Origin of the sequence: Listeria sp. SHR_NRA_18 (genome assembly GCF_003856515.1) — a bacterium.
Taxonomy (GTDB): domain Bacteria; phylum Bacillota; class Bacilli; order Lactobacillales; family Listeriaceae; genus Listeria_A; species Listeria_A newyorkensis.
Genome location: NZ_QPKR01000006.1, coordinates 173,014 through 230,684, shown reverse-complemented (window position 1 = coordinate 230,684; position 57,671 = coordinate 173,014). Strand labels below are relative to the sequence as shown.

Here is a 57,671-nt window from a genome sequence, read left to right as displayed (position 1 = left end):
CGCCACCAAAAGCCGAACCGCGCCACACGCGACCCGTCACGAGTTGGAAAGGCCGCGTACTAATCTCTTTTCCAGCCGCCGCAACGCCGATAATCACGCTCTCGCCCCAACCTTTATGGCAGCATTCCAGCGCCGAACGCATCACATCCGTATTCCCGATACACTCAAAACTAAAGTCCACGCCACCATTCGTCATCTCGACAATCACTTCTTGAATCGGCCGCGCATGATCTTTCGGATTCACAAAGTCCGTCGCGCCCATCTCTTTTGCCAGCGTAAATTTATCCGGGTTCGTATCAATCGCGATAATCCGGCTAGCTCCAGCTTGCACCGCGCCTTGAATCACGGCCAGGCCAATCGCACCAAGTCCGAAAACCGCGACTGTATCGCCGGCTTGAACTTTCGCCGTATTGTGAACCGCGCCAATCCCAGTCGTTACGCCACAACCTAGCAAACACGCTTTTTCAAGAGGCGCATCCGGGTTAATTTTTGCCAGCGAAATCTCTGGGATAACGGTGTATTCACTGAACGTACTTGTGCCCATATAATGATAAATCGGCTCACCGTTGTAAGAAAAACGCGTTGTCCCGTCCGGCATCAGACCTTTCCCTTGCGTCTCGCGAACCGCCTGACAAAGATTCGTTTTACCAGACGTACAGTATTCACACTCGCCACATTCTGCCGTGTAAAGCGGAATCACATGATCGCCAACCGCCACACTCGTCACGCCTTCTCCAATCTCGATAACAATACCGCCACCTTCATGTCCTAAGACGGCTGGGAAAACGCCTTCAGGATCATCACCGGAAAGTGTATAAGCGTCGGTATGACAAACCGCCGTATCCGTAATTTTAACCAAGACTTCTCCTTTTTTCGGAGCCTCTACGTCAATTTCAACGATTTCCAGAGGTTTTCCAGGCGCAAAGGCCACTGCTGCACGTGATTTCATATATATAACTTCCTTTCGACATTGCTATTTTTAGCATACAGATTAAGTATACTACAAGGCGTGGCGGGATAACAAAGATGTGGTTCGCTAGGATGTTGTTAAAACAATCACAAAAATGTCAAATTTAAATGAAATCTAGTAAGTATTATTATAGTTTCGGGATTTTGAATAATGAAATAAATGGTAGCATAGTAAATAAGAAGCAATTTTGCTTCGAAGTAATAAATTTGAAACAAAATTTTAGGGGAAAGAGGGGACAAGAATGAAGAGTCGTAAAATTAGAACGATCTTTATGTCTATTTTGTTGCTTGCGGTAGTTATTGTCGCGACTACAATAGGACAAAAAGTGGAAGCAGCAACCATGTCGAAAAAATTATACACGCTGGAGAATCCGACGTGGCTGAGAAACCAGCAGTTTAGTAAGGGACTAGATCACGACAAACAAGGGTTAGGCATGGTACTACCGAAAAATGGTACGATCGAGATTCGACAAGTCAACACGAATTTCAAAGGGAACGTCACATTGGAACTATTAAATGATGATAGGTTAGAGGAGAGTGCCACAACGATTGGCAGTTCATGGGTGACGGTAACAGCCACCGCGGATTCGGTGCCATTTGTTCGGACAACATACACGTCAGATCCGAATCCACCAAACGTCGAATACAAAGTAAGCGATACAACTCCATTATTACCAACATTTAATCAAGGCGATAACGAGGCTGATTTTTTCAAAAAATGGGACGAAACGAACGCTAGTTTTGCATTAATCAGCAATAAGTACATCCAAATCTTAGTGCCAAAAGGAGACAAGTCGTACCTCAAAAAAATGAGAGACTTCACTTCCATCGATGCGTTACTAGCCTATTATGACAGCGTATTCGAAACTTACAACGAGCTCGCAGGCTTATCTTTCACGCCACAAAAAGCGACAGATAAAAATATCGCGAATCGTTATTTTGCAAAAGCAGATAAAAACGGCTACGGCTTGGGATCTTACGGGCAGTATCACACCTCAGACACAAGCGCATCAGTCATTAATTTTTGGCTAACAAAAGGTTGGGGTGGGCTCCATGAAATTGGGCATGGCTACCAAGGTACGTTCATGCAGGATGAAACCTTTACGACAGGGGAGGTTTGGAATAATATTTACGCCAACACCATGCAAAAAAAGGCGAATGGGGCAGATTACTATAACGGTTGGCTCTATAGTGGCAATATTGCAGCGGTAGAAGAAACTTTTAACAAACAAGTCTACGTGAACAAGACACCGGCAAATGATTGGAATGTACACGATAAACTGTATCTTCTGACGCTCATTAAAGACAAGGCAGGGGACAAAGCTTTCCAACATTTCAACCAGTCACATCGTACGGCGATAAATGCGAAAACACTAGAGGAGAAGCCACGATTCCTAGATTTACTGAATAAATATTTTGGCGAATCGAGTCATTATAACTTTGCAGCCTACCTAGAATTAGTGCAAGGTTCGATGTCTCTAAACGGAAAAACAGAAGCGCTTTACTCTGGAAACAAAGCTGTTTATCCATTAGCATCACTCTTTTCCGGTGAAAATTTGGCAAAAGCGAGAAAAGACATTGCTTTGGACACCAAATGGGGCTTAGTAAGTAACACCCAACTGGAAAAGTACAACGTCGCAACCACGATGAATATCCAATTTGCCATCGATGATTTTACAGAAATAAAAGGGAAGGTATTGAAAGTCAAGGACGGCGCGGACGTTGTGCGGGAAGTGAAGATTACAACGCCAACCGTGACGCTTAAAAATATGCCAATCGGAATCTACTCTTTAGACATCCCGACTGGAATCACGCGCTCATACGAACCATCAACGAATTATTTGGCCGTATCAGACACTAGCAATAGCACGACTATCACAATGAACGAGCTACAAACATCAGACATCGCAACACAACAACTAGTTTTTAAAGGTCTAAGCGATAACGTTTTTGCTACAGCATCCGTGGACCCTGAAAAAGGAAATATGGAGTTTGCAGTGACGAAAGCAGATCCACATTATTATTTTGCAGGCGAATATGCCGCTATTGAAGTAATCAATGAAATAGGACAGTCTGTTTTCAAGAGGAGTATAAACGGTGCTAAGACCGAAACTGGGAAAACTGAAATCGCGATTAAACCAGGCTACACAATCAAAGTGATACATCAAGAGCCTCATCGTTTTGGTATTATCGGAGCACCGTCTAAGCTCACAAACACCTCGCAAAATCAAGTATTCAAAGTAACGAAATACGGTCTAACAAGCGATGTGACAGGCGTTACAGAACAAGACGCACTAGCAAATTACAAAACGAAATTAGCCACCTTCGCAGCAACAATCAACGACAACGCCGTATATAAAAATGAAGACAATATTATCCTAAAAAGCATGTTGAAAAAAGGTATCGCCTACCTACCGGATACAGACAGCGATAAAGCAACCTACCAAAAGAAATACGCAGACCTACTCACACCTAAAAATGAGAACATATCAAATCTATTGAGCGGTGAGCAGTTCCAATTTCAATTGAAGGGTCATAGCGACAGGGAATTTGCCAATATGCGTATCAATCTAGACACAAATAAAGCAACAATTACCCAAAATGCTGGCGAACCTCATTGGTATTTCCTAGACGCATATGCTTCCATCAAAATCAACAAAGCAAATGGCAAAGAAATTTTCAAGAAAGATTTCGTGGGGCGCGGTTCAGTTCCAACGACGCAAAACAACGTAACCATCGCGGTCGGTGATTTTATAACGGTAACGCACCAAGAATTCGATATACGCCTTTTCTTGAAGAATGAAGAAACGGGAGAAACTTACAGCACGTATAAAACAGCCACATATCTTGTGACGGCGGACGGACTTAAAAAAGTAGACACATCGGAAATCCCGACACCAACGAAAGATCCAAATGAACTAGACGGTCAAAAGTTCCAAGTCGATTTCAAAGGATACAGTGACCGACTTTTCGCAACGATGGCGTTAGATTTACAAAAAGAACAAGCAACCATCACGCAACATGCTGGGCAAGTACATTGGGTCTTCCCAGACGCGTATGCCTCCATCAAGATTTACAATACGCGCGGCAAACAAACATATGCGAAAGATTTTATCGGGCAGGATGTTGCACCAAGTTCTCTAGATAATGTCAGTATCAGTGAAGGATATTATGTCACAGTTACGCATAAAGAACCTATGTTGAGATTGGCAATCACAAATCCCGATACAAAAGAAGCCTTTGCAGTTAGCGTGAAGGCGACATATAAAGTAACGCCATACGGATTACTAAAAGTAGATGAAAACAGTATTCCAGCGCAAAGTGTAGCCGATCTTGTAGGGAAAAACTTCGCGTATAAATTTCTAGGTTATGCCGATGTAAACTTCGCTAATTTAGCGGTAAATCTTGATACGATGGAACTAACATTCTCGCAAAATAGCGGACAAGCCCATATCTATGTTGACAAAACAAAGCCGTACGCGACGGTAGAAGTAAGAGACGATGATGGTCGTGTGGTTTATAAATATGACGTGTTCGGCAGTGAGAATGTGACGGCGTTCAAGAAAAACATCAAGCTAGAAGCAGGATATTACTTGATTATTACGCATTTAGAAGCCAATGTGAACCGCTTGAAACTGAGCGTAGGTAATGCAGATCAAGGAACTCTGCCAAGTCAGAACGTGTATGAAATTGTGGATAATGGATTAGCTAAGAAGACATTGTCCGATATACCGAAAACGAATTGAGGTTTTAGTAGGATAGGAACGGCGGGGAGTGATGAGACTTCCTGCCGTTTTCAATTCACAAAATCGTAACATATGAAGTTATAAGACTAACAGACCTTGAAGAAAAGTACTGGCTAATAAAGTATAATAAATAAAGAAGGAATGGAGGTTAAAGAGTTGAAAACAATAACTTGGCGAACAAAGGTAGGTTTTCGTTTTACAATCAGCGGACTGCTTTTATTAGCGCTGTTTCTAGTAGTAGGAACATTTTTTAATAGTAGTTCAGATACATTTGTGTTATTGTTCCGAATGGGTGCAGGAATTTGCATTGTGCTATTTTTGATCGGCTATATTAGTAGTTTTTTAAGTATTATTTCGAAACAAGAGAAGCGTTCGACGGGATTGATTGTGCTTTTTGTGATCGCGTCGCTGATTGTTTTCTGGATAGGCAGTGTGCTGTATCTAGGATCAACTGGTCTCTATGATTAAATGTGAAGCGGGATTCGAGGGCTAAACCTTGACTCCGCTTTTTTTAATATAGTCATTGTTTTGTCACAAAATCGTGTGTTAATTTATAGATATATTGCAGATGAAATAGGGGGATTAAGATATGCTAAAAGTAAGTCCAGCACTAAGTTAGGCTAGAAAAAGCTATTTTAGAAAAGAGGGAATGATCAGATGAAGAATAAATGGGGAATGTTTTTAGCAACCCTTTTTCTGACGGCAGTGGTGACTATTTTTACTATTGATAGTTCCAAAGCAGATGCGGCAACGCCAATGGTGAAACAACTTGACAAATTAGAGAATCCAACATGGCTTAGAAATCAGGGTTTGACGAAAGGTATTGATCATGATCGTCAAGACTTAGGTGTGTTACTTCCAGGGAACGCAACTATTGAGATTCGACAAATAAATCCGAAATTCAAGGAACAGCTAAAATTGGAGTTACTGAATGATGATAATCGTACAGAAAAATCGTATTCTATTGGTAGTTCATGGACATTAGTCACGGCGACTAGTGATTCTGTTCCCTTCATAAAGACAACTTTTACGTCAGAGGCACCAGTAGTAGAGTATAGAGTAAGTGCTACAGCCATTGATTTACCAGTATTCAAACAAGGAGATCAAGAAGCCGATTTCTTTGAAAAGTGGGATAAATCACAGGCAGCATTTGGCTTAATTCGTAATGAGTATATCCAAATTTTGGTTCCGGTAAGAGATAAATCCTACCTGAAAAAAATGAATGATTTTCCGTCAATAAATGCCTTATTCAACTATTATGACGCATTATTTGAAACGTATAATGAGTTAGAAGGGTTATCTTTTACGCCCAAAAAAGCAACAGATAAAAATATTGCGAATCGTTATTTTGTAAAAGCTGATAAAAACGGTGTAGGTGCTGCCTATTACGGTGTTGACTATACCGCTGAAACTGGCGCTTCTGTTGTTTCTTTCTGGTTAAGACCGTATTGGGGCGGTCTCCACGAAATTGGGCATGGGTATCAAGGTGATTTTATGTCAGATAGTAGTTTTAACACTAGTGAAGTATGGAATAATATCTATGCGGATACCATGCAAAAAAAGCTATTGGGGAGCACATACTCTAGTGGCTGGCTTTATGAAAATAATACAGCAAGGCTAGAAAATACGTTTGAGAAGAATGTTTATACAACAAAAATAAATGCAAATAATTGGGATGGACGAAGTAAGTTATACCTGTTAACACTTATGAAAGATAAGGCGGGTGATCAAGCTTTTACACATTTTAACCAATCATATCGCGCTGCAGTTGCTTCAAATACGTTGAATAAAGACTTGCTATTACTTGATTTAGTGAGTAAGTATTTAGGAGAAGCAAGTCACTATGATTTCACCGCTTTCTTGGAGCTTGTTCAAGGATCTATGTCTAACAATCAAAAATTGGAGAATGTGTACTCTGGAAATAAAGCTGTGTACCCGCTTGCTGCACTTTTTTCTGGAAGTAATTTGACAACAGCAAGAAAAGATATCAAGCTGGATTCAAAATGGGGTTTAGTGAGTAACGAACAACTTGAAAAATATAAAGTGAAGAATACAATCAATATTCGCTTTGATATCAATGACTTTGCACAACTCAAAGGAAAAGTTTTGCGCATTAAAGATGGAGCAGATGTGATTCGGAAAATCAAAATCACGTCACCAATTATGACGATTAAAGATATGCCGATAGGGATTTATTCGCTAGATATGCCAACAGGAGTTAGTCGATTCTATGAACCAGCATCGAATTATTTAGCTGTATCGGATGATGTAAGCGACATGACTATTAGAATGGAAGAGCTACAGACATCGACTGTTGCCGTTGAAAAAATGATTTTTCAGGGATTGGGTAATGTTGTTTTTGCAACAGCTACGGTGGATCCTGAAAATAATAGCTTCGAATTAGATGTAACAAAAGACGCTCCACATTCTTATTTTGCGGATGAGTATGCCTCGATAGAAGTGCTGGACAATCAAGGGAAATCTGTATTTAAAAAAGGGATGAATGGTGAATACACAGCGATAGGGAAATGGCAAGTGCCACTCAAACTAGGCTACACGATTAGAATAACGCATAGAGAACCGAACCGTTTTAACATTAATGGAGCACCGGCTAAACTAGTTAATCTCGGTTCTACTCAAATTTTTAAAGTAACGAAATATGGGCTTATGAGTGATATAACTGGAGTAACTGCAAACGATGCGTTAGATAATTATAAGGTGAAGCTGATGGGGCTTGCCGCGACGATTAATAGTAACAGTATTTTTAAAAAGGAGAAGTACGTTAATCTAAAAACAAAGCTTAGAAAGGGCATTGATTACTTGCCAGAGGTCGATAAAATTTATTTCGAAAACATGTATAAAGATTTACTCTTTGTTAGTGATGAAGAAGATGAAAGCTCGGAATACATGTTTTTTGGGGATAAATTCCGATTCGATTTAAGAGGGGTTGCTGATTGGGAATTTGCTGATTTAAATATCAATCTAGCTACAAAGCAAGCAACTTTTGCACAGAAAACAGGTCAGCCAAATGGGGACTTTGCTGGGACATATGCCTCGGTTAGCGTCTATGATAAGCAAGGTCAACTAGTTCATGAAAGAAAGTTTAATGGGCGTGGGTATGTTCCTGGTTATGTGAAGAACATGAAAATCGAGGAAGGGTACTATATAACGATTATGCATGAAGAATATGAGGGCAGGTTGCTATTCACAAATCTAGAAACTCAAAAAATGATGAAAACGAGTAAGCAGGTGACCTATAAGGTGATGGTTGACGGTTTATTAGAACTACCGATGAAAAAGAGCTTATAATTGCTAATTGAACTATATGTTAAGTGAAAATGAAGGTGAAGAGTGGCAATGCTCTTCATCTTGTTTTGTATGTCAAGAATGGATGCTACATAATGAAATCGAAAATTGGCCCATGCGTTCACAAATTGTAGGATGGAGGGCTAAACCTTGACTCCGCTTTTTTTATCGTTATAATTGGGGACAAATGAGGAAAAATTGAGGGTGACGTGGATGGGAAATGTGGTTTATGTAATGGGCGTCGATATTGGGACGACGAGCACGAAAGCGGTGATTTTTGATGCGAGTGGGGAGCTGGTGGCGCGGGAATCGCGAGGCTATCCGTTGCTGACGAATGATTTGGGAATGGCGGAGCAGGAGCCGCGTGTGATTCTGGATGCGGTTGTGGACGCGATTCGGGCTGTGGTAGAGACGGCGGGCGTGGACGCGCAAGCTTTGCGGGCGATTTCTTTTAGCGCGGCGATGCATAGTTTGATTGCGGTGGACGCGGACGGCGAACCGCTCACGAATTGCATTACGTGGGCGGATCAGCGCAGTGGCGAGGCTTTGGAACGCCGAAAACGCGATTTTTACTTGCATCAAGTGTATGAGAAAACGGGGACGCCGATTCATCCGATGAGCCCTTTCGCGAAACTCTGCTGGTTGCACGATGATTTTCCGGATGTCGTGGCGAAAACGGCTCAGTATATCGGGATAAAAAGTTATGTTTGGCACGCGCTGTTCGGCGAATACGTGATTGACGAGGCGTCGGCTTCTGCGTCAGGACTCTACAACATGTTGACGCATGACTGGGAACCGCTCGCGCTCGACATTACGCAAATCACAGCATCACAATTGCCAAAAGTGGTCGCAGAATCGCACGCCTTTCAAGGCATCCAGCCAGCGTGGAAAGAAGCGCTCAGCGTCATCGCAGAAGACACACTTTTCATTATAGGAAGCAGTGACGGCGCGCTTGCCAATGTCGGCATCGGCTCCGTCGGCGAACACGATGTCACGCTCACCGTCGGAACAAGCGGCGCCGTTCGCAAACTCACAAAAACATACCACGTCGACGATTGGCAGCGAACCTTTTGCTACGGCGTCGCGAACGGCTACTTCGTACAAGGCGGCGCAGTAAACAATGGCGGTGCCGTCCTCGCCTGGGGACTAGAACAATTCGGCACAGACGCTCAGCGCGCAGCAAACGATTTCACTGGCTTCATCAACAGCATCACCCAAACACCACCCGGCGCAAACGGTCTCCTTTTCCAACCCTATTTACTAGGTGAACGCGCGCCCTATTGGACCGACCAAATCCGCGGCAGCTTCGTCGGACTTACCATTAACCACCAACGCGCCCACTTCATCCGCGCCATTTTAGAAGGCATCGCATTTAATTTAGCACACGTTTACGAAGTGATGAGCGACCCGCACGACAAAATTCACGTCACCGGAGGCCTCTCCCAACACCCCGTTTGGTGCCAACTCGTCGCCGATGTTTTCGACCGCGAAGTCATCGTCCCCCACACAATCGAAGGCTCAAGTTTAGGCGCCGCAATCATCGCCCTGCACACATTGGAAATTTTACCAACACTCGAACTCCCAAAAAAACTACCACCAAGTCACATTTACCAACCAAATCCGGAGAACGTCGCGATTTACAATGAACTCAAACCCATCTTCCAGCAGATCACGACACAACTAATGGGAAGTTACGAGCGCCTAATTGACTGGCAAAAACGTCAAGTAAATGGTAAGATAGAAACAAATAACAGATAAAGCGCGCATCGGTGGCAAAAAAAACGTGGGGTGATTTGAATGAACCGCAAATTAGTATGGACGCTAATCGTTTTAGTTGGAATTTGTTTATTGGGAACATTAATTGCAGTGTTAGCAAACTTATTTTATTTCAGCGCATAAAAAAACTGGCCGCGGCCAGTTTTTTTGATTCCTAATTTTATTTTACGGATACCGATTTCCATGATATAATCAAGGTAGTTGATGATAAACAGAGTGATACCAATAGCGAAACCCCTATCTCGTGGAGGAGATAGGGGTTTCTTTTTGGGCTAGATAATACCGTCTACTGTTTTTTATTTTCCTTAGCTCGAACCTCTAGCCAACGATTGAAGATTGCAAGGACACAACCAACAATGATAGGAGCAAGGATTGTTGTGATGATAAACATAATGACACCCCCCCTCCCCAGAAGTAATACTCGTCTCTGGAGGTAGACGGCATATTAAGCATAGCACAAATCGATCCCTGTTTTTCCTACGTTGAACACAAATTAAAAATCCCGGAAAAACAAAATTGTGTGCACCCAATCGAAGTTAAATTTTGAGAATACGAGCAATCATGGTAATATAAGTCATGTATTGGTTTATCAAAAATAATACTTAAATAAAGAGGGGAAACACGTCGATGAAAAATAAAATAGCGTTATTTCTAATGGCAGTCTTGGTTGTCCTATCACCAGTTTCAGCGGGAGTTACAGGCGTTTCGAGCATCCAAGCAGAAGCGGCAGTTAAAAACCCAGTCAAAGTATCACTAAGCACAACGACACCAAAACAACGCACCAATGTCACGCTGAATGTAGCAGGTGTACCTAAAAACACAGCCTATACAGGAACCATCTTTTACAAGTCTAAAAAAACCTACATCTCTGGTAAAGTCGGCACACCTAAGAAATTCAACATTAGCACAGCAACAAAAGGCTACAAAGTAAAAATCGAAATCGTTGTGAAATACAACAAACAAACGTATAAATCATACGCATATTTCACACCGAAATGATTGGAATGATAAACCAATATGGCAAAGCATCACTTGTTGCATTCATCTAGCATGAAGCCACAGGAGGTGCTTTTTGCATAGATAAAAACAGCATAGAAAAATGTTAGAATAGATTATTGATGCAAATAAAATGAAAAGGAATTGGATAGTGTGGGGGTTATCAACTCAAATGTAGGTTCAGTTATAGATATGATATTTTTCTTTGGTTGCTTTTTGTATGTAGCATTCACGACTGGATACCCATTCCCGATGCTAGTGTCGTTGATGACAACAGCTGTATTTGCGCTCTTGACTCTGATTTAATACTATCGTTACCAGAAGCTGAGACAAAAGTTCCTCAGAAGTAAAAAAATACGTATCAAAAATCTGATATTAGATTTTTGATACGTATTTTTCGATGTAAGCACGCGTGTAGTAACAGCTTTCTCATATTTTTAACTGTGAAGAGAGACGTAATAGAAGCTTTTTTGTTTACTCAGATAAACTAGCGCGTACGTATAAAGATCCTGCTATCATTTACTGGACGCATTCTTTTGGAAAATAACTTTCACGGATTTTAGAAGCTTATTTAGCAAATAATCAGATACTGTTTCTACATAATTATATTTGCGAGCATTATAATCAATGGTGACCAGCTGATCTAGCAATACTTTTCCTGTTGTCTCCGTATCAATTAAGGGTACATAAAGAGGATATGATCGTGGGGTATTACTTATGGGAGCAAAGATGGCGATATTTGCATGTTCGCTTACTAGGCGATGACTAAGACAAATGTAGGGGCGATAACCTTGCTGTTCATGCCCTTGCTTAGGGTTTAGGTTGATCTTGATGATATCGCCTTGCCTCACCATTTTTCGTCACCGATTGGTTCAAAGTCTTGTAGTTCAGATTGAAAAGGCTCACCTTGGTAATTGGCGAATAAATCTTCGATAGTCAAATCAGCAACTGTTTTGGTAAGGATTATTTTATTGTCAACAACTTCAACAGAAAGGTCATCATTCTCGTGAATATTTAGCGCGTTTAAAATATTATTTGGAAGGCGAACAGCTTTACTGTTTCCCCACTTTTTAATACTAACTGTGGTCATAGCAATTACCTCCTTCATTGATAATCTCATTATAACACAGAGTATATACATTGTATATACTCTGTCTACGGAAGTTTTTTTGTTCCAAAGCCTTTAAATTGAAACATAGGTCATTTCAACAAACTCAGCAACACAACCCCAACCATAATCAACCCAATCCCCGAAAGTATAAACGTCCACTCGAGTGGGCTCTTTTTTTGCTTGAAAATCAGAATTCCGCCAATCGTCGCCACAATCACACACGCTTGTGAAATCGAGAAACTAGTTGCTACGCCAAGCACAGCGGTTGCGAGGAACATGCCAAGGTTCGCGATCGACCACGATAGTCCCGTCAGCAAGTTGAATGTCACATTTTTGCGGGAAATGGCAGATTTTTTCGCTAAATTAATGCCAATGGCGCATGTCAGCATCCCGACGGCTTGTGGTAAGATGATAGCGAAACCAGTCACGTGAAATAGCTGGTTTGTCACGACGTAAAGCGTTAAAAAGAAGGAAGATAGAATAACGATAGCGTAGACATGAATGGAAACCGACTCCTTGATTTGATTCCCCTGTTTTTGAAAACCGGTCATGACCACTCCAACCAAAATGACAAGTACTGCAAAAATACCAATTACAACCGCGCTCGCCGTCTGCCACTCGTGGAAAATGAGGACCGCGAACAGCGTAGCGCCAACGAGTTGTGTCCCATTGGAAATCGGCATCGCCTTGGCGACACTAGACGTGGCGATTCCTTTAAATTGCAGTAGTTGGCCAAAACTCCAAAAAATACCCGACACGAAACTGACGATAAATGAACTAATCGTGATTTCGGGCGATACAATCCAAAATAGAATACATGCGAACAGAAGCGCGCTAATCGACGTCCCGAGTAATTGTTCCTCCGGGGTGCTTTTTCGTAAGTTCGCAATGATGGGCATAAAACCCCAACCAAGAACCGGTAATAAGGCAACGAAATAAATCAACATAATAAGCTTCCTCTCATCTTTAATAATGCCACTTAAACTTATCACGCGCACGATGACTCGGCAATATCCCAAAATTACGGTATTCAATGCGGTAATTTTCGTAGTTTTCGGTAAGGAAGCTTTGTAATAGAATAAGGTCAGGGAAAGGAAATATGAAATGAAAGCGGTAACTAAAATGATTGCAAATCGCGAAAAGAATATCATTCAGTTTTTAATGAAAGCAGGCCAGACACGTGTGGGAGACATTGCGGATCACTTAAGTCTCTCCGAAAAAACAGTATCCAATTCCTTGAAAGAAATCGATCAGTTCCTAAAAGAATTCGGCATGACGGTCGTTCGTAAACCGAAAGTCGGCGTCTATATTGACGGGAATAGCGAGGACTTGGCGCAAGTCACCCGTTTCCTAGGCAACCAAGTGAGCCTCGTTCCTTCCACAAAAGAAGAGCGCGTGATTTACATTTTCAGTACGTTACTAAAAGCAAGCGATTACGTGACGATTCAGGAGCTTTCCGAAGCGCTCTACATCAGCCGCGGAACGATTGAAAAAGACATGATCGAAGTGACGAAAATACTTGCAAAAGAAGGCGTGACGCTCTATAAAAAGCCGAGTAAGGGTATGAAACTCCGTATCAACGAACAAGAAAAGCGCGCCTTGACGTCGAAGTTTATCCGCAATTTTTGGGGCAACAACTGGTATTTGAAACAAGAAGGCGAGAAGGTGCTCCAAGCTTTCGATACGATTCAAGCGGATGTGACCGGAATTTTTCCAGAAGAGGGTTTAAAAGAGATTATCTCGATTGTGCGCGAGTTCAGTGAGACGTATGATTTCGCGTTTACCGACTATGCTTTCCAATCGATTGTGATTCACCTAGCCATTGCGGTAGAACGGATTCGCAAAAAAGAGTACGTTGGAAATCAGGTGAACAGTCTGATGAAAGATGCGCTGGATTCCCAACAACAAAACACGGAAACGCTTGTCGAGATGCTTGAAACGCGACTGGATATCACGATTCCTGATTTTGAAATTGGCTATATTCAGATTCACCTCGCAGCGGCTTACAATCAACGAAATAACAGGTTTCTCAGCAACCAAGTGCAAGATGATGTATCGGAATTTGTGACGGCATGTTTGGCGGAAACGGAATATGATCAAGAGTTGCTAGAAGGCTTGGCGACACACGTGAAGTCGGCGATTAATCGATTGAAGCTCGGCATGAATTTTAAAAATCCGTACCTCAGTAAAATTAAGCAAAACTTCCCGCGAGCGTTTGAGGAAGCGCTGTATTTGAAAACGGAGGTGGAGGCGAAATACGAGGTGCAAGTGAATGAAGATGAAACGGCTTATATCGCGCTTCATTTCGAGGCGTATCACGAGCGAATGCGTTCCTTCCCTGATCTAATTCGGGTGGTGCTTGTGTGCAGTACTGGCCTGGGTTCATCGAGATTGCTTGCCGCCAGAATTAAGAAATATTTCCCGATGATTCAGATTGAAAAAATCCTATCCGTGCAAGCGATGATGGAGTCGGACGTTGATGTGGATCTCGTTATTAGCACGATTTATCTCGAACTGGAAACGGTGCCAAGTATTGTCGTGAGCCCGATGATGAACAAGGAGGACTTGCAACAAGTGGAGCGGCATATGGACAAGGTGAAGCGCCGAAAGAAGAATGTGAGTCAGCCGTTTTTAGATTTAATCCAGCCCGAACATATTTTAGCGGGGTTGGAGGTTACGACGATGGAAGCGGCGATTACCGAGATTGGCGAGATGCTGATTGCGCGTGATATCGCGAAGCCGGGCATTGTGAAGAGCGCCCTTTTGCGGGAGGAATTGTCGTTCACATCGTTTGATGACATGGCGACGCCGCACGCGGATCCAGCGCTGATTAAGAAGTCGGCGATCGTCATTGCGACACTCAAGAAACCAGTGAAATGGGGACTGGTGGACGTTGATAAAATATTTTTCATCGCGCTGACCGAGAATAATGGTTTAAATTTAGACGCGGTATACGAGCAATTTTACAATTATATTGATAATAAAAAGTGGCTGGAAAAGCTGATGACGCTTGAGACGGCTGAGGAAATATATGAGCATTTAATAAAGGATGGGATGTAATGGAAGTAAAGGATATCTTGACAAAAGAACTCGTCGTTTTTGATTTAGAAGCGACAACGAAGGAAGCGGCGATTCGGGAAATGGCGGTGATTCTGGATTCGAAGGACATTTTGGCGGACAAAGAGGTCTACATCCAAGCTGTTTTGGATCGGGAAACGCATGCGACGACAGGGATTGGGAATAATATCGCGATTCCGCACGGTAAAAGTGGTAGCGTGAAACATTCGGCGATTGCTTTTGCCCGCACGAAGCACCTGATTGAGTGGGAATCGCTTGATGACGAGCCGGTAAACATGATTTTCCTACTTGCCATCAGCGACTCCGACAAAACCGACGCCCATTTAAAAATTCTAGCTGAAATCGCGACCAAGCTCATGGATGACGATATCGTCGCAGGCTTGAAAGAAACGCGAGACAAAGAGGAAGTTATCCGTATTTTAAACGAAGGAGTGGTAGAAGTATGAAACGAAAAATAATCGCAGTAACCGCATGTGCAACGGGAGTGGCCCACACATATATGGCAGCGCAAGCACTGAAAAAAGGCGCGAAAAAGATGGGCGACTTGATTAAGGTGGAAACCCAAGGCGCGACTGGAATCGAGAATGAATTGACGGAAAAAGACGTGAACATTGGTGAAGTTGTGATTTTTGCAGTGGATACGAAAGTGCGAAATAGTGAGCGCTTTGCTGGGAAAACGATTCTTGAGGTTCCTGTCAGCGCGCCGATTAAAGATGCCGAAAAGGTGATTAACGAAGCACTGAAACTAATCGATGAGAAATAGGGGGAAACGAATATGTTTAGAAAAATTGGGAGCGAGCTTAAAAAACATGTTTTAACAGGTATTTCATATATGATTCCACTCGTTATTGCGGGTGCGGTGATCATGGCGATTGCGCGTGTTGGTGGTTCTTTTTACGGGATTACGAATATTTGGGACGCGAAATATGCGGATAGTGCGAACGGTATTATTTCGCTACTGCATAGTTTAGATGGCTTCGGTGGCTTGGCGCTCGGCATGATGTTCCCTGTCATTGCAGCGTTTATCGCCTATTCGATTTCGGATAAACTGGGAATTGCACCAGGACTTGTCGGCGGTTTGCTGGCTCGCGATATTGGTGCTGGGTTCCTCGGCGCGCTTGCGGCAGGTTTGATCGCAGGTTACGCATGTCTTTTGATTAAAAAATATGTCAAATTACCAAAATCGGCAGCATCGATTGTGCCCGTCTTTTTAGTGCCAGTATTCGGAACATTGATTACTGTACTCATTATAAATTATGTTGTCGGAATTCCGTTTGCTGACTTGAATAAAGCGCTTGAATCTTGGTTGAACGGCATGTCAGGAACGAACCAAATTTTGATGGCGGCAATTATTGGGGCGATGGTTGGATTTGACTTAGGTGGACCGGTAAATAAGGCCGCAGTTACGACCGCGATGGCCCTGTTGACGAGTGGCATTTACGCTCCGAACACAGCCGCGCAAGTCGCGATCATCATTCCACCACTAGGCTTAGGACTTGCAACATTGATCGCAAAACGAAAATACAACACCGAAATGCGTGAAGCTGGGAAATCCTCGCTGATTATGGGACTCGTTGGTATCAGCGAAGGCGCGATTCCGTTCGCCGTAGAATCTCCGCTAAAAGTCATTCCGGCAACTGTGCTTGGTTCGGCAATTGGAGGCGCGCTCGCAGTAGGACTTGGCGCGATTAACCAAGCACCAATCAGCGGTTTTTATGGCTGGTTCACCGTGCAAAATTGGTGGTTTTACATTTTAGCCATCGCAGTTGGAACGCTTGTCGTAGCAGGGATGTCGGTCGCTTTGCGGAAAGATAGCGCAGGTCAGGAAGAATCGTATACCGTCGAAGAAGATGATTTTGATGAAGCAGAATGGGAAGCTTAAAAAACGGAGGTAATTATGGTTAAAGCACACATTGTGAATCACACGCATTGGGATCGGGAATGGTATTTCACGTCCGCCGATGCGTTAGTGTTAAGCGAACAACTTTTTACAGAGGTTATCGAGGAACTACAGGCGCATCCAGAGGCAAATTTCGTGTTGGACGGACAATTATCGATTTTGGACGATTATGTCGCGTTATATCCTGAAAAAATGGACGACATAAAAAAATTGATCGCGGATAAACAGTTATTTATTGGACCGTGGTTCACACAAACAGACGCGTTTTTCGCGCACGGCGAATCGATTTTGAGGAACGCGATGATTGGAATTTTTGATAGTAAAAAGTACGGCGATTACATGGAAATTGGGTATTTGCCGGATACATTTGGCTTTAACGCGCAGATGCCGACGCTACTTAGTCAGGCTGGATTTGATAATATCATTTTTTGGCGCGGGATTCATCTCGGCGAACACGTTCAGTCCACCTATTTTAAATGGAGCGGATTGGGCGATGCGGCGCAGATTTACGCGATTAATATGCCGCAAGGATATGGAACTGGGATGTTGCTCGAGCCGACGACGGCGTATGTGGATGGGCGTCTCGATCCGGCGATTGATTTTATCGCGAAATACAGCGCCACGCAAGAAGTTCTGATTCCATCGGGAAATGACCAGCTGAACATCATTACAAATTTTGCGGAGAAACTGGCGGAGATAAACAAGATGGGGCGCCATTCCTACGAGTTGAGCACGTATCAAGATTTCATCGCGTACGCCAAAACGTTGCCAGATTTGGAGGAATATCGTGGCGAATTCAGAAGCCCGGTTTTGGCTCGCGTGCACAAAACAATCGGTTCCAGTCGCATGAACATCAAGTTGAAAAGCGCCGAATTGGAGCAAAAATTACTGACACGCATCGAACCGCTACTCGTCATCGCGAAAGCATCGGGAATCCCAATCAGTGAACGCTTGCTGATGCACACGTGGAAAAAACTACTCGAAGGTCAGGCGCACGATAGCTTGGCGGGATGCGTTTCCGATCCGGTTGCGGAAGATATCATGCATCGAATGAAGGAAGCCGACGAATTGTGCGACAGTATCGAAAACACGATTGTGAAAAAAATCGCCGACGACCTACAGCTTGAGGCCAATGAAATCCTGATTTTCAACACGGAATTGGCAACGTTTAACGGCTACAAAGAAGTCCAAGTTATCACGAAAAACAAGCAAATCAACTTTCCAGAATGCCCAGACGCGACGATTGTTCAATCAGAATACATCGAATCGCGAGAGGACGTTCTGGAGGAAACGCCAGCTGGGAATCGCTTTATCGAAGAGCCTGGATACTACGTTTTGCAAGTGAGACTCAAAATCGAGATTCCCGGCCTTGGCTACCGCGTCCTGACTTTTGAAAACAGCGAAAAAGCGCTCGAAGAAATGACCGCGATGACGGATGTCTCGATAAGCAATCCATTCTACAAAATTGGATTCCAAGACGGCGCCATTCATCTGGAAACAGCAACCGGCGAGAAGCATCCCACTTTTATCGAACTAGAAGACGACGCAAACGCAGGCGACACCTATGATTTTTCACCATTAGCAAACGATGCCCCGCGCGATTTTCGATTCACAAAAGCAACAACAGAGAAATCCAGCCAAGTCGAGCGCCTAATTTTGACCGGCGACCACGCATTGCCATTTGACCTAGAAGACCGACTGACCCAAAACGGCAAACAAGGCGACCTCTCTGTAAAAATGACCTTGGAATTGCATCACGATAGCGCATTGCTTCATTGCAACCTAGAAGTGAACAACCAAATCCAGAGTCATCGTCTACGCCTGAAAATCAATACCGACGTGAAAACCGACACGAATATCGCCTCCCTCCCGTTCGGCTACATCGAGAGAAAGCCCGGCGTCCCAGCGAATTGGCAAGACACATACAGCGAAATGCCCGTCGATATCGAACCACTCGAACAAAGCGTGACGCTAACAAACGAGACCAAGAGTTGCACAATCTTCACGCGAGGCATCAAAGAATACCAACAATCCGGCGACCAATTAGCGCTAACCCTACTTGCAACGACAGGCCAACTCGGCAAACCAAATCTCGCCTACCGTCCAGGCCGTGCATCAGGCGACACGACGAAAAAAGGCCACGTCCTGATTCCAGCAGAAAGCGCCCAACTAATCGGTCACCACACATTCTCACTAGCCATCTGCCTAGATTCACGAAGCTTCGACGAACACGAAACCGCCCAACACAGCAGACAATTCAACCAAACAACGGTTTCCTATCAACGCCAAGCCTACAATTATTTCCTGCACCGCTTGGACAATAAAATCCAAAAAACAGAACAGAAACGAGGCTTAAAACGCACCTTACAACTAAGCGACATACCAAAATCCTACCTTGTTTCCGCCTGTCACCCGTCCTATTACGAGGCAGACAAATACATCATTCGGATCGAAAACCCAACCAACACACCACAAAAAATCGATCCATCACACCTAACAAAAGGCAACATAACGCTGGTAAATGCCCTAGAAGAACCCATCACAAACCAAGACTTTATAATTCCAGCCTATGACGCCATCACAATCCGACTGCCCTTAAAAAAAGAAACATAAAAACCACATATAAATCAAGTTCTTGCTTGCCTTTTCCATGAAAGAAAGGTATATTTATAAGTGAGCCGTTTTTGAAATGGCAGCTAATTTGTCATGCTAGATGGGGACGTAGCGGAGCCCTGTAACCCACAATCCGCTCTAGTGGGGTTGAATTCCTTATCGAGGCTTTGTACCTGTTTGGTCAGCCCTTTGTAAGTGGTGTTGACGTTTGGGTCTTGCGCAATGGGAACCTGTGAACCATGTCAGGTCCGGAAGGAAGCAGCATTAATCAGTGCTTTCCATGTGCCGCGAGGTAGCCTGGGCTGAGCTAACTGCAAAGGTAACGCAGATGGATACATCGCCGGAATAAGGTGCATGGCATTATAATTTAAAACGATACAAGCCTTCTTTCTTCATTGAGAGGAGGCTTTTTGTTGGAGGCGTTCGAACGAAGTGAGTTACGCCTCCAATATGCATGAGAGCGAAGCGAGCAAGTAATCCGCCAGTAGTTGTTCGACCACCTCCAAACAACGAGTAGTAATAGCCCAACCTATCTAATTCCCCCAACATACGCTATACTAGATAAAAGAGGTGAATGAAATGCCAGTAGAAAATCAAGGTGTGAATTTACTAGAACTGCGGAAAGCTCCAAAGTTGAACCCCGAGATACAAGGGGAAATAGAGGATTACGTGACGTGGGAACGCGAAGATAAACTATACTTCGGCCGAATCGAAAAAATGCTGATCAACTCAGCGATCGTAGCGATTGACGAAGATTTGCAAAAAGAGCACAATGCACCAGTGCGTACGGTGGTTAATTTTAAGAAATATCGAGTAGTCGAGTTAGAGAAATAAATAACGAAAAAGAAGCGCTGACCCCTGATGGTTTGGCGCTTCTTTCGTTATTCTGATAGGAATCTTCTTGTTCAAAAGCAGTCACAAAAGTCTGCACATCATGGAAGTAAAAGGTGTTTGCATAGTTTTTATTTTGAATTGCGAAGTGGTATACGCCATCCAAGTTATGCGGAATATCTGAATTAGCGTCCCACACAACAGATTGCTCTATCTCTAAGAAAGTATAGCGCTCACCGGCAAAAGAAAAACTATTCACGTTGATTCCATTTTTTGTGATAGCATCGTCGTCCAATACCACAACACGGTCAGCAGGAACTGGTTTGACACTTGCTGCCATGTTCTCTGGTAATAGGAATGTATAATAATTGGGCTCAGTAACGGTTCCCAATGTATCATAAGTCGTACTTTTGATGCCTAATATCACAGTTAGATGCCCGCTATTGCCTGTAACTTTCTTTGTGAATTTTGCTAGAGTCATGTCATTAACATCAATCTTATTCTGCATATCGTCGATCGATACAGCTTTTTCTACGGTAGGAGTTTTACTAGGAGCGCTATCGTCATTCGAACACGATATATTGAAAATCAGACTGACAAGCAATAGGACAAAAATTGGATATTTTAAAACGGACATCGTTATTTAACCACTTTTTTATTCACAACAGGACTCACATTATTCGCGGCATCAAATTGCTTAATAGAAAGACCAGTTCCGACTTTCTGCTTCGGTATTTTGACGCTGTATTTGCCTTTCGCATCGACTTTTGCTGAGCCGAGTAATTTCGTCTGGAAGTAAACGCATACTGTCGCGCCTTTTTCACCTGTGCCAGTAACGGTTGTTGCAGTGCTCTTAATCGTGTTGACTGTTGGTGCTTTTGGCGGAGTCACGTCTTTTACTGTGATGACTGTAGCCTTACTCACACGTTTCGCGATATCTGTGACTTGGACACTTAACTTAGTGTTTGCGGGTTGTTTGGCGATTCGTAGGTTGAATGCGCCAGTTGTCGTTGCATTTCCAGTCGCAACCACTTGATTTTTGCTGTTTTTCACGACAACTTTGGCGGATTCTACCGTCTGTCCTTTGATTTGCGTGTCTTTATCTGTGAATGTCGTTACTTTCGGAGCTGCTGGTGCAACGCCTTTTGCGACAATGATGCGTGCTTTTGTTTCGTTGGTACCGTTTTTGAAAGTCAGCGTTAGCTTGTTGCCAGCTTTTTGCAATGGAATCCAGACTTTATATTGGCCATTCGCCGCGGCTTTCCCTTCACCGATTTTCTTCGTGCCTTGGAAAACTTTCACTTCGGTGTTTGCTGGGACTTTTCCTGTGGCATAATTAGTGTTGTCATAAAGTATTGCTGGTTGCGCCTTAATCACGTTTTTCGATAGGGCATGCCAAACGTTGATTTTACCGTATCCAGATTCGATATCGAAAAATGCTGGTAATGGTAGCGCTGGGATTACTTCGCCGTATTCGTCATACATAACCTCGTCTTCTTCGGCGTATTTATTCTCTTCGCCTGAAAACGCAAGCGGGTTCGTTGTTGTACGCAAAATTTGGCGTATTTCAGCAGGTTTCAAGGCTTTATTTTGACCTTTTAGAAGACTAACAAGGGCTACAACGTGAGGTGTCGCCATACTTGTACCGTCCATGTAAGCGATATTTCCATCAGGAATTGTGCTGGCAATTTTACTTCCTGGTGCTACGACATCTAGCTCGCGTCCGTAGTTGGAATAATCAGCTACAATGCCAAATGGATTCGTTGCGCCGACTGCAATCGTGTATTTAGAATAAGCAGGATAGGAAATCTCCTCCATACCGTCATTACCACTCGCTGCAACCACTGTGATTCCTTTTGCATCAGCGTTTTTCAGCACATATTCAAGCGTACGGCTATACGATCCACCAAGGCTCAGATTGATGACATCGACTTTTTGATCAATCGCATATTGAATCCCGCGAGCAACCGCATCCGTATCACCATCCCCATCGGCATTCAAGACTTTTACTGGCAAAATAGTTGCGTTTTTTGCCATACCTTTCATGCCTAAATTATTGTCGGCATTCGCTGCGATAACACCGGCAACATGCGTACCATGATTGTTATCGTCCATCGCCGAACCTTCACCATTTGGATCAACAAAATTCTTAGCATTATTGTTATCAACTCTGCCTTGAAGCTCTTTCAAACGGCTATCAACACCAGTATCTACGACAGCAACTTTAACTGCCGCTAATTTCTGACTCGCCGTTGCTTTCCAAAAATCATCTTGCTGAATATCGACATTGGCGGCATCTTTCAAGACAGAATTTTTGTTAATCGCCCATTGGTAAGCGTCGTACGTACCATTTGTTTTCGTATAAGTCGTGACTTCTTCCACATATTCTACATCAGGAAGACTATCAATCGCTTGTTTACGCGTATTAGCCTCACTTTTGCTGAAGCTTTTCAGAGAATTATCAGACGTCGGTTGATAAACAGTGTAGAAGTCGTCCATCGCTGTAGACGCTGAATCATCAAGTTCTGTCGTCTCCATACTGTAAGCACTCGCTTTTTTCACAAGGCTTTTCGCGGAAGCATTCGGTTTCAACTTAACGATAAACTTACTTGTACCTGATTTCGCAAACGTTGTCGAGATATCTAAGCTGCCAAAAATACTGCTCAAACTGCTACCAGACATGTTTTGGCTATCAATCTTATTTTCTAATGCCGTGATTTGGTTGGCAAGAGAAGTAGGAACTGTGTCTTTGATGAGGCTTGAGATCGTATTGAACGCTTTCGCTTCTTCTTTTGAAATCGTATATTCACGTTTTTCTGCAGCGGCTTTAATAACTGGGCGTAAAACTTTTAAATTATTGTAGACAGTTGTTCGTGCACTGCTATTTAGCAAGAATTCTTTCACTAAAAATGGAGAAGCTTTGTAGTAGAGTTTAGAAATGTCTTTACCAGCATCAGAACTTGCCAGCAAACCATCGCGAATCGACCGTGCATCTTTTAGAATATCTGCCGCACCATCTTTGCCAGCTAGGGCTGTTTCCGCAGCACAATTCGCGTCTTGTTCAGCAGGATAATTCGGTGGTAAGAACACTTCTTCATATTTAAGCGAATACGGCGCAACCACTGTCGAAGGATCCTCTTCTGGTATGTAGGAAACTTTCAACCAGTATTCGCCATTCCATGCATCTGGGAAGTTAACGCTTACCGTGTTTTTTTCGCCAGTACCCACGCGATAATTAAAGAATGTTTCGTCATCTAAGGCTTGATCCTTACTTGGATATATCGCCATCGATAGTATTTGTTTACTAGTTAACGTTACCTTAAAATGTGTGTGACCAGAATCTTTGGTTGCAGGTGCAACAATTTTGTACCATGCTTCACTTTCTTTAGCCGGGAATGTATCATTGTGAACCTCTTGCGCCTTCAGTAATGTGGGTGAAGGAATAGATGTCTCTGTTACCGCTTTCACTTGAGACAGTGGTAAGCAGACAAGTAGGAACACAGTGAGCATAATGAGTAGTTTTTTAAGCATTTTATAACCCCTTTTCATATGATGTCGTTCTAGGTTATTGTATCAAAATAAGCGGGCAAATACAAGATTTATTTGGTATGACTTTGAGGCGTAGTGATACGCAGTAATTCTTTAGTTGGATAGACTAGAAATACCTTGAAGTGTATTTTTATCATTAATAATTAAACTTTTTGTAAGCTTAAATAAACAGTCAATTTGGGTATGATTGATTATTTAACACAAAATGTGGTGGTTAATCATTGATAATATCTTCAAATAAAGATATTATATATATAAATATCAGAAAACTAAAAATATAAAAATGGAGGAATAAAAATGCAACAGAGAAAAGGGTACTTTTTTAAGGATATACAAAAAATGAGTATATTGGCTTTAGTAACCATCTTAGCTTTTGGTATTGCAGTGCCTGTGCAAGCAACAGGGAATATGAAAGCCACATATATAGCGTTTGATGGTAAGCAGTATGAATATTATTCTAAAACGATTAGTAAGCAACCAACGTGGCAACATACTGCATATAATAAAGCATCATCCACAACGCAAACGGTAAAATACAATGTATCACGGGAGAAGTATGTGAAAGGTAGTGTATCTACTGCGGCAGAGTTCGGCTTAATGAAGACGGGTGTTAAAGTTTCCGCTGAGGTCGGTGTAGGGAAAACGGTAAAAGAGAGTACTACAGTTACTTTTGCTATCCCGCCAAAGAAAAATGCTAATCTAGCATATGGTTCACAGAAATTTTCAACAGCAGGATACATTGTTACCTATTCTAGAGGAAACGTCCAGTCTAAAAAAGCAATCAACGGTAATTGGACATATTCAGCATACTCATCCATGACGGAGTTTTAACAATGAAATACAGAAAAATACTAGTCACAATACTAATCCTCACTCTCACCATCATCACAGGATGCTCTGAAACCAGCGAAGAACAGCGATCAAAACCACCAGAAAAAGCAATAACTATCGATGACATGCAAGACAAGATAGACATCGATAATATCATCCTAACGAAGTTTACAAAAACAATGACAGCTACCAAGGGGGATTTTAGCGTTATCCTAGCAATGAAGGACACCGTTTACGATGAATTCCAAACCATCACAACCCCTTACTACTACACTATTCTATTACCAATCTCTATTGAAAACATGGTCGTGGAAGGTGTGAAATCGATACCTGCTCAGAAGTTGAAAAAGCTAACAACAGACGAAGCCGCTAAAGCAGGCATCAAGGTAAACAGCCAAGCATTTGCGGGCGAGCCTTACACATTCTTTTCCATAGAACAGAGCGTGGAATGGAATCCGCATTCCAATAGCAGTCCCAATCTAGAAGGCAAGTACGATTTCGCAATACAGAACGAAGATTTTGTGAATGCCTTCTATTTCTCTGACATTCAGCTTTTTGTCAATGGATTTAATGAAAAAGGAACCTACTAACAAAGAGAAAAGCGTCCTAATTTGGGCGCTTTTTTGATACGTTCTTGTGTTATAATGAATCATAGCGTTAATCACGAATTTACCACACGAGGAGTCGAAACGATGAAATTCACAAAAAAATCATGGGGAATCGCAATTCTGGTAGTCATTTGCATCATCGCCATCCCAGCCGTTATTTTCACGACCAACAAAGCGAAGGCAAGCACGGCAATCAATGAAAAAATCGTGGCATATGGCATTCCAACCGACGACATTATTGATATAAGCGAGCTTAGCTACGATTTCAAAAGTGGTGGGTACGGCCGAATTATAACGACGAAAAAAGACATGGCGAAGTGGAAAGCATACTTGGAAAACCCGAAGCACGAGGAAGATAATTACTACATCACATACGACAAGAACGACAAACAAGTCCGCCAAAAGAAAAATACGAATGATCCGCAGAGTACGGACTGGTATTATATTTTTCACTACGATCGCGGGGAAGTAACCGTAAATGTCAGCGTTTTTGGGAACTGGCTTGATCCTGAGGACAGCAATATGAAGGATTTCCTTGCACTACCAGCCTATTCCAAAAAAATCAAATAAAAGGGGCTGGGACATAACTCCAAACAAGATAAAATCGCCTTACCCTTCATTTCATTTTTTGGGGGTAAGACAAAAATTATGATTTACACAAATCGAGCGAAAGCGTTTGTATTCAGGAAGTTTGGTGGAAGCCGGAAGCGGAGCATACTGGTGTATGTGAGAACCGGAAGTCCGCCAAACTCCCTGAATGCGAGCGCTTGTCGCCGATTTATTTGGGTTATGTCCCAGTAGCTTTTGCGTTATTCGGTGTCTTTTGGTTCGGGATTCTCATCGTCAGCCTTCTTTTTCGTCGGCAAAATAATTTCTTTGTCACCGGGAAGTACGATGGTGTAATCGTTCTTCTTCACCAGTTTGCCGTTGTCGAAGTCTGGGAAATCTGCTTTTTGTGCCATGCTATGACCTCCATTTCTCTCCCATTATACTACAAATCTCATTTTCTTTCCTTATATGCTTGTAAAAGGAGCGCGTAAATGGGATAATTTTAAAGAAGAAGTTGCCACGGAATAAAGTGAAGAAGGAGCGTTAAACCATTGAAAATTACGAAAAAACTCGCGATCTCGCAAAAAGAGTGTTTTGATACGATTATGAATTCGGTTGTCCATGATGTCAAGGCGGCAACAGGAAAGAAACCGCTTGTGCAGAAGTTGGAAGGTCTGAAATTCAAGCGCAAAATGGCGAACGGTTCGGAGGCAATCATGATTATTACGAAATGCACGCCACCTTCCGTATACGAATTCCAGACAAAAACGCACGTGAATACGCATACGACTAGCTACACGATTGAGGCTATCACTGAGCATACGTGTGAAGTGATTTACGACGAAACGGTGGAAGCAAAAACATCGATGGCGCGCTGGAACAATATCCTTGTTGGCGGAATGCTAGGATTCACGCGTAAGAAACGAATTACCCGGATGCTAGACGGAATCGAAGCCTTAGTAATCCAGCAACACAAAGATTTAGTCTCGAAAATTGAAGGCTAACTCGAACTTATCAAACAGGTTTTTATAAGCTATAATGGAAATACAGAATACGCAGAATGCAGACAAGCAAAATTGGAATGAAGAGAAGCTGGGAGATGGACTACAGACTCACTTTGTTCCTCTGCATATTGGTACTGTAACTCATTTTATTCGAACAGTACCAACAAAGATGAGTACTTGTCGCTTCGCTGAAAGGAGTAAGAATGGCATATCAAGCACTATACCGTGTTTTCCGACCGCAAAGTTTTCAAGATGTAGTCGGGCAAGAACATGTAACGCGAACACTCAAAAATGCTATCGTCCAAAATAAGACGTCTCATGCGTACTTGTTTTCTGGTCCGCGTGGAACGGGTAAAACGAGTGCGGCGAAGATTTTTGCGAAGGCGATTAACTGTCCGAATAGCGTGGACGGCGAGCCTTGTAATGATTGTGAGATTTGTACGGGTACGACGGATGGTTCGATTCCTGATGTTCTCGAGATTGATGCGGCTTCCAATAATGGTGTCGAGGAAATTCGTGATATTCGGGAAAAGGTGAAGTATGCGCCTACCATCGCGAAGTATAAAGTGTACATTATCGATGAGGTGCACATGCTTTCGACGGGTGCTTTCAATGCGCTTTTAAAAACGCTCGAGGAACCGCCGAAACATGTCATCTTTATTTTGGCGACGACGGAACCGCATAAGTTACCGCTGACCATTATTTCGCGGGTGCAGCGTTTCGATTTCAAACGAATCACGACGCAAGACATTATTGGGCGTTTGGCGTTTATTTTAGAAGAGGAAAAAATTGCGTATGATGCGAAGGCGCTCGACATTGTGGCCCGCGCGGCAGAAGGCGGGATGCGTGACGCGCTCAGTTTGCTGGACCAAGTTATTTCATACGGCACGCAAGAAGTCACGGTTGCTGACGCACTCGAAATCACCGGTTCTGTAGCGCAAGGCATGCTCACCGAACTCGTGCAAGCAGTAATCAACTCCGACGCAAAAATGGCATTGGAAAAGCTGTCCGGACTACTTGCAGAAGGAAAAGACCCAGTTCGTCTAGTGGAAGACCTGCTCGTCTTTTTCCGCGATGTGTTGCTATTCCAAAAGGCACCGGATTTAACGGATGCCATGGAGCGCGCGCTGATCGATGAAGCGTTCCAAACATTAGCGACGTCTGCCGATGCGAATAAAATATACCAATACGTGACGATTTTGAATGACGCAGGACAACAAATGCGTTTTTCCAATCATCCGGGCATTTACATTGAAGTCGCGCTCGTGCAGTTGATTCAAGTTGGCGGAGGAGCTCCAGTTGCTGTCGCGACACCAAATACAGCGGTCACGCCAAGTCAAGATGTTGCCGAACTCGTGAACAAAGTCGACCGTTTAGAGCAAGAATTAAACGACCTAAAACGTCAAATCGCGAATGGTGCAACGGCTGGAAACGGAGCGAACGCCCAATCGGCTGCACCGCGCAAGAAGCAAGCCATCTCAGGGAACAAGCAATTTAAAGCACCAGTAGGCCGGATCAATTCCGTACTAAGCGCTGCGAAAAAGCAAGATTTGCAGTTAATTCGTAGCTGTTGGAGCGACCTGATTTCGATGCTAATGGCCTCACAAGCCGCACTTTTAAATGAAGCAGAGCCTGTAGCTGCCTCTAGCGACACTTTTGTGTTAAAATTTAAGCATGAGATTCATTGTCAAATGGCGATGGATAATCCCAATTTTGTAGAAACAGTAACGAACGGCATTTCGCGGCTGACGAAGAATAACTACAGCTTCATCGGTATTCCCGAAGATCAATGGGGCGAAATCCGCGAAAACTTCCTGAAAAATGCGGACAACACCGAATCCGAAGACGGCGGCGAAAAACCGTCAGAACCGGCGGAAGATCCAATTATCAGTGAAGCTGCGAAACTAGTTGGAGAAGGCTTACTTGAAATTAAAGAATAAAAAACTAAGATAAGAAAGAGGAGATTTAACAATGCGTGGAATGGGAAATATGCAAGGTATGATGAAACAAATGCAAAAAATGCAAAAAGAAATGGCAAAAGCACAAGCAGAACTAGAAGAAAGAAGCTTCACAGGAACAGCAGGCGGCGGCATGGTAACCGTTGAATTGACCGGAAAACGCCTAGTAACAGACGTCATCGTAAAAGAAGAAGTAGTAGACCCAGAAGACATCGAAATGCTACAAGACCTAATCTTAGCAGCAACAAACGATGCACTAAAACAAGTAGAAGACACAACAGCAGCCACAATGGGCAAATTCACGCAGGGTATGAACCTACCAGGAATGTAATTTAAATAGTCCCTATACAATGTAAATCGGCGACAAGCGCTCGCATTCAGCAGATTCGGCGGACTTCCGGTTCTCACGTACACCAGTACGCTCCGCTTCCGGCTTCCACCGAATCTGCTGAATACAAGCGCTTTCGCTCGATTTGTTGGTAGCAGAATTTAGACGCCTACCCAATAAATTGAAAGAAAGGCAAGGAGGAAACCCCAGATGCATTATCCGGAGCCGATAACTAAACTGATGGACAGCTTTATGAAATTGCCAGGGATCGGACCGAAAACGGCTGCGCGGCTGGCTTTTTTTACGTTGGACATGAAAGAAGAAGATGTGCTTGATTTTGCGAAGGCGCTTGTGGACGCGAAACGTAATTTGAGTTTTTGCTCCGTTTGTGGACATATTACGGACAAGGACCCGTGTTATATTTGTGCGGATATGTCGCGTGATCGCAGTATTATTTGTGTCGTTCAGGAAGCGAAGGACGTGATTGCGATGGAAAAAATGCGTGATTTCCACGGTTTGTATCATGTGCTTCACGGTACGATTTCGCCGATGGATGGGATTGGTCCAGAAGATATTAATATTCCTGATTTGCTGAAACGCCTGCAGGATGATACGATTCAAGAAGTAGTTTTGGCGACGAATCCGAATGTGGAGGGCGAAGCGACGGCGATGTATATTTCAAGGTTGTTGAAACCGTCGGGCATTAAAGTGACGCGAATTGCGCACGGGCTCCCAGTTGGCGGCGATTTAGAGTATGCTGACGAAGTGACGCTATCCAAAGCACTAGAAGGACGACGCGAAATTTAAAAACGAGGTGAGCGAAATGGAAACAAGAAGCGACAAAAATGCGAAATCTCCACGTAAAAAGAAGCAAAAGATTGGAAAAATGCATAAATCATATGACGCGTATTTAGTAGAATTGATCGAGGTTACCCAAGAAAAATGGAATCAACATCGAGACATTGCGCGTAAAAGTTTTGGTTATAATTCGGAAACGGAATATGAATTAAAGAAAGCAGAAGCCAAATATTTTTATCTTTTTCGTGAAGCTAGACATCGTAACTTAAGAAACTCGCCGAAATAAAATAGGACTAGAGATCATGGTTGTGGTCTCTAGTTTTCTAGTTAATGGAGTGTGAACATGAAGAAAAAACGGGGTATGATGATTGGAGCAATAGTACTTGTCGTGGTGCTTTTGTTTATGAGTTTTCGAACGACGCTGTTTGATCCGCTAGGTTTCCGCGTGAAGCAAGCTTTGAATATTTCTAGTTCTGCGAGTTCGGATGATGAGCCAATTGTGTTTATTCATGGCTTTGACGGCTCTAATTGGACGTTTTTCACAACGACGGTTCGCTATAGCGCGACTAATTTTGCGACGCGCTCGTTGACATTGCTCGTTCGTGAAAATGGAGATATCGAGGCTTCGGGCGTCTACGATAAAGGCATGAAGCGGCCGATGATTCGTGTGAATTTTGAAAATCCGCGATCAATTATACCGAATAATGCTACGTGGTTTTCCAAGGCAATGGACACGCTAAAAACCGATTATGGCATTGAAAAAGTGGATATTGTCGCGCATTCCTACGGCGGTTTGACGTTCGTTAACTTCCTGCAAAAGTACAATTATCAGTCGGACAGCTATCCAAAAGTGGACAAATTCACCGCGATTGGGACACCATTCAACGGTTCCGCAGTATCTAGCGATGGGGAAACACCGTATGATCTAACCGCTACTGGACCGAAAAAAGAATCGGCTTACTTTCAAGAAATGATGAAGCGCAAAGCTAAGATTCCAGCTAATTTGCAAGTGCTGAATATCGTTGGGGACTTGGATGATGGCAGCCGGAGCGATGGACCAGTTGCCGTGGATAGTGCGAAAAGTGCGGCTTTCCTATTTAGTAAAAACGATTACCGAGAAGTGCTGTTCACCGGCCGATTTGCACAGCATAGTTGGCTGCATGCTAATATCAGTGTCGATCGGGAAATTAAAGCGTTCCTAGAAAATAATAATTAAATAAAGCGGTTCAGACTATAATAATAGTTAACTTGAATAAAAAAGTATTTTCTGACAAATTTTTGACGGAATCGAAAAAATGAGGTAAAATAGAGTAGGCTTTATAAATAAGTCTTTTTGTGTGCAACTTATTTGTAGAGTCTCATCCCAAGTAGGCAGGGCTGTAAGTGCTAGTTACAGTCCTGCCTATTTTTACATACTAAGATTGAGTGGTTGGCCATATGGTAAATTCATTGATATTGACATCGTCAGGTTGTTCTATTGCAAAAGCAACGACGCTTGCAACTCGATCTGGCGTAATACCAAATTTTTTATACTCTTGTGTCATGGTTGTTAAAGTCCGTGTATCTGATATAGTCTCTAATAATTCGGTATTGATTGCGGCTGGATATAGCGTTGCTGTACGAATGTTTGTGCCTTCCTGAGCAGATTCCATTCGCAAAACTTCCATCAAATTACGAACTGCCCATTTTGTTGCTCCATAGACAGCGCCACCTGGATAGCTTTTTAGACCGGCAACAGATGAAGTCGTGATAATGTGTCCGGATTTTTGTGAAATGAAGGTTGGAAGTACTGCTGCGATACCGTTTAGCACACCGTTGATATTCACTTCAACTAACTGCCTCCATTCCGTTACTTGCATTGCTGAAAGAGGTGAATTTGGCATAATTCCTGCATTTAAGAAGATAGCATCTATTTTACCGAAATGTTTTTTCGCAAGTTGAACGAGTCTTTCATTATCTTCTTGTTTTACAACATCGGTCACCAGATACATCGCTTCACCACCAGCGTTTACTATGGATTCGACAATCTTCTGTAGCTTATCCTCTCGACGCGCGCCCAACACCACTTTGGCACCTTTTTTAGCTAACAAGCGTGCTGTTGCTTCCCCAATACCGCTAGAAGCTCCTGTAATTACTACAACTTTCCCTATGATACTCATAAAACTCCTCCTTGCGTCTATTTGTAAAATCAGTGAATCTTTTTTGTGATTTTTGCAGGTGCTCCAACGACAATGACATTATCTGGGACGTCTTTGGTGACGATAGATCCTGCTGCAATAATGGAATTCTCACCAATTGTGACCCCTGGTAATACAGTGGCCGCTGCTCCAATCCAAGCATTTTTTTTTATATGAATAGGCTTCGTAGAGAGTCCTCTGCGATTTGAGGGTTCTATTAAATGATTTACTGTAATAAGATTTACTCGAGGCCCAATTAAAACATAATCATCTAAAGTAATTCCACCTAAGTCAACAAACATCGCATTCCGATTAATGAAAACGTGTTTTCCGAGCGTTATATGCTTTCCAAAATCTGTATGAAAAGGCAACATTACATTGACTGTATTGTCTATATTTTCCCCTATAATTGCTGATAAAATCTGATTTGTCTCTTGTTTGGAGTGGAATTTAGTGTTTAAGTCAACTAATCTCTCGTCATTTTCTGCTTGTAAGCGGTGAATCTCGTCAAAAACTGGATCTGATATTTTGATTTCTTTACCATTGATTTGCTCTCTTAGTGTAACCGCCAAATTTATCCCTCCTAGATACTTGTTATTCTTAGTTTAGGATAGTATTATATATATGTCTAATACTTATAAAATATAACCAAGTATAATTAATTATTATAGGAGGAATTATGGAATTTCGAGTACTGAAATATTTTTTAGCAGTAGCCAGAGAAAAAAACATCAGCAAAGCAGCTGTGAGCCTACATCTTTCTCAACCAACTTTGTCCAAGCAGTTAAAGGAATTGGAAGAAGAATTAGGAGTGACGCTTTTTGAGCGAGGAAACCGTGAAATTCGACTAACGGAAGAAGGTCTATTTTTGCTAGACAAGGGAAATGAGATATTGAGCTTAGTAGAGAAGACGACAATGAATTTAAGGAAAGACAAATTGGTCACTGGAGAAATCTATATCGGGGGTGGAGAGACAAGAGCCATGTCACTAATCGCTAAATGGACTAAAAGAATATTAAATAACTCCCCAGAGATAAAAATTTATTTATACAGTGGAAATGCAGATGATATAATGGCGAAATTAGATAGTGGTTTGCTGGATTTTGGCATAGTTGTAAATCCAACAAATAAGCAAAAATATAAATCTATTAGTCTGCCACAAAAAGATAAATGGGGGCTGTTAGTCAGAAGTGATCATTTATTAGCGCAAAATGAGGCTATTACACCAAATGATTTAAGAGTTGTGCCATTGCTAATATCTCAACAAAGTTTGGTAAGTGATCAGATTTCTGAATGGTTTGGAAATAATCTAGACCAACTGCATATTGTGGGTAGCTATAATTTGTTATACAATGCTTCACTAATGGTTGAGGAGGGAGTGGGATGTGCTCTATGCATTGATGGTATAATCAATCCAGCAAATTCGAAGCTAGTTTTTGTTCCCCTTAAGCCAGAATTGAGCGCCTCATTAAGTGTTATTTGGAAAAAGAATCAGACGATGTCCATTGCAGCGACTAAGTTTTTAGAACAATTAGAAACGGAGTAGTTAAGATTTTGTATTACTAAAAACTTGCTTTATTGAGAGAGTGAGAGTATACTTTATAAATCGTAATGATTACTATTTAAAAGGAAGGAGGAAAGAAAATGGCTAAGAAATCAAAAATTGCAAAAGCCGCAAAGCAGCGTCAATTAATCGCACAATATGCAGTGTTAAGGCATGAATTGAAAGCGAGTGGCGACATGGAAGCATTGAGGAAACTGCCGAAAGATTCCAATCCGATTCGCTATAAAAATCGTGATTTAGTGGATGGTAGACCACGAGCATATATGCGCAAATTCGCGATGTCTCGCATTACCTTTCGTGAACTCGCGCATAAAGGACAAATTCCTGGCGTGAAAAAAGCCAGTTGGTGAACGAAAAGAGCCTCGCGTGATTGTTACGCGAGGCATTTTTTCATTTCACAATAATCGTCTCTAAGTTTTTATTAATCACATCGATATTTTCGTCCATTTGAAGCTGGGCAGCAGTGACATAAGCGCCTTCTAAAATCGGAACATCGAACAAGAGAATGTCTTTATCCGAGATCTCCATAATCGTTTCGATGTTCATTTTTGCGCTGCCAAGATCATAGAAAGCGTAGAGATAATCGGCTTCATTGGTCTCAAAAGCTGTACTTACTTTCTCAAAACTCGTGCCGATTTCGCCGTCATCCGTTCCGCCAGCGTGTGTAATCGCAACGTCACGCGCGACTTCCTGAATGATTTGATGAATGCCATACGCGACATCTGGGGAATGGGAGATAATCACAATACCGTATTTTTTTGTCATCTATTTCAGCTCCTCTTGTGCGAGTAAGGCCTGGAAAAGTAGGGCAGAAGAGTAGGCGCCTGGGTCGAGATGGCCGATGGAACGATCGCCGAGATAAGCGGCACGGCCTTTCGTAGCTTTTAAATCTTTCGTTTTTTGGAGGGCGGCCTCGATGACATCGCCAGTCAATTCGTCTTGGCGCAAGGCGTGGATAACCGGTTCCCACACATCGATCATCGTTTTTTCGCCAGCATGCGACTTGCCGCGGTGTTCGATTCCGGCGAGCCCAGCTTCTAGTGCTTCAATGAATTCGGCCTCGGTCAACGTTTCAGATTCCGTCGCCTTACTCATCGCGAGAAAAGCACTGCCGTATAGCGGGCCAGACGCGCCACCAACCTTGCTAAGTATCGTCATGCCAGCCGTTTTGAACGCATCTTTCACGCTCGTTGGCTCTTTCTCCGCCAGCGTTTTTTGCAGTTCTGTGAGGCCACGCGCCATGTTAATCCCGTGGTCACCATCGCCAATCGCTTGGTCCAAATCGCTAAGCAACTGCTTGTTTTGAATGACACGATCGCTAAAATCCGTCAGCCATCCAATCGCCCATTTTACATTATAAGTCATCGCAATCCCTCCTATTTCCACGCGCTAGTCACGACAGGGTAGTTCACCAAATCGAGCCATTTTTCATCCGTTAATTTCAAAATTGTCAAGGAGACGCCGTCCATATCAAGCGATGTCATAAAGTCACCAACGAGCGTTTTTGCAACAGGAATCCCGTGTGCCTCGATGATTTTATGCACATCGTTGGCGAAAATATACTGCTCCATGAGTGGCGTCGCGCCCATGCCGTTTACGAGAACAACGATTTTGTCATCTGCGCCGAGAATCAGTTCCGCGTTAATCCGAGCAAAAAGCAAATTCGCGAGCTCATGCGACGTCATCACTTTTTCGCGACTAGATCCGGGCTCACCATGAATCCCAACGCCGACTTCAATCTCGTCTTCTGGAAGCTCGAAACCACGATGTCCCACCTCAGGCACCGTCCCCGCTGACAAGGCTGCGCCAATCGATTTGACGGAAGCCACGACTTTTTCACCGAGGGCTTGGAGTTCTTCGAGTGAAGCACCAGCCTCCGCGGCCGCGCCCACAATTTTATGGACAAATACCGTCCCTGCAACGCCGCGTCGACCAGTCGTAAACGAGCTATCTTCCACCGCGATATCATCATTGACGAGGACAGACGCCACGCTAATCCCTTCTGCCTCCGCGAGTTCCGCCGCCATTTCAAAATTCATCACGTCACCCGTATAATTTTTCACGATGAGAAGCACGCCTTTTCCTTGATCCGCGACTTTGATTCCTTCCAAAATTTGATCTGGAGTAGGCGATGTGAAAACGTCTCCACAAACCGCTGCGCTAAGCATCCCTTTACCAACATAACCAGCATGAGCAGGCTCGTGACCAGAACCGCCACCGCTGACCAGCCCGACTTTTAAAGGACGTTTGTCGTTACGAGCAATGACACGCGTTCCTTCCACACGATGCACGAGATCACCATGCGTTTTGACGAGGCCTTCCACCATCTGTTCCACGGCTTGATCCACTTCATTTAGAATCTTTTTCATGTTTATTGTCTCCTCCTAGCTTTTAGTTCCTACTATGTAAATTTCCCTGATGGTGGGAGATTAAACGTTTATGATACAATAGATGAGATAAGATTGGAGGGTTTTAGATGCAAAACAAGATGCCGATTGTGGAGGCTTTAAAAAATCACGAGGGGGCAACATCCCTACACGTACCAGGACATAAAAATGGGCTATTATTTCCCGGGAAATATCGCGAAGTTTTGCATCATGATCTCACAGAACTTTCAGGACTAGACGATTTGCATCACCCAGAAGGTGCGATACTTGAGGCGCAGCAACTGCTTGCCGAATGCTACAATGCAGATCGCAGTTACATGCTGGTGAACGGCTCAACCGTCGGGAATTTGGCGATGATTCTGGGGACTTGCAAGCGTGGAGATACGGTCATAGTGTCGCGGGATTGCCATAAATCAGTGATGCATGCATTAGATTTGGCGGGTGTCCACGCGATTTATTTGGCGACGCGAAAAGAACCGCAGACAGGGACGGCGAACGGTGTCGAAGCCTCACTATTACGCGAAGCCTTACAGATGGAGCCGATTCGCGCCGTCATATTCACCTATCCAAGCTACTACGGTTTCGGCTTTGACTTAGCATCTTGCATCACGACCTGCCGAGAATTTGGCGCACTCGTACTCGTCGATGAGGCGCACGGTGCTCATTTTCAGGCGAATGCGTCGATTTTTCCAGTCTCAGCCATCGAGCTCGGCGCTGATGTTGTCGTCCAGTCCGCGCATAAAACCCTACCAGCGCTGACGATGGGATCCTATTTACATATACCAAAATGGTGCGACGAATTAGTCGAGATTCCACGCTATCTGCAAATGTTGCAATCAAGCAGCCCGTCCTATCTGATCATGGCATCTCTAGATTACGCGCGGCATTACGTGGCAACTTACAACAAACAAGACACGGAAGCATTCCAAAAAATGCGCGCAGATTGGCTAATTTGGCTGCACCAAAATAATCTCACCGTTATCACACCCGACGACCCACTAAAACTTATCGTTCGCAAAGACGGGTTATCAGGTTTCGACCTTCAAGCAATATTCGAGCAAGCAGGCTACTATCCAGAACTCGCGGATACTACTAATGTTTTACTTACACTGCCCTTAATTAAAGACAGTATGGAATTCCCACCACCAATAACGTGGCTAAAGTGGGAAGGTGTTGAATTTGGAATGTCAAACCCGCAAAATCCAATTACAATCCCAACAACTATTCGAATCCAGGCTTCCGATACATCTCGCCCAACCTATTTTGAAAAATTGGAGCATACAATCGGCAAAACAGCAGCAGAAATGGTTATCCCATACCCACCTGGAATCCCACTCGTTTTAATCGGCGAGACTATAACAGCGGCGCATATTGATTTGCTGATAAACCTAAAACAGTATCATTACCAAGGTGGCGAAAAACTCCACGAAGATAGACTTAAAATTTTTATATAGACAAAGGAGTTCTCATTTGATTAAGTTACATAATCAAAGAGAACTTTTTTTGAAGTTCACAAAATGTTCACATGAAACCCCTCCAAAACCCAAAACCAAGCCCTTCACGCAACCTCTTTTATCCCTTATAGTGAATTCAAGGATCCTATTTCCAGAGTGAAATAGCCTAAAGAATTCAAAGAAAAGAGGAAACAATAACATGAATAAAGTCGCAGTCCCGGTCATCATTTTTTGCCTTGGGATGAGCTCATTAGTACCGTCCAACCAAGCCTTAGCAATCGAAAATACGAGTACCACTATTGGAACTACAGCAGTTACTAGTGGCAAACTTATCGATAGCCCTTACTCCATCAAAGTACCAACACAAAAAGATCCACTACTCTACATTCCAAATCAATATTCTTTTTTTCCGAGATTTACATCGGATACAAAGATATCCTACGTAGTTAGTGGTACAGCAAGAACACTACCAGCAAGCGATGTTGTTTTTCAACCGAACACAATCACGCCAGGAGCAGAAGACACTTATTTGGAAGCCTCAAAAGTTGGTATTTACAACTCGAGATGGGTCGATCTTCGTCTTATCCCATTGGAACTAACATCACCAATCACAGTAGGTCATGCAGCGAGCACTTTCCTAAGATTCACGAATACAGGCACAACCTCAGATCCTATCGTAAAAATTCAATACCTAGACCACGAAACGAAACAGCCTGTTGATGTATCTGGTTTTTTCACTTATACGGATATTGATAACGCAGAGAGCCTGAAAATTTTTAAAGAAAGCAATATGCAAAATATTTACGTTATGGAAAAAAGTACTTTGTTATACAGCGATGACGGAACATCTACTTCTATAACGTCTGGTGGTGTTGCAAGCGATGAATTTGTCAAAGAAAGTTGGGGTTCCTTTATATATGGACCAACTGACCATCTTATTATGGCACCGCGAGCAGCTGGAACGTCTGTCATTGGTTACATCGGTAAATCTCTCGTACCCATCGATTTTCCAAAACCGCAGTTCATAGCAGATGAAGCTACATCAAATGTGGAAGATAATCAAGTAGAATACACGACAATCCAAGAAGTACCATATCGCGACACAGATGATATTGAGAGTAAGCTAGTTATGAAAACATCACTCGAAGACATTCTGGACATTCAAGATGTTAAAATCACAGATATCTCAGGCAAGGACGCATCATCGTTATTCACCATGGCTATCGATAAAAACACGAATACGGTGACAGCAACAGCTACTTCGACGGCGCTGAAAAACGCAAATCTATACTCTAATAGCTACATGTTAAAAGTAACCGCTAATCTAAAAGCAGGCGCCGACTACGATTCCTATTTAAAAAATAAACACTTAGAAATCCCAGCAGTATCAGCAACCGAGTTAGCAGCAAAAACACTAACAAGCGATAGTGCGATTGCCAAAATTCGAATTTTCGATGCACCCGTTTTAACCGCAAGTAACCTTCACGCAACAGCGGGTTCTATATCGGCAGACATCGATTGGATGAGCACTGTGTCCGCGATAGATGAAGTCGATGGTGATGTTTCAGACAAGGTTACCGTCGACTACAGCGCAGTAAATTTCAAAAAAGAAGGCGACTATCCGGTCACATACACAATCACAAACAGTAAAAACAAAACCGCAACGAAAACCGTTACAATGACTATCACAGCTGACGATCCAGTCATCGAGGCAACAGACCTTGATATCATCGCAGGCACAGACGAAAACGCAGTCTCATGGTACACAGGCGCTAGCGCAACAGACAAGGTAGATGGCGATTTAAGTAGCCAACTTGTCGCGGATTATAGCCAAGTTAATTTTAACAAAGAAGGCAACTATCCGGTTATTTACAGCGTCAAAAATAGTAATAATAAAGCCTTGACGAAAACCGTGACAGCGCGCGTAACAGCGAATCTGCCAGTCATCACAGCACAAGACATCAACATCATCGCAGGAACCGCAGCGACAGACGTTCCGTGGTACCAAAACACATCCGCGACAGACAAAGTAGACGGAGATATCAGCGCGAATTTGACAGTTGATTACAGCAAGGTGAACTTCAAAAAAGAAGGTCAATACCCAGTCACCTATACAGTGGAAAACAGCAATAACAAGACAACAATGAAAACAATTCAAGTAACCGTAAGCGCTTATTTACCAGTACTTCAAGCCACAGACCTACAACTCCTAGCTGGAACAAAAGCAGAAGACGTAGCGTGGTATCAAGACGTGACGGCAACGGACAAAGCGGACGGCGATCTAAGCACCGAAGTAACCGCCGATTACAGCGCCGTTAATTTCAAAAAAGAGGGCACATACCCAGTCGTGTACACCGTGACCAACAGCAATAACAAAACAACGGCAGTCACAGTTACCGTCACAATCACCGCAGATGCTCCGGCCTTGGGCGCCGCCAATCTAGACACATTAGCAGGCACAAAATCAAGCGATATCCTATGGTTCCAAGGCGTTTTTGCAACCGATAAAGCAGACGGCGATATTAGCAAAGACGTAAAAGTGGATTACAGCCAAGTCAATTTTAACAAAGAAGGCAGTTATCCAGTCGTGTACAGCGTAACAAACAGCAACAACAAAACAACAAGCAAAACAGTCAACATGAACGTTACCGCTGAGAATCCAGTCCTCCAAGCAACAAATCTAGCGACAATCGCCGGAACGAACCCCAATGAAATCTCGTGGTTCCAAAATGTTTCCGCAACCGATCGCGCGGATGGTGATATTAGCACGGACATCAAGGTAGATTACAGCGCAGTAAATTTCAAAAAAGAAGGCAACTACCCAGTCGTTTACACAATCACAAACAGCAATAACAAAACGACAACAAAAACAATCAACATCACGGTTACCGCTGAAAAACCCGCTCTGCAAGCTAGCAACATAGACATTCTCGCAGGAACAAAAGCCGCAGACATCCCGTGGTTCCAAAGTGTAACAGCTCTCGATCGCGCAGACGGCGATATCAGCAAAGACGTAACGGTCGACTTTTCAAAAGTTCAATTTAAAAAAGAGGGCAATTACCCAGTTATTTACACCGTTACGAACAGCAATGGAAAAACCTCGACTAGCACTGTAAACCTGCAAGTCACAGCTAAAGAGCCCGTTTTAACAGCAACGGATCTCGACATTATCGCAGGAACTGATGCGCAAGATATCGCGTGGTATCAAGGCGTTTCCGCAGAAGATTTGGCGGACGGAGACATCAGCACCGACATTACCGTGAATTACGACGAAGTGAATTTCAAAAAAGAAGGCAATTATCCAGCGGCGTACAGCGTGACCAACAGCAATGGCAAAACAACAACCACGACAATCAACGTGCACGTAACCGCTGAGAATCCAGTCCTTCACGCCAGCGACCTAGCAATCATCGCCGGCACAAAAGAACAAGACATTGCCTGGTTCCATAACGTTACCGCTGAAGACAAAGCAGACGGAAACATCAACGACCAAATCCAAATCGACTACAGTAGCGTGGATTTGAACAAAGAAGGCAATTACCCAGTCACATACACGGTCACAAACAGCAACAATAAAATAACAACGCAAACCGTGAACATCCAAGTAACCGCCGAAAATCCAGTCATCGAAGCGAGTAACATCAGTGTTTTAGCAGGGTCAACGAGTGAAGAATACCCATGGTTCCAAAATGTTACAGCAACTGATAAAGTAGACGGTGATATTTCGCAACACGTATCCGTCGATTACAGCCAAGTAGATTTCAACAAAGAAGGCAACTATCCAGTCAGTTATACCGTGACAAACAGCAACGACAAAGAAACAACCATCACAATCAACCTACAAGTCACTGCTGAAAATCCAGTCATCACGGCCGTAAACAAATCTATTTTAGCTGGTACAAAATCAGAAGAAATCAGCTGGTTCGATGACGTTTTTGCGACGGATAAAGTAGATGGTGATTTGAGTTCAGATGTGACGGTTGATTATGCGAACGTAGACTTCAACAAAGAAGGCACCTATCCAGTCCACTACACCGTGACCAATAGCAACGGCAAAACAACTGTAGAAACCGTCCAAATCGAAGTCACAGCCGAAATGGCAATTTTAAAAGCATCGAATCTAACCGTGATGCAAGGTGCGAGCGAAGATAGCGTTGCATGGCTAGAAAACGTAACCGCAGAAGATACTGTTGACGGTGATATCATCGATCAAGTCACCTACGACGCTAGCCAAGCAGACCTAACAAAAGCAGGCAATTACCCAGTCGTCTACAGCGTAACAAATAGCAATAACAAAACAACAACCACGACGGTAAACCTACAAGTCATCGCACCACAATTAGCACCAGCGCAACCGGCACCAGAACAGCCAACACCAACACAACCCGAAGTAAAACAACCAGAACCAAAACAACCAATCATCAAAAAAGTACTACCAAAAACAGGCGACACATCTGCGCTTCTGTATGTACTTCTTGGTTCAGCTTTCATCCTATTCGGCACATTACTACAAAGACGACGCAAACAAGACTAGGCGCTAAATAATTAGAGGTAAGGAATCAGCAATTTCGATTTCTTACCTCTATTTTCATATAAATATAAGCGTTTTGCGCCAGTTCATGGTATGCTTAGAACTAATAAAACGAATAAGGATGGTAACAAAAAATGAACGGTATTTTTATCACGTTAGAAGGTCCAGATGGATCAGGAAAAACAACGGTCAGCACGCGTTTAGCAGAGCGTTTAGAAGCAGCAGGAATCCAATTTATCAAAACGCGAGAACCCGGAGGTAGCAAGATTTCCGATGTTGTACGGGAAATTTTCCTGAATGATCTCGATAGCAGAATGGATGCCAAAACCGAAGCCTTGTTGATTGCTGGTGCGAGACGCCAACACGTCGTGGAACTTATCCGCCCAGCCCTCGCTGAAGGAAAATTAGTCCTGTGCGACCGCTTCATCGATAGTTCGCTTGCCTATCAAGGCGTTGGACGCGATATTGGGATCGACGAAGTTTTGAAAATCAATCAATTCGCCGTGGAGACGACCATGCCAGATGTGACATATTATTTAGACGTTCCTGCAGACGTTGGGTTGGCGCGAATCGCTGCAAACAAAGGCCGTGAAGTCAACCGCCTCGACATGGAAGATGTGACATTCCACAACAAAGTACAAACAGGCTATGAAACCGTGCGCGACATGTTCCCAGAACGGATTGAGATCATTGATGCCACAAGAACCATCGACGAAATCGTCACAGATATTTTTGAGAGAATCCGAGCAAGACTAGGCTAACATCACTTGTTACATAGCGAGATGAGCTCCGCCCGCCACGAGGTTTTATTAGTAAAGCTTTCGCCAAATTTCTGATATAATAAAGAAAAACATTGTAAGGGGATGGAAAATGATGAAACTTATTTTTGCGATTGTTCAAGATCAGGACAGCAACCGCCTATCCGACGCGTTAACGGATGCCAATTTCCGTGCCACTAAATTAGCATCAACAGGTGGCTTTCTAAAAGCAGGAAACACGACTTTTATTATTGGTGTGGAAGACAAGCAAGTCGATACCGCGCTTGAAATTATTAAAAATAACTGTAAAGCTCGCGAACAAATCATGAGCCCGGCAGCATCACTCGGCGTAACGGTAGACACCTATGTACCATACCCGATTGAAGTCCAAGTTGGTGGCGCGACAGTGTTTGTAATGCCAGTTGATCAGTTTCAGCAGTTTTAAGCTTAAAAAGCCCTAGATATGAGCCGTTAAAAGGTTCCTATCTAGGGCTTTTTTCTATGTCTCAAGTAGATTGCATCGCCAAAATCAGATGATAAATATTATCCCAATCTTTTGTTGTAGGATGCCGAGACGTGTTGTATGTTTGGCAATCGAAATCTTCCGATGTTTCTTTATAATTCTTCACAATTAAATCCACACCAAGACTGTTAGCAAATTCATTCGTAATATGTTTATTATAGCTAAATGTCACCTCTGTATTCCCACCCATAAAATTCTCCACAAACATGTGTAAGTAGTTCAAGTAAGCCGTTTTCCCATCAAATGAGAACAAGATATGCGGCATACTATTAACATCTTTATTCTTAGCATACAAAGTAAACATAGTTAAATTTACACACACATCTTCGGCATACTTAATTTTTTTGAAATCAGTTATTTCACTAGCAGAGATCGCATCCATCCATTTTTTAAACATCGGATAATGCATCGTCTTCACAAACTGATTCACCTCAAAAAAATTCTTTTGAAATAGAGGCGTCAGCTGCGTTAACAATAAGATATTCCTAATATAAAAAATAAAAATATAAAGCGTCGCATCACTTGGCCTTGGAAGATTTTCTTTGGTAAAAAAATCATTTACAAAAAGATTTAAATCTTGTGTTAAAAATGGATATAAACGCTCTTCAATTGGTCCTGCAACACCTTCTCTATACATATAATTATCTAAAATTAACATATCTAAAAAAATAATTTCATCAACTGGGATAGCCGATGTAGATGCAGCAGTCAATATTTCGTGAGCAAGTTTATCGATATATACATAGGTTAAGGAATGTTTTTGCTTTACTTTGACTTCATCAGGAATTTTAATATAATGCCCTTGCTCTATGCGCTTGTTTACAATCATAGTCCAGTAAAGAATGCTTCGATGTTGAAGAGATACACTAATATCCGTATTTTGTATAAAAAAATCATAATTAGCTTGGAAAATATCAAACAACTCTTGTCCGGGGCGATACTTTGGCGAAATATCGTTCGTACTATAGAAGAAATAGAAGTAAAAATAACGAATGTCTACTTCCTCACCTTCAATTTTAACTGGAGTAAGAGAAAGTTTCAGATTAAAGTCTTTTAGAATATTTTTAAGACTAGATAGGTATCGATATAAAGCAGATGAAGACAAAAATAAATCATCAGCCCACTCATCTATTGTTAGATAAATTTCTTCATATATACTTTGAACAATAACGAATAGTGGCGACTGTTCAGATATATCGAGTAGAAGATCATCAATTAATGCTGTATTCTCGATCTCGTAACCAACCGCTTTATGCTGAACAACAAATTCTTTATCGATATTTCCTATTTCAGCTATATCTCGTTCTAGTGTACGAACAGACACATCAAATTCTGTGGCTATTTCTTCCAATGAGATAGGGTACGGTGCTTCCAGGATTCTTTCAAGCAAATGGATTTGACGGCGTATTTTCTTATCGGCGATAATGCTCAGGCTGAAATTATTCATCAATAGCTCACTCCAATTATCATATTGTGGTGTCGGAAAAATCGACAAAATAAAATAGCGATCCAATAAATATTTCTATATAATTTAAGTATACCTAAAAGGATAGGTGGCGAACAAATAAAAAGTAAGATATTTAATAAAAGTCGAAGAAAAGTCATAATATGTACCTATAGGTGTTCAAATAGAGAATTATGAGCTTGTTAAAAGATGCGATAATAAACTTAGGAGGTTAAGCACTGAGTTTTGAAGGACTTATATCCACAGTGTTTTTATATTTGGTCGAAGATACCGTCAAAGTAAAATAGCGAACCATAAAATAAATATGTAATATATAAGTATAGCCAAATGGAAAAAGTGAAGCATTTAATGAAATTCGGAAAAAAGTCATAATATACACGCATAGATGTTCAAATAGAGAATTATGAGCTTGTTAAAAGATGCGATAATGATTCAGGGAGGTGAAGCACTTGAGTTTGAAGGATCTGTATTCACAGGATACCATAAAACGAGAATTTAATTCTAAGCGATTATATTCTCTATTAACAAATGATGATTTTTTTGAAATAAAGCAACAGACGCTGATGTTTAGTAAAAATGACAAAATACAGTTGCGTGATTATGGGAAATACTATGTATATTATATTTTGGAAGGGATAACTTGCATCAGCATAGAAGAACAAATTATTGACTTTAGAGGAACTGGTGAATTTGTGGGATTAGTGGATAGTACTTCTACCTATGGGAATGAATTTTATTTAAAGCCATTGATGGATGTAACGATTCAACGCTTCGAAAAAAGTGAAGTAATGGCTAAAATTATGAGTATACAAGATGGTTATTTGTACCATTATAACTGCATGCTAGACTGCTATGATAACTATACAAATAGAATTATGCTAAATGAAGAGACAGACGAGCGGCGTACGCTAACAACATTGACATACATTGGAGAAAATTTTGGTGTAAACAACGAAAATGTGCTTGTTATCCCTAGGGTTTTTACTAGAAAATTAATGGCTACGTATCTAGGTATTAGTAGAACTAAGCTGAGTGATATATTAGCAAAACTGAGGCGTGCAGGAGTAATATCAGTTGATAGAAGCAGGCAAATATTCGTCTATCAGCAATGAATTTATTGTTAACAGACGGATAATTAAAATCGGAATATTTTGTTTAATATACAATTTGAGGGGGCGATGAAAATGTAGTCTCAACTAGAACTTACTAATAAGCCAAGGATTTAAAAAATAGGAGGAAATAATAAAAATGAAAAATGTATTAAGAAAACCAATTGCAATAGCATTAACGACACTTGTATTAACAGGACAAACAGGAATTTCATCTATTGCCACATTCGCAGCGGAGGAAGCTAATACTAATGGAACTCAAGAAATTCAGGGGCGTGCAGGAGTAACGGTCAACGTTGGAACTGCAACAGAGCTTAGGAATGCAATGCTGAATGCTGATGTTACCGATATTTATATAACAGCGGATATTACGTTACCTGTAGCAAGTATTCAAGGGAAAGGTAGTAAACATATTTATGGACAAGGTCACACAGTAGATTTTGCAAATGGAAATATTTATGGGGATTATAACAGTGTCAATACAGCACAAGACTTAACAATCCGCAACGCAGGAACGTATGGTGGCTTCTTTGGTGGAACAGGCTACAGCGAAAACACATATAAAGATGTTCATTTCACAGGTGCCACACAAATCATGTTCAATGCAGGATATGCCAAATTAACGTTGGAAGGCGATATTACTGTAGATAGCACTGTATCTGAGGCGATTTATGCTTCTAATGTAACGGTTAAATCAGGAGCAGATGTTAAAATTTCTAGTACCAAATCTGCTATTTATATCGAGCAGAATAAGATTGGTAATCCTGCGTCAGCCTTTACAACAGAGGCAGGTTCAAACTTACTAGTTCAAAGTAAGACAGGACATGCATTCTTTAGTACAAGATACGCCGTTGCAGCAGTCACACTTGGAGGTGTAGCAAACTTTATCTCAGATGCAGCATATGCTTACTATGATGAAGCTGCTTACTACAGTCAAGCAACGAGTAAAGCATTAGATTTACTTCCAGAAAGCGAGACTTTAATCTTAGCTAAACCAGGTAATAGCAATACGGCATTTTATGGTGACTTAAACATTCGTGATAATGCAGATATAACAATTCAAGCACACTCAATAACACAAGCGGCGGCTATTTTTTCCAATAAAGGATTAGTTGCAGCACCAGGCGCTAATTTCCGAATTGTCTCTGCTTCTGGAAATGCTATAGGCGGAAAAGTTGCAAGTAAAGTTGTATTGCAACCAACAATTGGATTATCAACTTGGAATTTAACAACACAATCTGGTTCAAAGCCAACAAACGAATACCAATTCTCTAAAGCAGAGTTTTCACTAGCGGGTTTTGCACCAGCAGCGATTAGTGTAACGAATTTAACTTCTGACAGTGCAGCGTTTAATAATAGCTTTAACCCTAATACAGTAAGAGAAATTGCTTATGGCTCATATTCTACTCTAGCTGATAAGGAAAAAGAACTTCTAGCCGCAGCAGAAGCAAGCGTGAAAGATCTATTCAACAATGGTGATGTAGAAGGAACAATCAAAGATACAACAGATCAAGCAACAATCGACAAGGCCCAAGAATCGATTAACAAAGTAACAGACCCAGCGAAAAAAGCAGACTTACAAAAAAATCTAGATGAAGCACAAAAACAACTAAATGATCGCAATAATGCAGCAGCAGAAAAAGTACGCCAAGAAGCAGCAGAAGCAAACGTGAAAGATCTATTCAACGATGGTAACGTAGACGGAACAATCAAAGACACAACAAACCAAGAAGCGATCGACAAAGCACAAGAAGCAGTCAACAAAGTAACAGACCCAACGAAAAAAGCAGAACTACAAAAAGACCTAGATGAAGCGAAAAAACAACTAGAAGCTAAAAACGAAGCGTCAGCGGCAGAAAAAGCACGCCAAGAAGCAGCAGAAGCAAGTGTGAAAGATCTATTCAACAATGGTAACGTAGACGGAACAATCAAAGACACAACAAACCAAGAAGCAATCGACAAAGCACAAGAAGCAATCAACAAAGTAACAGACCCAATGAAAAAAGCAGAACTACAAAAAGATCTAGATGAAGCGAAAAAACAACTAGAAGCGAAAAATGCTGTTATAGTACGACCTACAGTAAATTCTGTTACCAATAAAGACACAGCAGTTACTGGTAATGGTACGCCAGGATATACAGTAGTAGTTAAAATTGGAACAGAAACGTATACAGGTGTAGTTGGCACAGATGGCAAATACTCTGTCAACATTCCAGCACAAAAAGCAGATACAACCATCATAGTTGAACAAAAGAACGCTGGAAAAACGGGACCATCTGTTACCGTGAAAGTAGGAAACTACATTCCTGCAACAGCCCCGATTGTAGATGGAGTAGCACCATTCCAACAAGCGATTACAGGTAAAGCGCCAGCGGGTACAGTATCTGTACGTCTAATAGTAAATGGTGTACCACAACGTTTAGTAGCACCAGATGCTGATGGTAACTTCTCATTCTATAGTCGATTTGTTACTGATGGTAACGTATCGAATTTACGCCTGAAACAAGGTGATATTGTAACAGTCGATTACGGGATTAGAACACCAGCTAATTTAGCTACATCTGTAACTGTTAGTCAAGCCGCTAAACCAATTATTGACACAATCAAAGCAGAGTCCGATTATGTCACTGGCTTAGTACCAACAGGAACGCAAGTATTACGCTTATCCATCAATGGCGTACCACAACGTACTGTAACACCACAAGCAAATATTGATACAGTTACAGCTGGTGGTATCGGTTCTAATGGTAGATTCAAAATTTACAGCCGTTTCTTCACAGATGAAAAAGGCCAATCTCGTAAATTGAAAGCTGGCGATACAGTCACAGTCGATCTTGGGGCGCAAATTCCAGGAGACACCGGAACAACAGTAACAGTTGTCGCTAAATAATTAGATTTTTGAACTCTTAACTGGCAGACGCCAGTTAAGGGTTTCCCTTTCATAAATACTGACATGGAGGTTACAAACAGAATGAGAAAAGCAACGATTATTGCCATTTTTACCGTTATAACTTTCACACTGAGTGCTTGCATAAATACGGTAACCGACTCAAAAGATAACACACCGAAGTCTGAAAAAACAGTTGGAAAACGAAGTATGACACAAAAAGTGGATGGCGTCACAATTGCAATCATAGAAACCGCCAAACTGGAGAAAGCAAAGAAAACAGATGATACCATTATTAAAATACACTTTAAAGGAAAAAATAACAGCGCTGACCCACAACCTTTAGATTCTATGTTACTAACCATCAAAAATAGCGATGGAAAGGTACTTGAAATGTATCCATCAACAAGTTTAGGCAAAACATTGGCACCAGGTGAAGAAGCAGAAGGCGATGCATTCTTTGTCCTAAAAGGCGTCGCACCACTAACGGTTATTTACCAAAACCCCGATACAAAATCAAAAGCAACATGGGCGATAAAAAAGATTAAGGATGCGAGTTAAATGGAAAGAACTCTGGATATCCATCATATCGGCCACTTCTTAAGGAAATATTGGTACATCGTTGCCGTTACTTGCTTGGCAGGTATGATAGCGATGACCCTTTATACCTCTTACTTTATTACACCGACGTACCAAGTGTCTACAGATGTTCTCGTAAATCAACAAAAAGAAGAACAAGTGACAGCCTCCGATGTACAATCAAATCAGCAGTTTGTTAATACGTATTCTGTTGTCCTAACCAGCAATCGTATTTTGGATCAAGTGAAATATAACTTAGAATTACCACAATCAGTCAAGCAACTAAAACAACAAATTACCGTTGAAAATGTAAACAATTCACAAGTCATTACGATTAAAGTAACCGATGATGATCCCGAAGAGGCAGCACTCATCGCTAATGAAGTGACGACTGTATTTCAAAAAGATATTAAGAATATCGTAGATCAACAAAACGTGACCATCCTATCAGATGCGAAAGCCGAGGACAACAAGACACCGGTCGCTCCAAACAAAAAGTCAGCCCTAGCAATAGGTGCATTCGCAGGTTTAGTGATGGGAATCTTATTATCCTTCTTACTCCAACTTCTCAATACAACCATCAAATCTGAAAAGGACATCGAAGCAATAACAGATATTCCAATTATGGGTTCGATTCAAAATGAACGGAAGAAGAAGGTGAAGCAACGTGCAAAAAGAGCGCTCAAAGCTACTGATTAAGCATCAAAGAGGTTCCAAAATCGCCGAACAATTTCGGATGATTCGAACGAACATTGAATTCATTAGTAAAAAAAGGTCATTAAAAACAATCATGGTGACATCTACAAAACCCCAAGAAGGCAAGTCCACCATCATTGCGAATCTAGCAGATGTCATGGGTCGACAAGATTTAAAAGTATTGATTATTGATGCAGATTTACGATTACCATCCCAACACTATATTTTAGGTGCGGACAATTCGGTAGGGTTAACCGACGTGTTAGAAGAAAGGGTCTCCCTCGAAGCTGTTATTCAAAACACGAGACTAGTAAATGTTGATATCATTCCGGCAGGTCAAAGTCCACATAACCCATCTGAACTCCTTTCTAAACCAGCGTTAGCAAAAGTATTCGAGACTGTCAAAAAACAGTATGACTATATTTTAGTAGACGCACCACCAGTCATCGTTGCCGATACAACGATTGTAGCACAAGAAATCGATGGCATCATTATGATTGCCGAAGAGAATAAAACACCAAAACAAAAATTTCATAAAGCATTAACTATATTAAAAAGTACACATACACCAATTTTAGGAATCATTTTGAATAAAACAAAGCAAGATAGGAGTAACAAGTATTACTATTATAATAAATAAGTTGGAAAAGGAGACTTTTTACTTGAAGAAACAAACGAGCGTACCACAGAGTGATGTTTTTGCCGAGGCACTTTTACAACGCAGGATAAGAACTACATTTTCCGAAGATATTCATACACAAATACATCTGAAAAAAGTGCTTATCACAGGTGCTGGTGGGTCCATTGGATCAGAAATTTGTCGGCAAGTTTATGCGTTACATCCAGCTGAAATAATTTTAGTTGGTCATGGTGAAAACAGCATTTACATGATTCAACATGAGCTGATGAACCTGACTAATCAAGCAATCAAAATTACAGCTGAAATCCAAGAAATTCAAGACAAAAAAGGAATTCGTCGATTGATGGAAAAAATCCAACCAGATTTCGTATTCCATGCAGCGGCGCACAAACACGTTCCGCTTATGCAAAACAATCCACATTCCGCAGTTGCAAACAATATTATCGGTACTAAAAATGTTGCCGAAGTTGCCGGTGAAGTTGGCGTCGAAACCTTCGTCCTTGTTTCTACGGATAAAGCTGTTGAACCACAAAATGTCATGGGGGCAAGCAAGCGGATTGCAGAAATGATTGTCGCCCATTTAAACCATAAATATGAAACTAATTATACGACTGTCCGATTCGGTAATGTACTTGCAAGTCGTGGCAGTGTTGTCCCGCTGTTCTTGAAACAAATTGACCAAGGTGGGCCGCTCACATTAACCGATTCTGAGATGACACGTTACTTCATGACGATTGAAGAGGCAGCAAGTCTGGTTGTAAAAGCAGGAACGATGACAACCGGTGGCGATATTTTTGTTCTCAACATGGGAGATGCCGTTAAAATCAAAGATATTGCCAAGCGACTAATCACGATGTCTGGAAAACAAAATATAGCGATTCAATATACAGGAATTCGCGACGGTGAAAAGCTTCATGAAGGCTTGCTTGAAGTCGATGAACGCATTCAGATGGAAGAAACGGAAGAAATGTTTATCGGTAAAGCCATTGTAGCCCCAGAATGCCAGATTGATTATCTACTCATAAATTATGAAATGCTGTCAAAAGAAGCATTGACAGTAGAACTTTTAAAAATAACCAATCGAAATGAAGTTCAGATTCCAATGGAGGTCTAATTATGTATTATGAAACAATGCAAGAAAAAATAAATACGAAAAATGGTACGGTCGGGGTCATTGGACTTGGTTACGTCGGGTTACCCTTGGCAATTGAATTTGCTGAAGCGGGATATAATGTCATCGGTTTTGATATCCATGCGGGCAAGGTAAATCAGCTTATGCAAGGCGATTCCTATATTATCGACATCACAAATCAAAAACTGGCAACTGTTGTTCAAAGCGCTCATTTTACGCCAACGACTGATTTTTCAAAGTTAAGTGAGGTGGACGCGGTTTGTATCTGTGTTCCAACACCGCTTACGAAGTCGCAAGAACCGGACATGTCCTACATTATTGCAGCAGTTACTGAAATTAAACGATATATGAAACCAGGGATGCTGATTACGCTGGAAAGCACGACGTATCCAGGCACGACAGAGGAACTTATCCAAGCAGAAATTGAAGCACTGGGCTATCGCGTTGGGGAAGACTTTTTCCTTTGCTTCTCACCAGAACGCGTCGATCCAGGGAACAAAACATTCCAAACGAAAAACACGCCGAAAGTGCTTGGTGGGACGACGCCAAATTGTTGTCAGCTAGGTGAGGCGCTGTATTCGAAAGTGATTGATCATGTGTATCTCGTGAGTTCGACGAAGGTCGCGGAAATGACCAAGTTACTTGAAAATACGTTTCGCAGTATTAACATCGCGTTTATTAATGAGATGGCGATGTTATGCGAAGCGCTGGACATGAATATTTGGGAAGTCGTGGACGCCGCGGCAACGAAACCATTTGGCTTTATGAAATTTACGCCAGGCCCTGGCATCGGTGGACATTGTATCCCACTAGATCCGATGTACCTTTCCTGGAAGGCAAAAGGAGCTAACTTTTTCAGTCGGTTTATCGAATTGGCGCAAGAGACGAATAAAAAAATGCCGGAGCAAGTGATTCATAAAGTGAGTCAGGCGTTGAACTCGGATTATAAATCGATGCGTGGTTCGAAGGTGTTGGTGTTAGGGATGGCGTATAAGCCGGATATTGATGATGTTCGGGAATCGCCGGCGCTAGAAGTATACGAGTTGTTGCATAAAAATGGGGCGGATGTTGCGTATTATGATCCACATGTGAGCTCTTTCCGAAATGAAGAAGGAACGCCGGTTTATAGCGAAGAGGAAGCACGTTATGGCGAGTATGATGCGGTTGTTATTTTGACCAATCACAGTGTTTTCCATACCGAAGAAATTATCACGAATGCGAATCTCATTGTGGATACGCGAAATATGTTTCAAGGGGAAAATAGCGAGAAAGTCTTTCGTATCGGTTCTGGGTTGCCAGAGCGTACTGCGATGATGCAATAAGAATGTTCCAGTCTTCCTTTTTGAAAAATTTGACAAAAGTATTTTCTGGGAATGTCGTGGCTCAACTTATCTTAGTTGGGGTATCGCCTATTTTGACACGGATTTTTACACCAGCAGATTTTGGGATATTCGGGACGTATACAAGTTTGTTAGGAATATTCTTAGTGATTTCCGCATTTGCGTATGAGAAGGCAATTCCAATGGAGAAAGATAGGGATAATGTCCGTCATATTGTGTTGTTAAGCATTGGGATTTCGCTTGTCTGGTTTTTGAGCGGTTTGATTTTATACGTAGTAACTGGGTGGTCAGTGTTTAGGTGGATGGATGTATCGGTTTCGTACGCTGTGCCAATTTTATTTGGGCTTGGTGTATTTGCAGCCAGTATACAGCAAACTTTGAGCTATTGGGCGATCCGAAATAATCAGTATGGACCAATTTCTGTCGCAAAAATATCGCAGAGTGGTGTGAATGGTGTAGCACAAATCAGCTTGGCAGGTGCGATAACAAAGACGGGAGTTGGACTGATCACTGGTGATTTATTAGGACGTATGGCGGGCTCGATGAACTTATTTGTTCGATTTGTGAAAGAAGAAGGACTTTCGTGGCAACGAGGTAAGTGGTTATTGTTAATCAAAAAGTACCGCAATTTCCCGCTTTTAGGAACGCCCTCTCTGTTGCTAAATAATATAGCGATACAGTTACCAACGTTATTATTTGTTGTTTTATTTGGAGTTGCAGCGAGTGGACAATTTTCATTAACGCAAAGGATGGTAGGAATTCCAATCGCGACGATTACAACGGCGGTCGGACAAGTGTTTTACGGCAAAGCGAGTGAGCTACAACGAGAGAACACAGAGCGACTGAAAAAATTGTATTGGAAATTAACAAGCCGACTGTTTCTTATTTTTCTTCTGCCGATGGGTTTGTTTGCCATGGTGTCTCCTATGCTTTTTACGTGGTTATTTGGGGCAAGTTGGGAGATGGCGGGTGTGTATGCACAAATACTGACGCCGATGTTTTTTGTCCAATTGGTTGTCCTACCTGTGTCACAAATATTGTATGTTACCGGAAATCAAGGGTTGCAATTATTATGGGATAGTTCGCGATTCCTATTATTACTCGCTGGATTTTTCTTGATTTATCATTTTCAATGGGGTATGACTGTCGCGGTTCTTTTTTTCAGTATCACGATGACGGTGAGTTATACTCTGCTAGTTTTACTTGGTAACTGGGGGATGAAGCGAAAGGATACGATATATGCAGATCAAATGGAATAAAATTTTATTGATTATAGGTATAGCGCTTTACGTATATGGCTTGAAATTAGCTTATACAGATTTTATCTCCCCAGCCTTTTCCTATTTTGGATTTATTAATCTTCATCCAAGTACGTTGGAGCAGTTTGTGTCGATTGTATTCGTGTTTATTCCGATTTTATGGTCGAATACACATGCTTATCGGCCTTCACGTATAGTCTACTGGATTCTGTATATGATGGTCTACATCCCGGCAATGATTGTTCCAGATTATGTGAGAATAGGCAACTTCGACGAGATTATCACACTAAAATATGTTTTGTTGTTCTGTATGGCATTGCTTTATATGACAGGGTATTTCAAGTTAATCCCTGTCTACTATACAAAAATGAAGGCAAAGGTAATGATGTTATTGATTGCTTTATTCTCGCTTTCTTTATGGGGAATTATCGTTCAGACATTTGGAATTTATTTCAATTTCTCACAAGTAGATGATGTGTATGATTTGCGGGAAGCATATCGTGACCAAGTGAACCGGGTATCGGGATATGCGATGAATTGGCAGTCAAAAATTGTGAATGCGCTACTCTTAGCACTTGGTTTTGTGAATAAAAACAAGCTACTTATTTTTATAGGTGTGTTTGGGCAACTCTTCATTTTCTCTATCACTGGACAAAAAAGTGTCGCCTTATCCAGTGTGTTTATTCTCGTCATCATCTTCTGTTTGCGAAAGAGTGGTCGTAATTTTGTCTTGCATTTTGTGTATGGGATTACAGCTCTGGTATTTCTGACAATGGGACTGGACCTCATGATGAATAGCTCAGAGTACACCTCCTTATTTATTCGTCGGATGTTAATCACACCTGGACTTTTGCTTAGCTATTACTTCGATTTCTTTTCTGTGAATCCGCAAGTGCATCTGTCGCACAGTGTTTTGGGACCATTTTTTAATTACCCGTATGATAAATTGCCACCGTTTTTGATTGGTGAGCATTATTTCGAACGTGTTGGCTTGGCGGCGAATGCGAATCTATGGGCAGACGGTTTTGCAAACTTTGGATATGCGGGGATTATTGGCTTTACTGTATTGCTCGTCGGTATTTTGTATGTATACGATAGTATCTCGGCGAATCGGAACTTTGTTGTGAGTGCGGCGCTGATTGCAATGCCAGCTTGGAGCTTAGTCGATACGTCCTTGATTACAAGTTTACTAACTCATGGTATAGTCATTGCTTTTATCATCAACTATTTCTTGAAATCAGAGAGGAAGGTAGATCCATTATATGAAACAAATCATCGTGTTAAGCTCGGTTCATCCTTGGAATGACTCGCGAATTTATTATAAAGAAGTGTTGACCTTGATTAATGCTGGGTATCTGGTGGATTATTACGCGGTTGGGGGAAGGGACGATACACTGCCTGATTTACCTCATTTGACAGTAACGTTACTGCCGAGAAGGAGTTTGGCAAATCGGTTCTTAACTTGGCGATATTTTTTGCAGGAAGTGAAGCGGAAACAGCCAGATGCTATACATTTACATGACCCAGAGTTGTTATTTTTAGTGCCACATATACAAAAAGTATCGCGAGCAAAACTTGTTTTTGATATGCATGAGGATTTTCCATCTGCACTGAAAAGTAAGCGAATAAAAGGGGTTCCAGTACCAAAATGGTGTATTAAAAGTATTGCTAAATATGAAAAAAAACGATTAGCACAGGTTGATACAATATTGTTTGCGGAAGAATATTATAAAGAGCACTATCTGGATATTACAACGTATAAGGAAGACGTTCTGAACTATCCATTTTTGAAGGAAGAACTAGATTCTAGCAGTAAATTTGATGTAACAACGCTGGTTTATGCAGGAGCTATACATGAAATTCGTGGTTTTAAAGAGATGTTGGAAGTTTCCAGCATGTTGAAAGAACGAGGCCATGTTTTTCAAATGCTGATTATTGGCCGAGTTCCAGAACGACTGCGTGAATGGAGCGCGGAGTATTTGAAAAAACATGAGCTAGGAAACTATGTAAGATTAAAAGGACGGCTGGATTTAGACACGCTTAACCAATATTACGAAAAGTCGGATATTGGACTTGCTCTGCTACACTCAGAACCAAATTACTTGAAATCATTGCCAACGAAGCTTTTTGAATATATGTCGTTTGGATTACCGTATGTAGCCTCTGATTTCCCACTTTGGCGGAAGCTAATGATGGATAGTGGAAGCGGGATTCCAGCGGATGTCAAGGATATATCAGAAGTTGTGGATGCTATTGAGATTCTTTTGAACAAATCCCAAATCTACGTTAATTATATGGAAAATGGTCGGAATGTGCATGTTTCTCGATTTAATTGGCAACATGAGGAAAAAAAATTATTGCAAGCTTATGAATTACTTTTCGAAAGGATATGACATGAAATTACTTTATATTCATCAACACTATGAAGAAAATAAAGGTGCCACCAGATCTTATGAGCTATCCAAACGTTTCATAGAGAATGGGGCCAAGGTAGTGATGATAAGTGGTCAGGGTGATTCACACGTGACAAAAGGTGGTCTTGTCGTGAAGTCGACGCATACGACATATCATCAAAAAATGAAAAAAATGAGGCGAATACTAGCGTTCATTCATTTTTTCTTATGGAGCATCATCTTAGGAATGCGTGAAAAGAATATCGACAAAATTTATGCGACATCAACCCCATTGACAGTAGGATTAGTTGGCCTAATTCTAAGCAAGTGCAAGCGAAAACCATTTATTTTTGAAGTGAGGGATGTATGGCCAGATGTGCCTGTTAAACTAGGATTTATTCAAAATAGAGGAATGATTCGATTGCTTAAATGGCTAGAAATGAGAATTTATAAAAGCGCAGCGCACATTGTTGTTCTATCAGAAGGTATGAAACAGAATTTGCTACAAAAAAACATTTCAGCAAGTAAAGTGACAATCGCCGAAAATTTTGCGAATCAAAAACTTGTGCAAGAAAGCAATGAAAAGGAATTAGAAGATGTGCTGTTAAAGAATTGGATGAAAGATAAATTTGTTGTTGTGCATCCCGGAACGATGGGACTTGTTAATGGTGTAGATTATTTAATAGCCTGCGCAGAAGAATTGCAATACAATGATTCAATTCATTTTTTGCTCATTGGCGAAGGTTCTGAAAAACAAAAAATGCAAGCGCAGATTAAAGAAAAGCAGCTCACCAATATTCGAATTTTAGATGCTAAATCAAAGCAA

At 42.0% G+C, this 57,671-nt stretch carries 51 protein-coding genes and 1 other RNA gene (2 of these 52 only partly in view); 38 read left to right on the top strand and 14 right to left on the bottom strand.

Annotated elements, in window-relative coordinates:
* Positions 1-949: the 5' portion of an S-(hydroxymethyl)glutathione dehydrogenase/class III alcohol dehydrogenase gene (locus DUK53_RS11010; protein WP_036132009.1), read on the bottom strand. It extends 164 nt beyond the left edge of the window; only the first 949 of its 1,113 coding nucleotides appear in the window; the start codon lies at positions 947-949; its stop codon lies off the left edge, out of view.
* Positions 950-1,211: 262 nt separating this feature from the next.
* Between DUK53_RS11010 and DUK53_RS11005 the strand changes: the two genes are divergently transcribed.
* The 4 genes from DUK53_RS11005 to DUK53_RS10990 all read left to right on the top strand — a co-directional run bounded on the left by DUK53_RS11005 (position 1,212) and on the right by DUK53_RS10990 (position 9,779).
* The gene (locus DUK53_RS11005; protein WP_036132005.1) at positions 1,212-4,715 is read left to right on the top strand and encodes a putative mucin/carbohydrate-binding domain-containing protein; all 3,504 of its coding nucleotides are present in this window, start codon (positions 1,212-1,214) and stop codon (positions 4,713-4,715) included.
* 156 nt (positions 4,716-4,871) lie between these two features.
* Positions 4,872-5,183, top strand: a complete 312-nt coding sequence (locus DUK53_RS11000; protein ID WP_036090239.1) for a hypothetical protein — start codon at positions 4,872-4,874, stop codon at positions 5,181-5,183.
* A gap of 189 nt (positions 5,184-5,372) precedes the next feature.
* Positions 5,373-8,024 carry a putative mucin/carbohydrate-binding domain-containing protein gene (locus DUK53_RS10995; protein ID WP_036132004.1) on the top strand — a complete coding sequence of 884 codons (2,652 nt, stop codon included), beginning with the start codon at positions 5,373-5,375 and terminating at the stop codon, positions 8,022-8,024.
* Between the two features lie 210 nt (positions 8,025-8,234).
* Entirely contained in the window at positions 8,235-9,779 is a 1,545-nt protein-coding gene (locus tag DUK53_RS10990) for a gluconokinase (protein WP_036132001.1), read from the top strand.
* A gap of 304 nt (positions 9,780-10,083) precedes the next feature.
* On the opposite strand, the gene DUK53_RS10985 is transcribed toward DUK53_RS10990, so the two are convergent.
* The gene (locus DUK53_RS10985; protein WP_124892730.1) at positions 10,084-10,188 is read right to left on the bottom strand and encodes a type I toxin-antitoxin system Fst family toxin; all 105 of its coding nucleotides are present in this window, start codon (positions 10,186-10,188) and stop codon (positions 10,084-10,086) included.
* 236 nt (positions 10,189-10,424) lie between these two features.
* On the opposite strand from DUK53_RS10985, the gene DUK53_RS10980 reads away from it, so the two are divergent.
* Positions 10,425-10,796 carry a hypothetical protein gene (locus DUK53_RS10980; protein WP_036090230.1) on the top strand — a complete coding sequence of 124 codons (372 nt, stop codon included), beginning with the start codon at positions 10,425-10,427 and terminating at the stop codon, positions 10,794-10,796.
* 512 nt (positions 10,797-11,308) lie between these two features.
* On the opposite strand, the gene DUK53_RS10975 is transcribed toward DUK53_RS10980, so the two are convergent.
* The 3 genes from DUK53_RS10975 to DUK53_RS10965 all read right to left on the bottom strand — a co-directional run bounded on the left by DUK53_RS10975 (position 11,309) and on the right by DUK53_RS10965 (position 12,851).
* The gene (locus DUK53_RS10975) at positions 11,309-11,647 is read right to left on the bottom strand and encodes a type II toxin-antitoxin system PemK/MazF family toxin (protein ID WP_036131999.1); all 339 of its coding nucleotides are present in this window, start codon (positions 11,645-11,647) and stop codon (positions 11,309-11,311) included.
* A complete protein-coding gene (locus DUK53_RS10970) occupies positions 11,641-11,883 on the bottom strand; it encodes an AbrB/MazE/SpoVT family DNA-binding domain-containing protein (protein ID WP_036090223.1) in 243 nt (80 codons plus the stop codon). Before DUK53_RS10970 ends, DUK53_RS10975 begins: the two co-directional genes overlap by 7 nt.
* 110 nt (positions 11,884-11,993) lie before the next feature.
* Complete coding sequence (locus tag DUK53_RS10965) at positions 11,994-12,851, bottom strand: GRP family sugar transporter (protein WP_036131996.1); 858 nt, start codon at positions 12,849-12,851, stop codon at positions 11,994-11,996.
* 157 nt (positions 12,852-13,008) lie between these two features.
* On the opposite strand from DUK53_RS10965, the gene DUK53_RS10960 reads away from it, so the two are divergent.
* From DUK53_RS10960 to DUK53_RS10930, 7 genes are all read left to right on the top strand, one after another.
* Positions 13,009-14,964 carry a BglG family transcription antiterminator gene (locus DUK53_RS10960; protein ID WP_036131994.1) on the top strand — a complete coding sequence of 652 codons (1,956 nt, stop codon included), beginning with the start codon at positions 13,009-13,011 and terminating at the stop codon, positions 14,962-14,964.
* Positions 14,964-15,428 carry a PTS sugar transporter subunit IIA gene (locus tag DUK53_RS10955; protein ID WP_036090216.1) on the top strand — a complete coding sequence of 155 codons (465 nt, stop codon included), beginning with the start codon at positions 14,964-14,966 and terminating at the stop codon, positions 15,426-15,428. Before DUK53_RS10960 ends, DUK53_RS10955 begins: the two co-directional genes overlap by 1 nt.
* Positions 15,425-15,745 (top strand): PTS fructose transporter subunit IIB, encoded by a 321-nt coding sequence (locus DUK53_RS10950; protein ID WP_036060685.1) that lies wholly within the window; start codon positions 15,425-15,427, stop codon positions 15,743-15,745. The genes DUK53_RS10955 and DUK53_RS10950 overlap by 4 nt, the downstream gene beginning before the upstream one ends.
* A 12-nt stretch (positions 15,746-15,757) precedes the next feature.
* A complete protein-coding gene (locus DUK53_RS10945) occupies positions 15,758-16,864 on the top strand; it encodes a PTS fructose transporter subunit IIC (protein ID WP_036090213.1) in 1,107 nt (368 codons plus the stop codon).
* A 15-nt stretch (positions 16,865-16,879) separates the two neighbouring features.
* Positions 16,880-19,495, top strand: a complete 2,616-nt coding sequence (locus DUK53_RS10940; RefSeq protein ID WP_036131992.1) for an alpha-mannosidase — start codon at positions 16,880-16,882, stop codon at positions 19,493-19,495.
* Positions 19,496-19,586: 91 nt separating this feature from the next.
* Positions 19,587-19,853, top strand: an RNA gene (gene ffs, locus DUK53_RS10935) — signal recognition particle sRNA large type.
* A 221-nt stretch (positions 19,854-20,074) separates the two neighbouring features.
* Positions 20,075-20,329, top strand: a complete 255-nt coding sequence (locus DUK53_RS10930; RefSeq protein ID WP_036090183.1) for a DUF2187 domain-containing protein — start codon at positions 20,075-20,077, stop codon at positions 20,327-20,329.
* On the opposite strand, the gene DUK53_RS10925 is transcribed toward DUK53_RS10930, so the two are convergent.
* Together DUK53_RS10925 and DUK53_RS10920 are read right to left on the bottom strand one after the other, a co-directional pair.
* Positions 20,295-20,963 (bottom strand): hypothetical protein, encoded by a 669-nt coding sequence (locus tag DUK53_RS10925; protein WP_036131989.1) that lies wholly within the window; start codon positions 20,961-20,963, stop codon positions 20,295-20,297. The genes DUK53_RS10930 and DUK53_RS10925 overlap by 35 nt on opposite strands.
* 2 nt (positions 20,964-20,965) lie before the next feature.
* A complete protein-coding gene (locus tag DUK53_RS10920) occupies positions 20,966-23,857 on the bottom strand; it encodes a S8 family peptidase (RefSeq protein WP_052164924.1) in 2,892 nt (963 codons plus the stop codon).
* A gap of 315 nt (positions 23,858-24,172) precedes the next feature.
* Between DUK53_RS10920 and DUK53_RS10915 the strand changes: the two genes are divergently transcribed.
* From DUK53_RS10915 to DUK53_RS10905, 3 genes are all read left to right on the top strand, one after another.
* On the top strand, positions 24,173-24,706 hold the full coding sequence (locus tag DUK53_RS10915) for a hypothetical protein (protein ID WP_052164923.1): 534 nt from the start codon (positions 24,173-24,175) through the stop codon (positions 24,704-24,706).
* 2 nt (positions 24,707-24,708) lie between these two features.
* Positions 24,709-25,296: a hypothetical protein gene (locus tag DUK53_RS10910; RefSeq protein ID WP_036131988.1), complete on the top strand. Its 588-nt coding sequence runs from the start codon at positions 24,709-24,711 to the stop codon at positions 25,294-25,296.
* 102 nt (positions 25,297-25,398) lie between these two features.
* Complete coding sequence (locus DUK53_RS10905; RefSeq protein WP_036090176.1) at positions 25,399-25,884, top strand: hypothetical protein; 486 nt, start codon at positions 25,399-25,401, stop codon at positions 25,882-25,884.
* A 239-nt stretch (positions 25,885-26,123) separates the two neighbouring features.
* On the opposite strand, the gene DUK53_RS17510 is transcribed toward DUK53_RS10905, so the two are convergent.
* On the bottom strand, positions 26,124-26,276 hold the full coding sequence (locus tag DUK53_RS17510) for a hypothetical protein (RefSeq protein ID WP_156110597.1): 153 nt from the start codon (positions 26,274-26,276) through the stop codon (positions 26,124-26,126).
* 138 nt (positions 26,277-26,414) lie between these two features.
* Here DUK53_RS17510 and DUK53_RS10900 point away from each other — a divergent pair, with 138 nt between their 5' ends.
* From DUK53_RS10900 to DUK53_RS10875, 6 genes are all read left to right on the top strand, one after another.
* Positions 26,415-26,867: a DUF3284 domain-containing protein gene (locus tag DUK53_RS10900; protein ID WP_036090175.1), complete on the top strand. Its 453-nt coding sequence runs from the start codon at positions 26,415-26,417 to the stop codon at positions 26,865-26,867.
* Between the two features lie 203 nt (positions 26,868-27,070).
* On the top strand, positions 27,071-28,807 hold the full coding sequence (dnaX, locus tag DUK53_RS10895) for a DNA polymerase III subunit gamma/tau (RefSeq protein ID WP_036131986.1): 1,737 nt from the start codon (positions 27,071-27,073) through the stop codon (positions 28,805-28,807).
* Positions 28,808-28,838: 31 nt separating this feature from the next.
* Positions 28,839-29,156: a YbaB/EbfC family nucleoid-associated protein gene (locus DUK53_RS10890; protein WP_036131984.1), complete on the top strand. Its 318-nt coding sequence runs from the start codon at positions 28,839-28,841 to the stop codon at positions 29,154-29,156.
* Between the two features lie 207 nt (positions 29,157-29,363).
* Positions 29,364-29,960 carry a recombination mediator RecR gene (gene recR / locus DUK53_RS10885; protein ID WP_036090170.1) on the top strand — a complete coding sequence of 199 codons (597 nt, stop codon included), beginning with the start codon at positions 29,364-29,366 and terminating at the stop codon, positions 29,958-29,960.
* A gap of 16 nt (positions 29,961-29,976) precedes the next feature.
* Positions 29,977-30,237: a YaaL family protein gene (locus tag DUK53_RS10880; RefSeq protein ID WP_036090167.1), complete on the top strand. Its 261-nt coding sequence runs from the start codon at positions 29,977-29,979 to the stop codon at positions 30,235-30,237.
* A 57-nt stretch (positions 30,238-30,294) separates the two neighbouring features.
* Entirely contained in the window at positions 30,295-31,167 is an 873-nt protein-coding gene (locus DUK53_RS10875; RefSeq protein ID WP_052164922.1) for an alpha/beta hydrolase, read from the top strand.
* A 199-nt stretch (positions 31,168-31,366) separates the two neighbouring features.
* On the opposite strand, the gene DUK53_RS10870 is transcribed toward DUK53_RS10875, so the two are convergent.
* Both DUK53_RS10870 and DUK53_RS10865 read right to left on the bottom strand, forming a co-directional pair.
* Positions 31,367-32,110 carry an SDR family oxidoreductase gene (locus tag DUK53_RS10870; RefSeq protein WP_036090165.1) on the bottom strand — a complete coding sequence of 248 codons (744 nt, stop codon included), beginning with the start codon at positions 32,108-32,110 and terminating at the stop codon, positions 31,367-31,369.
* 29 nt (positions 32,111-32,139) lie between these two features.
* Positions 32,140-32,700: a DapH/DapD/GlmU-related protein gene (locus DUK53_RS10865; protein WP_036090162.1), complete on the bottom strand. Its 561-nt coding sequence runs from the start codon at positions 32,698-32,700 to the stop codon at positions 32,140-32,142.
* A 107-nt stretch (positions 32,701-32,807) separates the two neighbouring features.
* Between DUK53_RS10865 and DUK53_RS10860 the strand changes: the two genes are divergently transcribed.
* Positions 32,808-33,674 carry a LysR family transcriptional regulator gene (locus DUK53_RS10860; RefSeq protein WP_036090159.1) on the top strand — a complete coding sequence of 289 codons (867 nt, stop codon included), beginning with the start codon at positions 32,808-32,810 and terminating at the stop codon, positions 33,672-33,674.
* 98 nt (positions 33,675-33,772) lie between these two features.
* A complete protein-coding gene (rpsN, locus tag DUK53_RS10855) occupies positions 33,773-34,042 on the top strand; it encodes a 30S ribosomal protein S14 (protein WP_036090156.1) in 270 nt (89 codons plus the stop codon).
* Positions 34,043-34,082: 40 nt separating this feature from the next.
* Here rpsN and dhaM read toward each other — a convergent pair whose 3' ends face one another.
* The 3 genes from dhaM to dhaK are packed head-to-tail and all read right to left on the bottom strand — an operon-like array spanning position 34,083 to position 36,061.
* Positions 34,083-34,457, bottom strand: coding sequence for a dihydroxyacetone kinase phosphoryl donor subunit DhaM (gene dhaM / locus DUK53_RS10850; protein ID WP_036090153.1), 375 nt, complete (start codon positions 34,455-34,457; stop codon positions 34,083-34,085).
* Positions 34,458-35,057, bottom strand: a complete 600-nt coding sequence (gene dhaL, locus DUK53_RS10845) for a dihydroxyacetone kinase subunit DhaL (RefSeq protein WP_036090150.1) — start codon at positions 35,055-35,057, stop codon at positions 34,458-34,460.
* An 11-nt stretch (positions 35,058-35,068) separates the two neighbouring features.
* Complete coding sequence (dhaK, locus tag DUK53_RS10840) at positions 35,069-36,061, bottom strand: dihydroxyacetone kinase subunit DhaK (protein WP_036131983.1); 993 nt, start codon at positions 36,059-36,061, stop codon at positions 35,069-35,071.
* A gap of 107 nt (positions 36,062-36,168) precedes the next feature.
* Here dhaK and DUK53_RS10835 point away from each other — a divergent pair, with 107 nt between their 5' ends.
* From DUK53_RS10835 to DUK53_RS10820, 4 genes are all read left to right on the top strand, one after another.
* On the top strand, positions 36,169-37,533 hold the full coding sequence (locus DUK53_RS10835) for an aminotransferase class I/II-fold pyridoxal phosphate-dependent enzyme (protein ID WP_036131981.1): 1,365 nt from the start codon (positions 36,169-36,171) through the stop codon (positions 37,531-37,533).
* Between the two features lie 199 nt (positions 37,534-37,732).
* Positions 37,733-42,067, top strand: a complete 4,335-nt coding sequence (locus DUK53_RS10830) for an LPXTG cell wall anchor domain-containing protein (protein ID WP_036131979.1) — start codon at positions 37,733-37,735, stop codon at positions 42,065-42,067.
* Positions 42,068-42,198: 131 nt separating this feature from the next.
* Positions 42,199-42,825: a dTMP kinase gene (gene tmk, locus DUK53_RS10825; protein WP_036131978.1), complete on the top strand. Its 627-nt coding sequence runs from the start codon at positions 42,199-42,201 to the stop codon at positions 42,823-42,825.
* Positions 42,826-42,937: 112 nt separating this feature from the next.
* Entirely contained in the window at positions 42,938-43,267 is a 330-nt protein-coding gene (locus tag DUK53_RS10820; RefSeq protein ID WP_036074151.1) for a cyclic-di-AMP receptor, read from the top strand.
* 61 nt (positions 43,268-43,328) lie between these two features.
* On the opposite strand, the gene DUK53_RS10815 is transcribed toward DUK53_RS10820, so the two are convergent.
* Entirely contained in the window at positions 43,329-44,792 is a 1,464-nt protein-coding gene (locus tag DUK53_RS10815; RefSeq protein ID WP_036090136.1) for an AcpB/EbpR/MafR family transcriptional regulator, read from the bottom strand.
* Between the two features lie 467 nt (positions 44,793-45,259).
* Here DUK53_RS10815 and DUK53_RS10810 point away from each other — a divergent pair, with 467 nt between their 5' ends.
* The 11 genes from DUK53_RS10810 to DUK53_RS10760 form a co-directional block, all read left to right on the top strand.
* The gene (locus DUK53_RS10810; RefSeq protein ID WP_036090133.1) at positions 45,260-45,922 is read left to right on the top strand and encodes a Crp/Fnr family transcriptional regulator; all 663 of its coding nucleotides are present in this window, start codon (positions 45,260-45,262) and stop codon (positions 45,920-45,922) included.
* A 136-nt stretch (positions 45,923-46,058) separates the two neighbouring features.
* Complete coding sequence (locus DUK53_RS10805; protein WP_036131976.1) at positions 46,059-48,809, top strand: toxin Cry1Ac domain D-VI-related protein; 2,751 nt, start codon at positions 46,059-46,061, stop codon at positions 48,807-48,809.
* A gap of 81 nt (positions 48,810-48,890) precedes the next feature.
* Positions 48,891-49,367, top strand: coding sequence for a DUF4352 domain-containing protein (locus tag DUK53_RS10800; protein WP_036090127.1), 477 nt, complete (start codon positions 48,891-48,893; stop codon positions 49,365-49,367).
* Positions 49,368-50,084, top strand: a complete 717-nt coding sequence (locus DUK53_RS10795) for a YveK family protein (RefSeq protein ID WP_036090124.1) — start codon at positions 49,368-49,370, stop codon at positions 50,082-50,084. It abuts the gene before it with no gap.
* On the top strand, positions 50,053-50,721 hold the full coding sequence (locus tag DUK53_RS10790) for a CpsD/CapB family tyrosine-protein kinase (protein WP_036090121.1): 669 nt from the start codon (positions 50,053-50,055) through the stop codon (positions 50,719-50,721). Before DUK53_RS10795 ends, DUK53_RS10790 begins: the two co-directional genes overlap by 32 nt.
* A gap of 22 nt (positions 50,722-50,743) precedes the next feature.
* The gene (locus DUK53_RS10785; protein WP_052164920.1) at positions 50,744-51,835 is read left to right on the top strand and encodes a UDP-N-acetylglucosamine 4,6-dehydratase family protein; all 1,092 of its coding nucleotides are present in this window, start codon (positions 50,744-50,746) and stop codon (positions 51,833-51,835) included.
* A gap of 2 nt (positions 51,836-51,837) precedes the next feature.
* Positions 51,838-53,175 carry a nucleotide sugar dehydrogenase gene (locus tag DUK53_RS10780; RefSeq protein ID WP_201740728.1) on the top strand — a complete coding sequence of 446 codons (1,338 nt, stop codon included), beginning with the start codon at positions 51,838-51,840 and terminating at the stop codon, positions 53,173-53,175.
* Between the two features lie 92 nt (positions 53,176-53,267).
* A complete protein-coding gene (locus DUK53_RS10775) occupies positions 53,268-54,452 on the top strand; it encodes a lipopolysaccharide biosynthesis protein (protein WP_161564238.1) in 1,185 nt (394 codons plus the stop codon).
* Entirely contained in the window at positions 54,433-55,758 is a 1,326-nt protein-coding gene (locus DUK53_RS10770; protein WP_036131970.1) for a hypothetical protein, read from the top strand. The genes DUK53_RS10775 and DUK53_RS10770 overlap by 20 nt, the downstream gene beginning before the upstream one ends.
* Entirely contained in the window at positions 55,715-56,845 is a 1,131-nt protein-coding gene (locus DUK53_RS10765) for a glycosyltransferase (RefSeq protein WP_036131968.1), read from the top strand. The genes DUK53_RS10770 and DUK53_RS10765 overlap by 44 nt, the downstream gene beginning before the upstream one ends.
* Before the next feature lies 1 nt (position 56,846).
* Positions 56,847-57,671 carry the 5' portion of a glycosyltransferase family 4 protein gene (locus DUK53_RS10760; RefSeq protein WP_159106230.1) on the top strand. Its footprint extends 369 nt past the window's final position, so only the first 825 of its 1,194 coding nucleotides appear in the window; the start codon lies at positions 56,847-56,849; the stop codon falls past the right edge of the window.

Coding starts and splice junctions, on each gene's coding strand:
- DUK53_RS11005 (WP_036132005.1), top strand. CDS start 1,212: ATGAAGAGTCGTAAAATTAGAACGATCTTTATGTCTATTTTGTTGCTT.
- DUK53_RS10995 (WP_036132004.1), top strand. CDS start 5,373: ATGAAGAATAAATGGGGAATGTTTTTAGCAACCCTTTTTCTGACGGCA.
- DUK53_RS10990 (WP_036132001.1), top strand. CDS start 8,235: ATGGGAAATGTGGTTTATGTAATGGGCGTCGATATTGGGACGACGAGC.
- DUK53_RS10985 (WP_124892730.1), bottom strand. CDS start 10,188: ATGTTTATCATCACAACAATCCTTGCTCCTATCATTGTTGGTTGTGTC.
- DUK53_RS10980 (WP_036090230.1), top strand. CDS start 10,425: ATGAAAAATAAAATAGCGTTATTTCTAATGGCAGTCTTGGTTGTCCTA.
- DUK53_RS10975 (WP_036131999.1), bottom strand. CDS start 11,647: ATGGTGAGGCAAGGCGATATCATCAAGATCAACCTAAACCCTAAGCAA.
- DUK53_RS10970 (WP_036090223.1), bottom strand. CDS start 11,883: ATGACCACAGTTAGTATTAAAAAGTGGGGAAACAGTAAAGCTGTTCGC.
- DUK53_RS10965 (WP_036131996.1), bottom strand. CDS start 12,851: ATGTTGATTTATTTCGTTGCCTTATTACCGGTTCTTGGTTGGGGTTTT.
- DUK53_RS10960 (WP_036131994.1), top strand. CDS start 13,009: ATGAAAGCGGTAACTAAAATGATTGCAAATCGCGAAAAGAATATCATT.
- DUK53_RS10955 (WP_036090216.1), top strand. CDS start 14,964: ATGGAAGTAAAGGATATCTTGACAAAAGAACTCGTCGTTTTTGATTTA.
- DUK53_RS10950 (WP_036060685.1), top strand. CDS start 15,425: ATGAAACGAAAAATAATCGCAGTAACCGCATGTGCAACGGGAGTGGCC.
- DUK53_RS10945 (WP_036090213.1), top strand. CDS start 15,758: ATGTTTAGAAAAATTGGGAGCGAGCTTAAAAAACATGTTTTAACAGGT.
- DUK53_RS10940 (WP_036131992.1), top strand. CDS start 16,880: ATGGTTAAAGCACACATTGTGAATCACACGCATTGGGATCGGGAATGG.
- DUK53_RS10930 (WP_036090183.1), top strand. CDS start 20,075: ATGCCAGTAGAAAATCAAGGTGTGAATTTACTAGAACTGCGGAAAGCT.
- DUK53_RS10925 (WP_036131989.1), bottom strand. CDS start 20,963: ATGTCCGTTTTAAAATATCCAATTTTTGTCCTATTGCTTGTCAGTCTG.
- DUK53_RS10920 (WP_052164924.1), bottom strand. CDS start 23,857: ATGCTTAAAAAACTACTCATTATGCTCACTGTGTTCCTACTTGTCTGC.
- DUK53_RS10915 (WP_052164923.1), top strand. CDS start 24,173: ATGCAACAGAGAAAAGGGTACTTTTTTAAGGATATACAAAAAATGAGT.
- DUK53_RS10910 (WP_036131988.1), top strand. CDS start 24,709: ATGAAATACAGAAAAATACTAGTCACAATACTAATCCTCACTCTCACC.
- DUK53_RS10905 (WP_036090176.1), top strand. CDS start 25,399: ATGAAATTCACAAAAAAATCATGGGGAATCGCAATTCTGGTAGTCATT.
- DUK53_RS17510 (WP_156110597.1), bottom strand. CDS start 26,276: ATGGCACAAAAAGCAGATTTCCCAGACTTCGACAACGGCAAACTGGTG.
- dnaX (WP_036131986.1), top strand. CDS start 27,071: ATGGCATATCAAGCACTATACCGTGTTTTCCGACCGCAAAGTTTTCAA.
- DUK53_RS10890 (WP_036131984.1), top strand. CDS start 28,839: ATGCGTGGAATGGGAAATATGCAAGGTATGATGAAACAAATGCAAAAA.
- recR (WP_036090170.1), top strand. CDS start 29,364: ATGCATTATCCGGAGCCGATAACTAAACTGATGGACAGCTTTATGAAA.
- DUK53_RS10880 (WP_036090167.1), top strand. CDS start 29,977: ATGGAAACAAGAAGCGACAAAAATGCGAAATCTCCACGTAAAAAGAAG.
- DUK53_RS10875 (WP_052164922.1), top strand. CDS start 30,295: ATGAAGAAAAAACGGGGTATGATGATTGGAGCAATAGTACTTGTCGTG.
- DUK53_RS10870 (WP_036090165.1), bottom strand. CDS start 32,110: ATGAGTATCATAGGGAAAGTTGTAGTAATTACAGGAGCTTCTAGCGGT.
- DUK53_RS10860 (WP_036090159.1), top strand. CDS start 32,808: ATGGAATTTCGAGTACTGAAATATTTTTTAGCAGTAGCCAGAGAAAAA.
- rpsN (WP_036090156.1), top strand. CDS start 33,773: ATGGCTAAGAAATCAAAAATTGCAAAAGCCGCAAAGCAGCGTCAATTA.
- dhaM (WP_036090153.1), bottom strand. CDS start 34,457: ATGACAAAAAAATACGGTATTGTGATTATCTCCCATTCCCCAGATGTC.
- dhaL (WP_036090150.1), bottom strand. CDS start 35,057: ATGACTTATAATGTAAAATGGGCGATTGGATGGCTGACGGATTTTAGC.
- dhaK (WP_036131983.1), bottom strand. CDS start 36,061: ATGAAAAAGATTCTAAATGAAGTGGATCAAGCCGTGGAACAGATGGTG.
- DUK53_RS10835 (WP_036131981.1), top strand. CDS start 36,169: ATGCAAAACAAGATGCCGATTGTGGAGGCTTTAAAAAATCACGAGGGG.
- DUK53_RS10830 (WP_036131979.1), top strand. CDS start 37,733: ATGAATAAAGTCGCAGTCCCGGTCATCATTTTTTGCCTTGGGATGAGC.
- tmk (WP_036131978.1), top strand. CDS start 42,199: ATGAACGGTATTTTTATCACGTTAGAAGGTCCAGATGGATCAGGAAAA.
- DUK53_RS10820 (WP_036074151.1), top strand. CDS start 42,938: ATGAAACTTATTTTTGCGATTGTTCAAGATCAGGACAGCAACCGCCTA.
- DUK53_RS10815 (WP_036090136.1), bottom strand. CDS start 44,792: ATGAATAATTTCAGCCTGAGCATTATCGCCGATAAGAAAATACGCCGT.
- DUK53_RS10805 (WP_036131976.1), top strand. CDS start 46,059: ATGAAAAATGTATTAAGAAAACCAATTGCAATAGCATTAACGACACTT.
- DUK53_RS10800 (WP_036090127.1), top strand. CDS start 48,891: ATGAGAAAAGCAACGATTATTGCCATTTTTACCGTTATAACTTTCACA.
- DUK53_RS10795 (WP_036090124.1), top strand. CDS start 49,368: ATGGAAAGAACTCTGGATATCCATCATATCGGCCACTTCTTAAGGAAA.
- DUK53_RS10780 (WP_201740728.1), top strand. CDS start 51,838: ATGTATTATGAAACAATGCAAGAAAAAATAAATACGAAAAATGGTACG.
- DUK53_RS10770 (WP_036131970.1), top strand. CDS start 54,433: ATGCAGATCAAATGGAATAAAATTTTATTGATTATAGGTATAGCGCTT.
- DUK53_RS10765 (WP_036131968.1), top strand. CDS start 55,715: ATGAAACAAATCATCGTGTTAAGCTCGGTTCATCCTTGGAATGACTCG.